The sequence below is a fragment of the Rahnella bruchi genome, from assembly GCF_003614975.1.
Taxonomy (GTDB): domain Bacteria; phylum Pseudomonadota; class Gammaproteobacteria; order Enterobacterales; family Enterobacteriaceae; genus Rahnella; species Rahnella bruchi.
Window position 1 is genome coordinate 1 of the sequence record NZ_QZWI01000007.1, and the last position, 57,671, is coordinate 57,671.

45 protein-coding genes (1 of these 45 running past the window's edge) are annotated in these 57,671 nt (G+C 54.3%); 19 read left to right on the forward strand and 26 right to left on the reverse strand.

Features of this window, described 5'->3' with window-relative positions; translation table 11 throughout:
• Positions 1-373: 373 nt before the first annotated feature.
• The 5 genes from D5398_RS13440 to D5398_RS13460 all read right to left on the reverse strand — a co-directional run bounded on the left by D5398_RS13440 (position 374) and on the right by D5398_RS13460 (position 7,067).
• Positions 374-1,552 carry a hypothetical protein gene (locus tag D5398_RS13440; protein WP_244216762.1) on the reverse strand — a complete coding sequence of 393 codons (1,179 nt, stop codon included), beginning with the start codon at positions 1,550-1,552 and terminating at the stop codon, positions 374-376.
• A gap of 564 nt (positions 1,553-2,116) precedes the next feature.
• The gene (gene efeB / locus D5398_RS13445) at positions 2,117-3,391 is read right to left on the reverse strand and encodes an iron uptake transporter deferrochelatase/peroxidase subunit (protein WP_120508090.1); all 1,275 of its coding nucleotides are present in this window, start codon (positions 3,389-3,391) and stop codon (positions 2,117-2,119) included.
• A gap of 3 nt (positions 3,392-3,394) precedes the next feature.
• The gene (gene efeO / locus D5398_RS13450; protein ID WP_120508091.1) at positions 3,395-4,618 is read right to left on the reverse strand and encodes an iron uptake system protein EfeO; all 1,224 of its coding nucleotides are present in this window, start codon (positions 4,616-4,618) and stop codon (positions 3,395-3,397) included.
• 7 nt (positions 4,619-4,625) lie between these two features.
• A complete protein-coding gene (efeU, locus tag D5398_RS13455) occupies positions 4,626-6,254 on the reverse strand; it encodes an iron uptake transporter permease EfeU (RefSeq protein ID WP_120508092.1) in 1,629 nt (542 codons plus the stop codon).
• A gap of 243 nt (positions 6,255-6,497) precedes the next feature.
• A complete protein-coding gene (locus tag D5398_RS13460; protein WP_120508241.1) occupies positions 6,498-7,067 on the reverse strand; it encodes a DedA family protein in 570 nt (189 codons plus the stop codon).
• 213 nt (positions 7,068-7,280) lie between these two features.
• Here D5398_RS13460 and yahO point away from each other — a divergent pair, with 213 nt between their 5' ends.
• A complete protein-coding gene (gene yahO, locus D5398_RS13465) occupies positions 7,281-7,559 on the forward strand; it encodes a DUF1471 family periplasmic protein YahO (protein ID WP_120508093.1) in 279 nt (92 codons plus the stop codon).
• Between the two features lie 136 nt (positions 7,560-7,695).
• Here the strand turns inward: yahO and D5398_RS13470 are convergent, their stop codons facing one another.
• A complete protein-coding gene (locus D5398_RS13470) occupies positions 7,696-17,325 on the reverse strand; it encodes an autotransporter-associated beta strand repeat-containing protein (RefSeq protein ID WP_120508094.1) in 9,630 nt (3,209 codons plus the stop codon).
• Positions 17,326-17,588: 263 nt separating this feature from the next.
• Between D5398_RS13470 and D5398_RS13475 the strand changes: the two genes are divergently transcribed.
• Complete coding sequence (locus D5398_RS13475; RefSeq protein ID WP_120508095.1) at positions 17,589-19,376, forward strand: cation:proton antiporter; 1,788 nt, start codon at positions 17,589-17,591, stop codon at positions 19,374-19,376.
• 59 nt (positions 19,377-19,435) lie between these two features.
• Here the strand turns inward: D5398_RS13475 and D5398_RS13480 are convergent, their stop codons facing one another.
• Together D5398_RS13480 and D5398_RS13485 are read right to left on the reverse strand one after the other, a co-directional pair.
• Complete coding sequence (locus D5398_RS13480; RefSeq protein WP_120508096.1) at positions 19,436-21,487, reverse strand: FUSC family protein; 2,052 nt, start codon at positions 21,485-21,487, stop codon at positions 19,436-19,438.
• 197 nt (positions 21,488-21,684) lie between these two features.
• Complete coding sequence (locus tag D5398_RS13485; RefSeq protein WP_120508097.1) at positions 21,685-22,119, reverse strand: CopD family protein; 435 nt, start codon at positions 22,117-22,119, stop codon at positions 21,685-21,687.
• Between the two features lie 200 nt (positions 22,120-22,319).
• Between D5398_RS13485 and D5398_RS13490 the strand changes: the two genes are divergently transcribed.
• Both D5398_RS13490 and D5398_RS13495 read left to right on the forward strand, forming a co-directional pair.
• A complete protein-coding gene (locus D5398_RS13490; RefSeq protein ID WP_120508098.1) occupies positions 22,320-22,907 on the forward strand; it encodes a TetR/AcrR family transcriptional regulator in 588 nt (195 codons plus the stop codon).
• Entirely contained in the window at positions 22,904-23,830 is a 927-nt protein-coding gene (locus D5398_RS13495; RefSeq protein WP_120508099.1) for a DMT family transporter, read from the forward strand. The genes D5398_RS13490 and D5398_RS13495 overlap by 4 nt, the downstream gene beginning before the upstream one ends.
• A 55-nt stretch (positions 23,831-23,885) precedes the next feature.
• Here D5398_RS13495 and D5398_RS13500 read toward each other — a convergent pair whose 3' ends face one another.
• From D5398_RS13500 to D5398_RS13515, 4 genes are all read right to left on the reverse strand, one after another.
• On the reverse strand, positions 23,886-24,944 hold the full coding sequence (locus D5398_RS13500) for an NAD(P)-dependent alcohol dehydrogenase (RefSeq protein WP_120508100.1): 1,059 nt from the start codon (positions 24,942-24,944) through the stop codon (positions 23,886-23,888).
• Between the two features lie 106 nt (positions 24,945-25,050).
• Positions 25,051-25,899: an AraC family transcriptional regulator gene (locus D5398_RS13505; RefSeq protein ID WP_120508101.1), complete on the reverse strand. Its 849-nt coding sequence runs from the start codon at positions 25,897-25,899 to the stop codon at positions 25,051-25,053.
• A 141-nt stretch (positions 25,900-26,040) separates the two neighbouring features.
• The gene (locus tag D5398_RS13510; protein ID WP_120508102.1) at positions 26,041-26,808 is read right to left on the reverse strand and encodes a phytanoyl-CoA dioxygenase family protein; all 768 of its coding nucleotides are present in this window, start codon (positions 26,806-26,808) and stop codon (positions 26,041-26,043) included.
• 151 nt (positions 26,809-26,959) lie between these two features.
• Positions 26,960-27,856, reverse strand: a complete 897-nt coding sequence (locus D5398_RS13515) for a LysR family transcriptional regulator (RefSeq protein WP_120508103.1) — start codon at positions 27,854-27,856, stop codon at positions 26,960-26,962.
• A gap of 155 nt (positions 27,857-28,011) precedes the next feature.
• Between D5398_RS13515 and D5398_RS13520 the strand changes: the two genes are divergently transcribed.
• From D5398_RS13520 to D5398_RS13545, 6 genes are all read left to right on the forward strand, one after another.
• On the forward strand, positions 28,012-28,737 hold the full coding sequence (locus tag D5398_RS13520) for a pirin family protein (protein WP_120508104.1): 726 nt from the start codon (positions 28,012-28,014) through the stop codon (positions 28,735-28,737).
• 254 nt (positions 28,738-28,991) lie between these two features.
• A complete protein-coding gene (locus D5398_RS25850) occupies positions 28,992-29,075 on the forward strand; it encodes an ash family protein (protein ID WP_415838463.1) in 84 nt (27 codons plus the stop codon).
• Positions 29,076-29,141: 66 nt separating this feature from the next.
• Positions 29,142-29,447 carry a helix-turn-helix domain-containing protein gene (locus D5398_RS13530; protein ID WP_120508106.1) on the forward strand — a complete coding sequence of 102 codons (306 nt, stop codon included), beginning with the start codon at positions 29,142-29,144 and terminating at the stop codon, positions 29,445-29,447.
• 526 nt (positions 29,448-29,973) lie between these two features.
• Complete coding sequence (locus D5398_RS13535) at positions 29,974-30,972, forward strand: LLM class flavin-dependent oxidoreductase (protein WP_120508107.1); 999 nt, start codon at positions 29,974-29,976, stop codon at positions 30,970-30,972.
• A 9-nt stretch (positions 30,973-30,981) separates the two neighbouring features.
• Positions 30,982-31,542, forward strand: coding sequence for a GNAT family N-acetyltransferase (locus tag D5398_RS13540; protein ID WP_120508108.1), 561 nt, complete (start codon positions 30,982-30,984; stop codon positions 31,540-31,542).
• 35 nt (positions 31,543-31,577) lie between these two features.
• Positions 31,578-32,921, forward strand: coding sequence for an LLM class flavin-dependent oxidoreductase (locus tag D5398_RS13545; RefSeq protein WP_120508109.1), 1,344 nt, complete (start codon positions 31,578-31,580; stop codon positions 32,919-32,921).
• A 510-nt stretch (positions 32,922-33,431) separates the two neighbouring features.
• Here D5398_RS13545 and D5398_RS13550 read toward each other — a convergent pair.
• Positions 33,432-34,733 carry an NtaA/DmoA family FMN-dependent monooxygenase gene (locus D5398_RS13550; protein WP_208645950.1) on the reverse strand — a complete coding sequence of 434 codons (1,302 nt, stop codon included), beginning with the start codon at positions 34,731-34,733 and terminating at the stop codon, positions 33,432-33,434.
• A 292-nt stretch (positions 34,734-35,025) separates the two neighbouring features.
• Here D5398_RS13550 and D5398_RS13555 point away from each other — a divergent pair, with 292 nt between their 5' ends.
• Genes D5398_RS13555 through D5398_RS13570 form a run of 4 tightly spaced genes read left to right on the forward strand, consistent with a single transcriptional unit; the run spans position 35,026 to position 40,144 of the window.
• Positions 35,026-36,648 carry an ABC transporter substrate-binding protein gene (locus tag D5398_RS13555; protein ID WP_120508111.1) on the forward strand — a complete coding sequence of 541 codons (1,623 nt, stop codon included), beginning with the start codon at positions 35,026-35,028 and terminating at the stop codon, positions 36,646-36,648.
• A 21-nt stretch (positions 36,649-36,669) separates the two neighbouring features.
• Positions 36,670-37,665 (forward strand): ABC transporter permease, encoded by a 996-nt coding sequence (locus tag D5398_RS13560; RefSeq protein WP_120508112.1) that lies wholly within the window; start codon positions 36,670-36,672, stop codon positions 37,663-37,665.
• The gene (locus tag D5398_RS13565) at positions 37,662-38,501 is read left to right on the forward strand and encodes an ABC transporter permease (protein WP_120508113.1); all 840 of its coding nucleotides are present in this window, start codon (positions 37,662-37,664) and stop codon (positions 38,499-38,501) included. The genes D5398_RS13560 and D5398_RS13565 overlap by 4 nt, the downstream gene beginning before the upstream one ends.
• Positions 38,498-40,144: a dipeptide ABC transporter ATP-binding protein gene (locus tag D5398_RS13570; RefSeq protein ID WP_120508114.1), complete on the forward strand. Its 1,647-nt coding sequence runs from the start codon at positions 38,498-38,500 to the stop codon at positions 40,142-40,144. Before D5398_RS13565 ends, D5398_RS13570 begins: the two co-directional genes overlap by 4 nt.
• On the opposite strand, the gene D5398_RS13575 is transcribed toward D5398_RS13570, so the two are convergent.
• The 4 genes from D5398_RS13575 to D5398_RS13590 are packed head-to-tail and all read right to left on the reverse strand — an operon-like array spanning position 40,115 to position 43,249.
• Positions 40,115-40,807, reverse strand: coding sequence for an amino acid ABC transporter permease (locus tag D5398_RS13575; RefSeq protein WP_120508115.1), 693 nt, complete (start codon positions 40,805-40,807; stop codon positions 40,115-40,117). The two genes, D5398_RS13570 and D5398_RS13575, sit on opposite strands and share 30 nt — an antisense overlap.
• Positions 40,797-41,570, reverse strand: a complete 774-nt coding sequence (locus D5398_RS13580) for an amino acid ABC transporter permease (RefSeq protein WP_120508116.1) — start codon at positions 41,568-41,570, stop codon at positions 40,797-40,799. Before D5398_RS13580 ends, D5398_RS13575 begins: the two co-directional genes overlap by 11 nt.
• Positions 41,567-42,397 carry an amino acid ABC transporter ATP-binding protein gene (locus tag D5398_RS13585; RefSeq protein WP_120508117.1) on the reverse strand — a complete coding sequence of 277 codons (831 nt, stop codon included), beginning with the start codon at positions 42,395-42,397 and terminating at the stop codon, positions 41,567-41,569. The genes D5398_RS13580 and D5398_RS13585 overlap by 4 nt, the downstream gene beginning before the upstream one ends.
• Before the next feature lie 24 nt (positions 42,398-42,421).
• Positions 42,422-43,249, reverse strand: a complete 828-nt coding sequence (locus D5398_RS13590; RefSeq protein WP_120508118.1) for an ABC transporter substrate-binding protein — start codon at positions 43,247-43,249, stop codon at positions 42,422-42,424.
• Positions 43,250-44,100: 851 nt separating this feature from the next.
• On the opposite strand from D5398_RS13590, the gene asr reads away from it, so the two are divergent.
• The 3 genes from asr to D5398_RS13600 all read left to right on the forward strand — a co-directional run bounded on the left by asr (position 44,101) and on the right by D5398_RS13600 (position 45,791).
• Positions 44,101-44,577: an acid resistance repetitive basic protein Asr gene (gene asr / locus D5398_RS13595; RefSeq protein WP_120506535.1), complete on the forward strand. Its 477-nt coding sequence runs from the start codon at positions 44,101-44,103 to the stop codon at positions 44,575-44,577.
• A 119-nt stretch (positions 44,578-44,696) separates the two neighbouring features.
• Complete coding sequence (gene ydgU, locus D5398_RS25900; RefSeq protein WP_455567028.1) at positions 44,697-44,777, forward strand: small membrane protein YdgU; 81 nt, start codon at positions 44,697-44,699, stop codon at positions 44,775-44,777.
• A 138-nt stretch (positions 44,778-44,915) separates the two neighbouring features.
• Entirely contained in the window at positions 44,916-45,791 is an 876-nt protein-coding gene (locus D5398_RS13600; RefSeq protein WP_120508119.1) for a trypsin-like serine peptidase, read from the forward strand.
• A 76-nt stretch (positions 45,792-45,867) separates the two neighbouring features.
• On the opposite strand, the gene hrpA is transcribed toward D5398_RS13600, so the two are convergent.
• Complete coding sequence (gene hrpA / locus D5398_RS13605; protein ID WP_120508242.1) at positions 45,868-49,743, reverse strand: ATP-dependent RNA helicase HrpA; 3,876 nt, start codon at positions 49,741-49,743, stop codon at positions 45,868-45,870.
• 304 nt (positions 49,744-50,047) lie between these two features.
• Here hrpA and D5398_RS13610 point away from each other — a divergent pair, with 304 nt between their 5' ends.
• A complete protein-coding gene (locus D5398_RS13610) occupies positions 50,048-50,665 on the forward strand; it encodes an FMN-dependent NADH-azoreductase (RefSeq protein WP_112287253.1) in 618 nt (205 codons plus the stop codon).
• Positions 50,666-50,771: 106 nt separating this feature from the next.
• Here D5398_RS13610 and D5398_RS13615 read toward each other — a convergent pair whose 3' ends face one another.
• The 7 genes from D5398_RS13615 to D5398_RS13650 all read right to left on the reverse strand — a co-directional run bounded on the left by D5398_RS13615 (position 50,772) and on the right by D5398_RS13650 (position 56,324).
• The gene (locus D5398_RS13615; protein WP_120508120.1) at positions 50,772-51,188 is read right to left on the reverse strand and encodes a putative T6SS immunity periplasmic lipoprotein; all 417 of its coding nucleotides are present in this window, start codon (positions 51,186-51,188) and stop codon (positions 50,772-50,774) included.
• Between the two features lie 33 nt (positions 51,189-51,221).
• On the reverse strand, positions 51,222-51,638 hold the full coding sequence (locus D5398_RS13620; protein ID WP_120508121.1) for a putative T6SS immunity periplasmic lipoprotein: 417 nt from the start codon (positions 51,636-51,638) through the stop codon (positions 51,222-51,224).
• An 11-nt stretch (positions 51,639-51,649) separates the two neighbouring features.
• Positions 51,650-52,243 carry a type IV secretion protein Rhs gene (locus D5398_RS13625; protein WP_244216763.1) on the reverse strand — a complete coding sequence of 198 codons (594 nt, stop codon included), beginning with the start codon at positions 52,241-52,243 and terminating at the stop codon, positions 51,650-51,652.
• Positions 52,225-52,701, reverse strand: a complete 477-nt coding sequence (locus tag D5398_RS13630) for an Hcp family type VI secretion system effector (protein ID WP_120508122.1) — start codon at positions 52,699-52,701, stop codon at positions 52,225-52,227. Before D5398_RS13630 ends, D5398_RS13625 begins: the two co-directional genes overlap by 19 nt.
• A 223-nt stretch (positions 52,702-52,924) precedes the next feature.
• Positions 52,925-53,230 (reverse strand): YdbL family probable chaperone protein, encoded by a 306-nt coding sequence (locus D5398_RS13635; RefSeq protein ID WP_120508123.1) that lies wholly within the window; start codon positions 53,228-53,230, stop codon positions 52,925-52,927.
• A gap of 176 nt (positions 53,231-53,406) precedes the next feature.
• Complete coding sequence (locus D5398_RS13645; protein ID WP_120508125.1) at positions 53,407-53,601, reverse strand: YnbE family lipoprotein; 195 nt, start codon at positions 53,599-53,601, stop codon at positions 53,407-53,409.
• Positions 53,598-56,324, reverse strand: a complete 2,727-nt coding sequence (locus D5398_RS13650; protein WP_120508126.1) for a YdbH family protein — start codon at positions 56,322-56,324, stop codon at positions 53,598-53,600. The genes D5398_RS13645 and D5398_RS13650 overlap by 4 nt, the downstream gene beginning before the upstream one ends.
• 242 nt (positions 56,325-56,566) lie before the next feature.
• Between D5398_RS13650 and D5398_RS13655 the strand changes: the two genes are divergently transcribed.
• Entirely contained in the window at positions 56,567-57,553 is a 987-nt protein-coding gene (locus tag D5398_RS13655) for a 2-hydroxyacid dehydrogenase (protein WP_120508127.1), read from the forward strand.
• A gap of 72 nt (positions 57,554-57,625) precedes the next feature.
• On the opposite strand, the gene D5398_RS13660 is transcribed toward D5398_RS13655, so the two are convergent.
• On the reverse strand, positions 57,626-57,671 hold the 3' end of the coding sequence (locus D5398_RS13660; RefSeq protein WP_120508128.1) for a metallophosphoesterase. 884 nt of this gene lie beyond the right edge of the window; 46 of the gene's 930 nt are visible here — the last part of the coding sequence; its start codon lies off the right edge, out of view; the stop codon is at positions 57,626-57,628.

Consider the following 57,671-nt stretch of genomic DNA (forward strand, 5'->3'; position numbering starts at 1 on the left):
ACATTGCGGGCGGGATGTTGCTAATTGCTTTTTCTCTGCACAGCCTGATCCCGTAATTCATCATTTATAGCGACAACGTCCGCTCTTGGCACACAGTAGACAAACACCTGACGTTGAAGGTCTGCTGAGAGCGAACAGCGGACATTTGATTAATGTCAGCAATGACATTTTCTAACTCCACCTAATCCTTGTGAAGTCTGTAAAAAAGCAAGTTGAAAAACTCCGCTTGCGGTAAATCGTATTAGGTTAAAGCCTCCGCTGCCGGAGTTTACCGAATGGCGCAGCAGGCAAACCGGCGCGTTCTGGCCCGGTGCTGATCGCCAGCCCCCTGTATCTTGTATGTCTCTACTGAGAGCGCTTGCCTGCCTGCTAATTAACGGATCACACTGACATTTTCCAGTTTCACCGGGGTTTCAGGCTTATCACCGACCTGCATAGCGATTGGAACGAAGATATTAAGCTCCTGGATCCAGGCTAGTTTGTCACTGCTGGACACTTGTCCCTCATTGGTTGCACTGCACTCAACTAACAGATATTTCCCGCCGAACACCGGCGAAAGGGTATTTGCATCGCCCTCGTTTGTCACTTCACATCGTAATGTGGAAGCCGTGACTTTCTTATCGGCGTCAATACTTTCCCACTGCGCCTGATAACGTTGCCCTGTGACTAGCGGGAAGCGCAGATCCGTCTGTAATTTATTGAGCAACGATGCCCCAGAGCTAATGGACATGGTGTATTTAAGCTGTAGCAGATTGGCCAGCGTTAACCGTTGCACCGTCCAGATACCGTAATCTTCCAGCTTGCGTACGTAACCATCGGGTTGCGCATCCAACTGCACGGCGACCTTAGCGAGCGCGCTGACTTCGGTATAACGAACCTGTTTGAAGCGTGGAAGCGCCCAGGGTTTAATCAATGACTGAGCCTGATGCTCAATGGCAGCAGTAAGAGGATATTTTTTCAGCCACTGCGGATTATTATTGCTCAGGTCGGGCATTGATGGCCCCATCACCGTTGACGCCCGCTTATTCGCGGCAGGCACAAAATGCCCTTCGGCAGTAAATTTTTTCCCGGAGGGTAAATCGCAGAACTCCCTGAAACGCTTCATCATCTGAGAGGTGATTTCAAAGCTACTTTGGCGGCGAACAATGTCAGCCGTTATGAGTGAGTCCGTCACGCGCCCCTCGCTGTCAAAGTTCATCGCTGCAACAGCCTTACCCTGATGGGTCTTGCAGTTGTATATGTAGTGTTCAATCTTTAATACCAGCGGCGCGTCGTAAGGCGGCTCCCAGACGATATCTGCCATGTCATACCCCATGTGCACGGATAAGTTATCGCCAGTGTGCTGAATACTATTCACATCGACCAGATTGGTGATGCCAACCTCTGACGTGGCGGATAACTTTTCCCACCTGACCTCTTTTATGGGGAGCTGACAAACCGTACGGACATCCTCCGGTGTCATTTGCTTATCATCCTGTGCCGGTGCATATCGCAGATAGCTGTTGCCGTATGAGCGCGTGGAGGTATAGCCCTGGTCATTCAATAAATCCATGTACAGAAGCTGTGCCTTCCCCTGTTTACAGTCAACAGAACGCCATTGCTGAGCTGTCTTTCCGTTGCTGAAGTTCAGAGACACCATATAATTCACACGATCGTGAATTCTGACAATGGATAAGGGATTCGTACCGCCGCCTGTCAATGTGGGCTTTTCAGCAGCCTGAGAGAAAGCAAGAGGGAAGAGCGACAGAAAAATAAGCGGGCGAACTGCAGGTCGAACGAAGTACATACATGTTCCTTCATATATTGACTGAGAACTAATGGTATCGGCAACAGGGGGGAAATTACTAGTCTGGCTTGATATGACCAAAAATATCATTGGTATGAGAGGTTACTTTCAGCCGATTTAGGCGGATGGCTGCCAATACGCAGTAGAGCGACTCCGAGCCCATTAAATCTCATATCCACATCTACCGTGGAGTTCATGACTTGGTTGAACTAACCATCTGACTATTTATATGTGACCTGCTCCCCGATGATTGACACCGACTGTTGTTAGCTACTTCCGCCCCTGGCACATACCGGACATTTGCCGCTATGACCGAGTGTTTTCGTAAGGCTAGGCCTCAAACATCTCCGCCCCGATATAAGACCCTTCTTTCGGTGCCGGAGGTACGAAGAAGATCCCTGAACCGATGTGAGAGATGTATTCGTTAAGCGCGTCGGATGCGCCGAGTTTAGTCTGCAAGGCTTCGAACTGCGCCGGGTCTTTCTGATAGCTGATAAACAACAGTCCGGCATCAAGTTGCGCCATGTTATTTAGCCCGTCGGTGTAGTTATAAGAACGGCGGAGGATTTTAATCCCGCCGTTGTTCTCATGCGCTGCCAGACTGATATGTGCAGTCGCCGGGATCACCAGATTGCCATCGGCATCTTTTTGGGTGAACTGAGGAGTATCAAACTCTTTGGTACCGGTCAGTGGCGCACCGGAAACCTTATGCCGTCCGAACACATTATTCTGGTCACTAACCCGGTCAGTATCCCAGCTTTCAATGTGAATTTTGATTTTCCGCACCACCTGATAACTGCCCTGCTGCTGCCACGCCGGACCGCCATCTTTGATCCAGACATATTTGTCAAAATCTGCTTTCTCGGTGATGTTGCGGGTGCCGTCTTTAAAGCCGAACAGGTTACGCGGCGTGGACTGCCCTTTACCGGCAGATGCGCGGCCAAAGCCCATCACCGTCCAGCGGGTTGCTGCTGCGCCGGTGCTTTTGGCGATACGCGCTAAATCGCGGATGGCGTGATAAGCCACCTGTGGATCGTCAGCACAGGCCTGCAAAGAGAGATCACCGCCGGTCAGTTCCGGCTGCATATCGTCACTCGGCAATTGCATCAGTTCGCGCATCAGTTGCGGTTTTTGTTTTGCCAGTCCGAAGGTGTCAGTGAAAACGCGCGGTCCCAGTCCGACAGTAACGGTCAGTGACGCCGGACCGAGATCCATCGCTTCGCCGGTATCCATGCCCACGCCGCTGTCGCGCGCCGGTTCCACCTGACCGATAATGCCGCCTTTCATTAACTGCGCAATTGCCGATGACCAGCGTGCCAGCAACACCTGTAAATCCTGGCGGCTGGTGGTGGTCAGGTCAAAGGTCATGTACATGATATGCCGCTGTGGCGGCGTGGTGACGCCCACCTGCCCGCCGTTACCGTAAAACGGATACTGCCGCGACAGATCGATTCGGTCTTCAGGGTCATGCGCCGCCACCGCCTGACCATGCGCATGGGCGACCGTCGGGATCGCCAGTGCGCTGGCACCTGCTACCGCACCCTTGAGTAAATCACGGCGGGAAAACTTACCGGCCTCCCTGGCCGGTTCGCGTTGTTCATTCATTTATCAGGCTCCCTTATTTGCCGCGACTTTCTCACCGATTTTAGACAGAGGTTCCTGCAACGCCTGAATAGAACGGCTCAGCTTCGCAGCATCAGAGGCTTTGAGTTCAGCGGTGTAATATTTGTATCCGCCGGGAACGCTGGTATCACGGTAGGTTTCCAGCAGCGTATGGACAGCAGTGAATTGCGCAGCAACCTGCTTAGTCAGCGCCGGATCGATTTTTTCCAGACCCGGTTGCAGGAAAGCAAACGCCTGTTGCGCGCCTTCGACGTTACCAGCGAAATCCACCAGGTCAAAGTGGCTGAACGCTTCTTCTTCGCCGTTGATTTTGGTGTTCTGCACTTCTTCCAGCAGGTCTGCGGCACCGTTGGCCAGATCTTCCGGTTTGTACGTCAGGGCTTTAGTCAGCGTATCCAGCTGCGCGACGTTTTTCTGCAATTCAGCCGCCAGCTGTTTGGTTTCAGGGGTGATTTTTCCCTGACCGAACAGGTCACGCTCAATGGCGTGGAAGCCGTGCCAGCCCGCTTTCGGATCCAGATTTGAGCCACGCATGTCGATCAGATAATCGAGGTTGCCGGAATTATCGGTCGCCTTGAAGCCCGGCAGCACAAAACCGTCGACATCAGATTCGATACGCTCATAGAACGGACGCGCTTTGGCGTAATCCGCTTTGGCTGTCGCCAGGTCACCGGCATCGATATCCGCTTTCAGGCGGTTGACCGCCACGACCATCGCATCCACTACGCCATTGACGTAAGTAGCGTAATCTTTGGTGCCCTGCGCCAGAATCGTCGCAGTGCTGCCCGCGGGTTGCGCGGCACTTTTACCGGTCACGGTAAAGTCAGCCATCTCATGTTCTGCGCCCGGACAGTAAATCTGATATTTGCCGCCATCCAGCGTCAGGGTGAATTTAACCGCAGGAAGCCCCGGAGCCAGGTTCTCTTTTTCGCCCAGAATACGGTTGTTGCTCAGCAGTTCCAGCTCGGTAATTGCCGTCGCGGTTTTATTGACCACGTTAAACGTTACCGGTCCGGCTTTTGCCGAATTATGTTCCACCACACAGGTGCCCCCCTTGTCGCCGGTCATGGTGATATTCACCTGTGAAACGCCGTTAGTCACCGGTGCCTGCGAAGCACTGGCTGGCGCGTCCAGCGAAAACATCAGCAATGCCGTCAGGCCCGCGGCGGTCATCAGCGATTCTTTTTTCTTAACATTCTTCTTACGCATGAATTTCTTATCCTTTATTTTTAGGCAAATTGGTGTGTGATTGGGAACCGAAAGACAGGTCATATTCCCTGATAACAGATGACCGTTCGTGACGGAATTTCAGTAAAACCCGCAGTGCAGATACAGCAAAAATCAGGGCCAGTGCCGCCAGCAAAGCGGGCAGCATGTAAGCCCAAAAACGATAAGTGTCCTGATAAGTTTGTCTCTGTTGCAGAACGTCAGAAACATGCTGCAGATACGCGCTGCTCACCTGCCAGTTGCAGGCAGAAACATCGGCAGTCGGCGTGCGTACTGTTACCGTGCGCGGCGATTGCAGGCCGCTGCCGGAAAGCGTGATCACTTCCTGGGCCTGTCCGCTGGCGTCGAGTAAAGCGTCCCCGGCAGCAGACGCCTGAACGTTGCAATGCACCGTCCACTGCGCCTGATACGGTCCCGGATGCATCGCCGGGTTCAGGCCGATGGGGATACGGTTACCGTAAAGCGCCACCACCTGATCCAGCGTCACTTCGTCCGGCGCACCATAGGGGGTCACGGATTTTTTGATATTCCATTCGCGTATTGGCAAACCCGCGCGTTCACCGGGGATAGCGGCATCGGGCGCAAGCGCTATCTGGGTTATCTTGCCAGCGGCGGATTGCACACTGAGCTGATAGCCGTTACCGGCGGTGACGAGAAGTTGCAACTGACCGGCAGGTGTTTGCTCCGCGCTGCTCACCAGCGGCGCGCTGCCCGGCAGTTGCAGGGTAAACGAGGGATAAAACAGGAAAAGCGCCAGCGCAGCGAGTGCCATCACACCAGCGAAAGCCAGCGACAGACGCGCTGCTTTTTCCGGTGCAGGACGACGGTGTGCAGGCCAGTACACCATTACCGAAACAATGCCGATATACAGCACCCAGGCTACAGTCTGAATCTGATTCGGATCAGGCGGAATGCCCAGCACGCCGGTGATCAGCGCTGAACGGATAGTGCCCGGCGGAACCAGCCAGGACAAGTCGGCAATACGCTGCTGGCCGATATTCAGCCAGCCCGCTTCGTGGGCGGTTTGCAGAGAAGTAATGATGAGACCGCCCGCCACCAGGATCAGGAACAGGCCGGTAAAGCGGAAGAAGCGCGACAGATTAATGCGGATGCCGCCAAAATAAATACCGCAGCCGATGATCACCGCCACCACAAGGCCGATGACTGCGCCGACCGCAGCCCACATCGCGGACTGCGCCACCGAGAAGGTCGCCAGCAGAAAGACACTGGTTTCAAAGCCTTCTTTCAGCACCGCCAGAAACGCCATGCTGGCCAGCGCCCAGGCACTGGACTGGCTGATAGCCTCAGCGGCGTCGGTTTCCAGCTCCTTTTTCATGTTGTGCGCGTGGGTGTTCATCCACATGATCATGCCGGTCACGAAGAACACGGCGACTGCGCCGATCACCGACTCCATCCCTTCCTGACTGGCCTGCGGCAAGGCGCGCTCTGTCATTTCCAGTGCAATGCCGACAATCACTGAGAGCACCAGCGCCAGCACGACGCCGACCCACATCGCAAAAAGACTTTTGCCATTTTTACGTAAAAAGGCCGCAATAATGCCGACGATCAGCGCGGCTTCCAGGCCCTCACGCAGACCAATAATAAAGGTGGCTAACAAAGGTAACTCCAGCAACAAGAAGCATTATCAAATTATTAATGATAATTGATATCAGTTAGCCGCATAACTGGGAAGGAATGGAGTATGAGGATTTGCAACAGATTGCGTGAGAAATGACATTTTGTGGTAAAAAGTGCGTTTTTTGTAACCAGTTGAAAATATCTGAAATTCCGCCACTTCCTTGTGGCCTGCCCATTTTGAAACGCCGGGGCTCATTGCTACGGGAAAGCACCCTTACGATGATCATTGCTTAGACTTCAGCCAGATAACTCCCAGCACGGCCAGCAGGATAAACACGCCGAGGGACGCATAGGCAAGCCAGTCGTTCACCTGTGAGAGGACATCGCCGGACATCCAGCCCACTCCCAGCAGAACCCCGGTTTTGGGAATGGCCGCCACAATGTTATAGAACAGAAACGGCGCCAGCGGCATGCGCGACATACCGGCAGCAGTCAGTACCAGCGCGCCTGCGGAATGCGTCAGTTTACCCAGCACCAACATGCGCCCGCCCTTGCGGTCAAAACTGCGCACCACTTTTTCCAGCCGCTCCTGCGTCAGCCCGAGGCGCGACAGCCAGCCGGGTGGCGTTCCGTCCGGCCTGATAACCCATCGCCCCAGCGAGTAAAACAGCAAATCCCCGAACACTTCCACGGCCATCACCACGGCAAAAATCCCCGTTAAACTTAAATAGCCGAGACGCGCAAAATAACCGGCAATCACCGTCACTACCGGCCCTTCCAGGATGGCCAGCGGCGTCATGATCAGTAATCCGTGCGCACGGATGAGGGCTTCAAGTGAATCGAGTGAAAACATACTTTCCTCATGCAGCATAAAAAGCTAAAAAACGCACTTTGCGTTAAATATTTTCTTTCAGCCTTGAAATTATTAACTTCCTTGTCTATTACTTAACGTGAGTGATAAAGCGTTGTTTTACCGCAGGGTTTGTCACCAACAGGGTAATTATAAAATCGCTTATGGCAAGCACAGTTTATTCCCGTGATGGGGATTCTGACATTTGAGGCATACATGAAAAAAATTAGCGTAGTAGTGGCAGTAGCTCTGACCGGCCTGATCTCTTTCAGTGCTTTTTCCGCTCAGATGATGAAAAAAACTGAGTTTAAAAAAGTAGAATCTCAGTACACCAAACTTGGCTCAGTGAGCACCTCGAACAAAACGTCCCAGTCTGGCGCAATCGAAGATCTTTCCAAGCAGGCTGATAAGAAAGGCGGCGACGTCTTCGTATTAACCTCAGGCAACACCAATAACAAAATCCATGGCACTGCCGACGTTTATAAGAAAAAATGAGTAAGAAAAAATAAGTCTGCGATGTCGCAGTAACTTTAAGCATTAAACAAAAAGCCCGTTTTTATACGGGCTTTTTGTTGGGCATTTTTCATCCCCTCAACGCAATACAAAATCAGAGGGCATCCTTGCCCTGCCATCAGAAGCGGATTTTTATCCCGACCGTGCCGCTCACGTCATTGGAAATCTGACTTTTCGAGCCGCCGTTCTGGTAGCTTTTACCCACTTCGGTATACGCCTGCACTTCGCTGGTCGCCGCCCACGTCGCACCCAGCGCCACTTCTGTGCTGCTGTAACGCTGATCGGACGTCAGTGAGGTTTCACCGGCGTTGTTGCTGGTATTGACATAGGTGGTGGTGTCGCTGCCGTCTGACAATTCCTGCCACAAGTTAACCCGCACATACGGCTTCACGGTGCCGTGTTCGGTGTCGTATTGCGTGGTCAGACGCACGCCCAGGCGACCAATCACCGCATCATCCGCGCTGACCGAGGCACGGGTTTTGGCATCGCCCGGAATAATCACGCTGTCGAAATCACTGTGCTGCCAGATAAGCTGCGCCTGAGGTTCCAGCGCCCAGCTGCTGTCGCCCAGCTGATACGGTTTACCCACTTCGACCGACGCAATATAGGTATTGCCATCCGGACTCAGCGAGTCATGACTGCCCGGCATAGTGAGATCAATACTGTGATTGCCGTACTGCAACACGTTATCGACGTAGAATCCGTTGTCCGCCGTCCAGGTGGCGTAACCGCCCAGATAGAACGCGGTATCTGAGGTGTAACCCGCCGGACCATAACCGCCGGAATTCGCGCCCTGATAGTTGGTATCGATATCCAGCACCGTGGTGTACACCCCTGCCCGCCAGCTCTGATCCTGATACAAATCGACACCCGCCTGCATGCCGTTCATCCGCGAATCTGACTGGGTAGAGGTCGCATCGTTAAGGCTCTGATGGGTGGACTGAGCAATATACCGCGCCCAGAAACGTCCTTCCTGATCTTCCGGCGTTGCGGCGTTATACGGTTTTTCGTCCCCGACGCGCTGATGCAGCGTGCCGAGCACCGCGAGATCTGCCTGACGTGCCATACTCGCCAGACCGTCGAATACCGGCACTTCAGGACGGTAACTTGCCCGCAGGAACCAGTCTTCCCCCGCGCCCTGAGCGTTGGCAGCAAACAGACGGTACTGGAATGCGCCCGCATCCAGATGGTCGGCACCCAGCGTGAAGGCATCTTTAGTGGTTTGCGCGGTGGTCGTCGCGCCGTTCAACGCTTCAACCACAGTGATACCGTCACCGGTGGTTTGCTCGCCGAGCTGACTGACATCGATATCCAGACGGGTGACACCCGTCGCCGACCCGCCGTTGATCACCAGACGATCCGCTACGCCCGGACTGTGCTGCTGAGCAGCAATTTTCAGTACACCGTTCATACCTACATAATCGCCGTTAACCGTCAGCGTTGAACCGACATCGCCGCCGCGCAGATTAATGGTGCCCTGGTTAATCACCGAGCCCACCGTCTGGCTGTTACCACCGGTATCGAGCAACGCACCGGCGCTGACGATATGGTCGGATTTGGCGCTCAGGGTATTGGTGCCGTTCGCCAGCAAGGTGCCGCTTTGCACCAGCGTAATACCGGAATAACTATTAATGCCGCCCAGCACCGTGGTGCCGGATCCCTGTTGCCAGACCTGACCGGTTCCCGAGATATCGCCCGGCAGAGTCAGCAGATTAGAACGATTAATCTGCAAGATGGCGTTATCAACGATATCGCCGACGATGCTGCCCTGTTCGCCGCCGTTACCTAACTGAAGGTTCCCCCCGCTGATGGTGGTGACGCCGGTATAGGTGTTGTCGCTGTTCAGCGTTAAAGTGCCGCTGCCGGTTTTAGTCAGCGCGCCGTCGCCGCTGAGAACACCGTTCATCGCCACATTATTGCCGTTGGTGTCCACCGTACCGCCGCCATTTTGCAGGCTGACGGCGCGGCTGGTGTCAAAGGCGCTGCCATAAAGCAGCGTGCCGCCGTTAAAGCCCAGCCCGGTACCGGACTGACCGAGGTTGTTGTCCGCGGAAACCTGCAACGTACCGGCTGTGATTTGTGTGCCGCCGCTGTAGGTGTTCGCCCCGTTGAGGACTAACGTACCGGCGTCCGTTTTATCAATGCCGCCGCTGCCCGCGATTTGTGAATTGATGGTCGCCACATACTTAGCGCCTTCCGCCGTGCCGTCGCCGACGCGGATTTGCGTGTCCGCCGTGCTGGTGGTGATCACGCCGTCGTTAATCACATATCCGTCGGTCGCAAACTGCGCGCCGCTGATCATCACCGCGCCAAGGCTGTTATCTACCGTCACATTGCCTTTCTCGCCGCCAAAAATCGCGAAGGAGTTATTGCTGAACGGAGCGTTGAAACGACCGTCCGGATTGGTGACATCGGTTGACCAGTTGTCATTGCCGGAGCTGTTCTGCCAGATGCCGTCGCCACCGTTGATCTGACTGTCGTTTTTGTTGGCGCTGTCCGCGCCGTCCCAGAACCGCAAGATAACGCCGGTGCGATTCACCAGGTTGACCTGATTAGCCACCGACGTCTGCACATACATGTCATCCGCAGCCGCCGGAGCCGTACCGATATCCAGCGTATTATCCGTCAGCGCGCCGGTGTAATTGATGACACGGTAAATACCGACATCAAACGTCCCGCCCGGCGTCTGGGTGATATTCAGTTTGCCGTTCAGATTCAGGTCACCGTTGACGTTAATCAGGTCATTGAGACTGCCGCCAGCGGTGAAGGCCTGGCCGAACTGGAAATCAAGTTGCGAGTTCTGATTCAGCGTCAGCCCGCCCGTGGTCAGCACACCGACGCTGTTGAGATCCGCGCCCGCCGCCAGATGACCGTTATCCGCCACGGTGACGTTGCCGCCCAGCGTGCCGTTACCGCCAAGCGTTGCGCCTGAAACCACGCTGACTGCGCCGGTCGCCGCCTGCTGATTGCCGTTGACCAGCAATACACCCTGCTGAACATCGGTCGCGCCGGTGTAGTTGTTGTCGCCGGTCAGCGTCAGCGTACCGGTGCCGGTTTTGGCAAGACTGCCGTTAACGCCGCTGATAATGCCGCTGATGCTGTCATTGAGATTGAGCGCACCTTCAATCAGCTGCGCTGCGCCCAGCACCACATTCCCCGCACCGGAAAGCGAACCGACTGACGTACTGCCGCTGACGTCCGCGATATTGACCACGCCGCCTGCGTTGTTGGCGATGGTGCTGCCCGCAGCGGTTGACTGACCGGCAAAGGCCACCAGCCCGCTGTTGTTGATGACTGAACTGCCGCCATCCGCCTGACCGCTGAGATCCATCTGCGTACCGGAGGCCAGCGTAAACTGCCCGTTGCCGCCGCTGGCATTATCGTTCAGCCGGACTGCCGCCCCGTTGGTGGCATTGATAATGCTGTCTGCCGCCGACGCGGTGTCATTGAAAGTGAGAATGCCGCTGTCGAGCGCAAAGCTGTGGGTTTCGGCGTTCGCATCGTTATTGAAATTGACGGTGCCTTGCTGGTTAACGGTGATCAGGCTATTTGCCGTGCCGAACACGCCGGTGGTATTGGCATCGACAGCGACGGTGGTTGCGCCGTTAGTGCCGGTAACGGTGGTCGGCCCCTGATACGTATTCGCCTGATTCAGTTCCAGCAAGCTGTTAGCTGTGGCGGCAGAATCCAGCACCGTCAGTTGTCCCAGCCCGCCGATCACGCCGGTTGGCGTGAAGGTGTGACCATACAAATCAAACTGACCACCGCCAAGACGACTGAGGAAAATCAGACGGTCGGTGGTGAAGTTATCGCCAATCTGTAGCGTCGAGTTGTTGTTTATCAGTATTGATGTGCCCGCTATCCCGAGGTTCTGGTCGGAGGAAACATTCAACGTACCGCCGAAGATTTCAGTCCCACCGGCGTAAGCGTTATTACCGGTCAGGATCAGCCTGCCCGGATCAGATTTGAACAGTTTCAGAACCTGACTGCCCGGCCCGGCGGTCACGAGATTGGCGTTGATGGTAGCCGTATCTCCGGCACCGGCACCGCCCGCGCCAACGCGGATGATGAAGTACGCATCCGCCGCCGTTTCGCCCTGATCCCGGTAAGCCGAAACCGGTGTGAGGTTAGTGGAACGGAACATCGTCAGCGGATCGCCATTGAGCACGTAGCCGTCGCTGTCGAACTGTATCCCCGCCGCAGTGACCGGATTGTAGAAGTTACTGACCGTGACCGTGCCTGCTGTGCCCTGAAATACTGCGAAGGATGCCTGGCTCCACGGATTGTTGCCAAAGCCGGTGGACGTAGTCCAGTTGTTGGTATCGCCCACCGCTCGGGATTGCCAGACGCCATTGCCGCCATCGACCTCATTGTTACCCGAGGTGCCGTCACCGTGGTTGCTGCCAAGCAGATCGCCGTCCCAGAATTGCAGCGTGGAGCTGGTTTGCGGTGAACTCAGCACCAGGTTGACCTGACTAGGGATCGATGTCTGCACGCCATACGTACTGTCGCTGCCCGGTGGCAGTGTCGTGACTTCCAGACCATTATTCGTCAGCGTGCCGCCATAGCTATAAAGGCGATACAGCCCCGGCAGGAAGCTGCCGCCGTCGGAAACCGTAACATTCAGTTGTCCGTCCAGCGTCAGGTTTTGGGCAACATTCACGAAGTCATTCAGCGCACCGCCTGCGGTGGTGAACTGCCCCAGCTCGAATTTATTATTGGTGGTCGGTGAAAGATTCAGACTGCCGTTGATGTTCAGCGTACCCGCGCCGCCGTCACCCGGTGAAAGCGTGGTATCTGCCGCAAATGTCACGTCACCGCCAATCGTGCCGGTCCCGCCAAGCGTTGTGCCGCTGGCCACCGTGGTGGCGCCGGTCGCACCGGACTGATTGCCGTTCACCAGCAAGGTGCCGCCGTTCACCTGCGTCACGCCCTGATAGGTATTCGCACCGCTTAACCGCGTGGTGCCGCTGCCGGTCTGGTAGAACGCACCGGTTCCGCTGATCACACCGCCCAGATTAACGGTATCGGACTGATTAATATTCAGCACGCCGTTATCAGTAATATTGGTCAGCTCAGACAATGCGCCCGGCGCACCGCCGTTGCCAAGTTGCAGCGTGCCGCCGCTGTCAATCAGCGTATTACCGGTGTAGGTATTTTCACCAGTCAGAATAGTGGTGCCGCCACCTGTGCGTTCCAGTCCGCCGGTGCCGCTGATAATGCCCGAATAAGTTTGCGTGGCAGAAAGGCCGTTAAACACCAGCAGACTATCTCCGCCGTCGGTGCTGACGTCGTAATTGTTGATGCTGGAAAGCGCGGCATCCGTGACGTTGTCACTGCTGCGCAATGTGCCGCCATCGGTAACCTGAATCAGCGGTGTGCCGGAAAGTTGCAGATTATCCACGACCTGCACATCGGCGCTGGTTCCGGTGACCGTCAGCGTGCTCCAGCCGGTGCCGATATTGGTCACCGGCAGCGCATCGGCCACGAGCGAACCAATCTGCGCTGAACCTGCGCCCGCATGGGTATTGGTGAACGTCAGCGTGCTGTTGCTGCCGCCTTCACTGAGAATGTGGGAAGTGGTGGTGAGATCCACATCGCCGATATTGGCGCGATCGTTACCGTCTGCACCGGTGAAATCCACCGCGCCATTCAGCGTGCCACTGTTCCAGGTAAAGGTATCGGTGCCGGAGCCCAGATTGATCAGCCCGGTGGTCGCCTGCGTGCCGGAAAGCGTGACGTTGTCACTGCCGCTGCCAGTCAGTAAGGCGGTCGCCGTATTGCTGGCAGCGCTGAGCGTCCCCTGATTGGTGACGGTGTTATTTGCTGTACCGCTGGCGTCAATGACGACGGAGTTCGGACTGGCATCCGTAATTGTTCCGGTGTTGATAAGGGTGCGGTTGGCCGCCGTGCCGTTGATGCGGATCAGCGCCAGCGGATTGAGCGCACCGGTGGCATTAATCGTGCCGTTATTGGTGAACGCGCCCGCGTTGGTAGCGAGAACTGATGTGTTGGTGTTACTGCTGGTTTGAATGTTACCGTTATTGGTCACCGCGCTGGCATCTTCTGCGGATATCGCCGCGCCGCTGGTTGCGCCCATAGTGATATCCGCACCGGAGGTTACGCTGCCGTTGGTTTTTGCCAGGATCCCGTTACCGTTCGCGCCCGTCACATCAATGGTGTAACCGGTGCCGATAGTCAGATTACCGGTCGTATTGCTGCCGTCAGTCTGTTCAAACGCAAAGCCCGCGCCGCTGCCTGACACATTAAGCTGGTTGCCGGAACCCTCGGCATCGAAGGTTACGGCGGTACGGATTGCCGGGCCGTCAGCCGCGTTAATGGTGACGCCGGTCAGGTTAATATTCGAGGTGTCAGCCTTATTGTTGATGCCCGCGCCGGTACCGCTGATATCAATTTGCGTATTGCTTGCCGTCAGGGACGAAGATCCGAGATCCATCAGGATGCCGTCTGCCCCGTTGCTGGCGGTAATATGGTTATTCGTTCCGCTTATCGCCAGAGACGCACCGTTACCCACCAGCTGCACTGCCGCCAGACCGCCATTGGCCGTCACGTTCCCGAGCTGCGTGACCTGCGCGCCTGCGCCCTGAACTTTTACCCCGACGTTATTGCTGCCTGCGGCACCGGTCACCGTGATGTCACGCAAATTGGTCAGCGTGCCTTTATCCTGAATGTACACACCGATATTGTTAGTGCCGTTCACGTCGATTGGCGCGTTATTGTTGGCAATACCGCCGTCGTGCAGGTAAATCCCGATATTGTTATTACCCGCCAGGCTGGTGCCGTCGCTTTCGATGTCCACGGTACCCAGCCAGGAAATGTCATACCCTTTAATGCCGCTCTGGCTGGCAGTGGTGCCGATATCCGCTCTTGAAAGCACATTGGTCGCCAGCGCATCCGCACTGTTGCCGATGGTGCCGTCAATCGAATAGTTACGACCATCGACCACCACGGCGGTGGCGTCGTTATGCTCAAGCAAAATGCCGCCGTTATTGATGGTGCCGGTCGCGCCGCCGGTGATTTTCACCCCGACCGCATTCTCCCCGCCGACGTGGATCGTCGCTAGTCCGGTATCCAGCGTGGTCAGCGAGTCATCGCCGCCGCCCGGCTGACCGTCTGCGCCGGTATCAAGTCCGTTGGCAAATACACCGGTAGAACCGGCACCCGTCACCGTTAACTGATACGGGCCAGCGTTGCCCGAGTCACCGTCAAACTGCGCGCCATGGTCGATAGCAAACAGGATAGACCCCGCCTGTCCGTTGTCTTTGATGATGGCACTGCCCAGATTGATTTTGGCATTCTCGCCATAGGCGTAATAACCAATCTGATTGGTGTTAGCGAAATTCAGGAGCGCATTAGTGCCTACGTTGATGGTCGCCTGTCCGCGTGCATGAACACCAATCGCCCCGGCAGACAGCAAGTTTATCGCCGAATTAACCGTAGCAGTCGCCTGATTACCGTTCAGCCCTTCAGCGTAAACGGCATAGTTACGGTAGGTGAACGGGTTACTGTCGCTGCCGCCATTATCGCCTGCCGCTCCGACAGTAATCGTTCCTGCACTGGTGGAATTCACGGTGGCGGTTGCCGTTCTGGCCAGCAGGTTGATCGCCACGTTGTTTTCACCAAACACACGGATAATGCCGGTATTGGTGACGTTGGTAGTGTCGGTGGCGGATAAGCCGTAGTTTTGCGCTGCTGAACCGTTGGACAAAATTTGCCCCAGCACGTTAATGGTGCCGCTGTTGAGTACCGTGCCGGTGCCGCCATTGACCAGCATGCCGACAGCATTTCGCGTCAGCGTACCCAGCGTGATGATACCGTCGTTGGTCACGTTACCGGTGCTGCTGGTGCGGACACCGGCAGACTGCACCGCACCGCCGACCATAGTGGTCGCAGAAGGTGCCGCGGTGGCGGTCACCGGATCGGTGCCGACATAAATATTCCCGCCGGTGGTGTTGGTAAACGTCGCTGCGCCGGAGATATCCGCGCCGTATCCGCTCGCGCGCCCGTCAGCGTTATGGGTGTTACCTGTCACCGCAATGCTGCCGCTGTTGGTGGCGGTGGTGGTGCCTTGCGCCTGCATACCGGTCGCACCATCGGTGGTGCCATCGGTCAGCGCAACGTTGATATAACCGGTGTTAGATAACTGGCTGTCACCCAGTCCCTGCATGGCGATGCTGCCCTGATTGCTGACATTCTGGTTGGTGCCCTCTTTTTCGAGGAACAGTCCGGCATTCAGGGTGCCGTTGTTGGTCGCGGTGGCGTCGGTCGCCATCATCCCCACGCCCGCCGGGCTGGAGCCGCTGCTGCGCCAGATATTGATGTTGCCGTCGTTGGTCAGTATCGCGCCGTTGTCGCCACGCATTACCGCCGTTGCCCCGTCCACGGCCAGACTGCCGGTGCTGGTGACGGTGCCCGTCGCGTTCGCGCCTGTGGCGTATATTACGTTAAGTTCGCCGGTTGCCAGCGTGGCGTTATTGGTGTGAGCGAGCATGTCATCCCACACGTGATAGGTCAGATCCACGCGGTTCTGCTGCTCGGCACTGAGCAAACTTTGAATGATGGCGTTATAGGTATTTTGCGCGATCACCGGTGAATCAATCACCGCCCCGCCATTTTGTGGCGGCAACGTCACCCCGCCGGTCAGCCAAAGCTGAACCTGACTATTTTCGCGGCTGGTTCCCAGCAGGAAGTCGTTCACGGTGGCAATATCTGCCGCCGAGTTAATGGTAAAGGTCCTTGAACCGGCCTGTACGACCCTTCCGGCCACCAGTACATAGTTCGGCAACGTAATCGAATCGTTGTATTGCGAACTGACCGCAGTTTCATTTTGCAGATCACTGGATATCACCGCTGCCGGTGCGAAATGCACGTAGTTATCCGACTGCCAGTTCACAGCGCTGGCTGCACCGGCACTGCCATCGGCTTTGGCCAGCGTGGAGTTTTTCGCCAGCAGTTCGAGGGTGTTCGCCGCAGCAGCTATCGGCGTGGTGCCGCTGGTGTCTGCGCCGATATTAATATTCGCGGTGCCGCCGGTGGAGGCCACGCTGGCGATACCGAAATTATTGTAAATATGGAAAGAGTTCGGATCGTAAACGTTCAGTGGCAAATCACCGACCAGTGAGGTGCCGGGGGCAGAAAAGGTCGAGGAATCATAAACTTTGATGACGGCATAACTGCCATCCAGCCCCGGTACGACTACGTTCAGTTCCTGATTTTGTTCCGGAACCGCCTGACTGGTGGAATAGCTGAAAGTATCGATATTGGCTGAGGTAATCGGCGTGACGACGTTATTGGAGTCAGTCGCCTGGATCACGGTGATGCGCCCCGGATCCGCGTCTGTGCCTGTGCTGTCGATCAGCCCGTTGCGTACCAGTAACTGCGTGGCGCTGCCGTCAGTGCCCGCGGCAATCGTTGGGATTGGCCCCAGAATATTGAGCGTCGTTCCGGCGGCGTAGTGTGTCGCGGTGGCGGTATCGCCATCAATAGTGAAAGCAAAACCCGTTTCCCGCAAAATGTCATAATTAGTCAGCGGCGGAAAATTATAAGTCGGATAAACATCAGCCCAGTTCACATCATCCGCCAGAGCGGGCGCTGCCGTCAGGGCCAGTGCCAGAGTCGCCGCTAATTTTGTGCGTCCGGATCCTTTGCGATGCCCTTTGGTTGTTTCAGGCGCGGCAACCCACGCAGACCTGATTTCACTCCACACCAGACGATAGATCTTATTCATGAGTCAGTTCCATCAAGAGAATTTTATAAGGCGACCGTTGTGGTCAGGCGCAACGCAAACAAGTTGAACAAGAGAAAACAAAAGGGAGCGAGGTAATATTTCCTTACCTCAAACTTAATTTTAAATATTCTGAAATTTCACTTACGAATTCCTAACATAAAGGTAAGCTACACTTACAAAAACGCAACTTTTTACTGATGAAATAGTGACTTCGCGTTCATTGCGCCTGAATGCCATATTTAAAATGAATAAAGGGAAAAATTATGCTGCTATCCGCCCCGCTGATGCTGGTCATCATAGGACTGGGATCCTTGCTGGCGCAGTGGCTGGCCTGGTTGTTAAAAATCCCGGCCATATTGCCTTTACTGTTGCTGGGGGTCGTACTCGGGCCAGTGACACACATCATTCAGCCTGACGCCCTGTTTGGGGATCTGCTGTTTCCACTGGTATCCATTTCGGTCGCCATCATTTTGTTTGAAGGCGCTCTGACGCTGCGCGTGGATGAAGTGCGCGGGCTCGGCGGTGTGGTGCGAAATCTGGTGACCATCGGGATGCTGGTGACGTTCGCTGTCATCAGCCTCGCCTGCTGGTGGCTGCTGGGGTTTGAACCGGAACTGGCAGCGCTGGTCGGTGCAGTAACGGTCGTGACCGGCCCGACAGTGATTGCGCCGTTGATGCGCGTAGTGCGTCCGAATGCGGCAATTAACCAGGTGCTGCGGTGGGAAGGGATTGTGATCGACCCGGTGGGTGCGATTTTTACCCTGCTGGTGTTTGAATTTATTACCCTGCGTGAACATGCCGAATCGCTGACGCATCTAATCTGGACGCTCGGGGAAACCGCCGCCGCAGGGCTGGTTCTCGGCTCAGTATTTGGTTACGTGCTGGGTGTCGCGCTGCGCCGTGTGTGGATCCCCGCGTATCTGCAAAACCTCGGCGTTCTGGCGGTGATGCTGACCGCTTTCGGGCTTTCCAACGCGCTGGCGGATGAATCCGGCATGCTGACCGTCACAGTGATGGGCATCTGGCTGGCGAACATGCGTGATGTCGATACCACTGACATTCTGGCCTTTAAGGAAGAACTTTCGGCCATCCTGATTTCAGCGTTATTCATTATTCTGGCGGCACGACTGGATATTCATGCGCTGATTGAAATGGGCTGGCCGCTGATTGGCCTGCTGTTAGTGGTGCAGTTTATCGCCCGACCGCTGTGTATTGCGGTCTCGACGTGGCGATCTTCCCTGCACTGGCGCGACCGCCTGCTGCTGTGCTGGATTTCTCCCCGTGGCATCGTGGCTGCGGCAGTCAGTTCACTGTTCGCCCTGACGTTACAACGCATGAATTATCCTCAGGCCGACAAACTGGTCACGGTGGTCTTTGCCATTATCATCGGCACCGTGGTACTGCAAAGCCTGACCAGCCGGGGAATTGCGCGCATGCTTCGGGTACAGCAGAAAACGCCACGCGGCGTACTGATTATCGGTGCAAACAGCGTAGCGCGGGTGCTGGCAAAAGTGCTGATGAAGCAGGACATTCCGGTGCGCCTCACCGACAGCAGCTGGGAATATTACCGGCAGGCGCGGATGGACGGTATTCCGGCCTATTACGGCAATGCGTGGTCAGAACATGCGGAGAATTTTCTCGATCTGAGCGGCGTATCGCAGGTGCTGGCGCTTTCGCCAAACCGCCATCAGAACGCGCTGGCGGTCTATCATTTCGGCCATATTTTCGGGCGGGAAAACGTGTTTGCCGTACGCTCCGGCCCTGCGCTCAAAGGCGCCCGCTCACAGGAAAACAGCCGTTTTCAGCGTCACGAAGTGCTGTTCAGCAGCGATGCGACCTATTCGAAACTCAGCTCTTTACTGGCCAAAGGCGCGGTGATTAAAGCCACCCACCTCAGTGAAAGTTTTGGCTGGATAGATTATCTGGAGAAAAACAGCGGCGTGCTGCCTCTGTTTGCCGTGAGTGAAAACGACACGCTGGTGGTGCTTAAGGACGGCAATACTCCGCCGGTTCCCTGCACACTGATTGCGCTGGTGCAGAACGAGGCATAAAAAATCCGCGCCGCTGATTCACCTTAATGGACAGCGCCGCGGGCTTTTTTCGTTACCGGTTACGCCAGCTCCGGCCAGCGCGCGGTCGGATACAACGCCATACGGATGTTGAACAGGTGGAACAGCGGCGTGAACAGTTTGATATCCTCACGGCATAACGCTTCAAGCCTCACCAGCGCCTGATTCAGCTCATGGAGCAAGGAATCCGGCGGCCCGATGTAGATATTTTTCAGCCGCTTTTTGATGTAATTATTAATCTCATACATCAGCACTTCGGTCTCAACGTTATGATTTTTCAGTACGTCCTGATGACGGGCGTAAAAATCATAGCAATTCACACCCAGCCAGATTTCGGTGATCAGATTCCCGCCCAGCGCCACCTTCGGTGATGGATCCGCTTTGTTACGCGGCAAAATAATGTTCACTTTATCGAGCATGCTGGCGACATATTGCTGACGTCCGCGCAGCGATGAAGCATTGATTTTGATTTCGCTGGTGAACTGCAAAAGCTCTTTAATGCCTTTACGCAGTGCACGTTTGGCAGTCCACGAAGGCCGTTTGTTACGGATAAGCGCGGTGGTCAGCAGCGCAATCATAATCCCGACAATTGTCGAAATCGCCGCATTCACAATCACCAGCACATCGGGTTTAAAATCGTGACCCATACCGATAAAACCGGGGATCTGCGTGGCGATTATCAGGCCGATAAAATTGGTCGAAGGATTAGCAATCACCAGCCCCAGCGCCAGAAGACCCGGCGCCAGACAGATAATCAATGCCTCAAAGGTGTTCGCCATCGGGATGAAGATAACGGCATAAATCACGCTGATCACGATGGCGATCAGCACCCCTTTCAGAAACACTTTCATCGAGGCAATCGGGCTGTCGAGCGAGGCAAAGAATGAGCAGATAACCGCCGCCATCATCGGCGCAGAAGCACCGTCGCGCCAGCCGGTGCCTATCCAGAACAAACAACCGATCATGGTCGCGGTGAAAGCGCAAAACGCTGAAAGCAGGATCATCCCTTCATCAATATGCTTTCTGAGCCCCAGTTTAATTTTGCTGCGCTTTTTCTCTTTGCTGAACTGCGTGACCCGCTCGGTTACGCCGTAATAGGATTCAGTGATGTGAACAAAGTTTTGCAAACGCTCAAGCAGACCGGTGAACAGCAGCCCTTCCTCCGGCGTCATTTCACCCCTTTCATAAAGATTTTTGATGCGGGCCTGCGAGGCACGGATTTCTGCCTGAATGCCTTTTGCATTGCCGCTGAGTTCAGCGCTGTTCAGCCACAACAGGAACTGACTGAAGGTCTCAGAGACAAAATCAGGAAACGCAATTTGCTGTTCGGCCAGCAGATTAAGGCGCTTTTCAATGGCCGTCAGCGTGGGGATCAGATACGAGAGGTGCTGATACTGCGCCATCACTAAACGGATCAGCCTGCGCGCGGAATCCCCTTCAAACACGCAGTGGGTGATCAACGTTTCCACATTCAGCGGGTAATTCGCCATCTGCACCAGAATATGTTCGCGTTCCGGCAACGGATCTTTGGCGGTCACGGTCAACAATTCATTGCACAGCTTTTTGGCGCTTTCGTACCAGTTATTGACGCTGTTCTCCAGCAAATTACGCATGCGCACCGGAAACACCAGCATGTGGATCAGCGTGCTGCACACAATCGCGACGGTAATTTCTTCGACGCGCGAAATCACCGTATAAGTGATCGACATCGGAGTATCGACATCAGCAAATCCCATGATCGCCGCGCTGTAACCCGCCAGCATAAAAACATAGCCTTTCGGCGTGCGGTCATGCAGTGAAAGATACAGACAAAACGCCACCCACAGCGACACGCTGAGGCTGAAAAGCACCGGATCGGAGACGGTAAACGGATAAACCAGAAAGATAAAAACGCCGCCCAGCACGGTGCCAAGAAAACGGTACGTGGCTTTGGAAAGCGTGGACGCCGAATAGAGCTGTGAAATGACGTACACCGACACCATGGACCAGGCCGGTTTATCGAGATTGAGTTCGAGGGCTATATATAAGGCTAAAAATGCCGCAATACAGGTTTTGACTGAGAACAAAAGCGCATTTTTTGTTAACCATTTCATCGTTAAATCAACAGCTCAGCGTTTTTCAAAACACCATTTTATACGCTGCAAATTCTTGCACCAGATTCAAGATTGTAACAAAACATACCTGACTATTAATCACTATGTAAAATCAGTACCTTCCTACATAAAAATCCACGCTTTCACGTGGATTCGCTGGTCTGATGTCTGGCTGCACTCTGAATAAAATCAGTGGATTAAAAAGGGCGGATGATAGCCATAATGCCGATGATGATTACGCCAATGACAATCACGCTTCCGGCTTTGCGCACCAGAGCAAAATCTTTGGCGGGCTGACCGCTGGCCAGACGACGTAAGTTGCCAGAAAGCAGGCCATGCAGCGCGGACAGCACCAGCACCACGACCATTTTGATCAGCAGCCAAGCGTGCGGGAACTGGCCGTAACTGACAATCATCCAGATCCCCGCCAACCACAGCAGGATCATCGCCGGACTCGTGATACAGCGGTTCCATTTCTGCACGCTGACGGCCAGCGCCCGCAGCCTCTCATCTGTGCCTGTCCCTGAACCCGCACTGCGAAACACCACGCTGACCAAAGCCAGTGCCAGCAACCCGCCAGTCCACAACACGCCTGCAATAAGGTGTAAGGCGTTCAGCCATTCATGCATCATATTTTTCTCCATAGGTTAACGACAATGCTGCCCACCGGATGAGTCCAACCTGCTGTCTCTCCACGGCTTTTGCCGGATTATGTCCCTTTCCCACAATAAAGGCACGGGCAAAATCGTCACTTTTTCTTATCGCCCTCTGGCTTTACAAGAAGTAGGTAGACTGGTATACCTACTGCAAATTCATTGCGACGAGAACACCCATGTCCACATCAGACTCTTCACCACAAAGCGCCCGCGACCGCCTTCTGGGCGCGGCAAGGGTGCTGTTTTATAACGACGGCATCGCCGCCACCGGCATTGACGCCATTATCAAAAGAGCCGGTGTCGCGAAAAAAAGCCTCTATAACAACTTCGAATCTAAGGCTGAACTGGTGGCGACGTACATTGAAATCCGGCATGACGAATGGCTGCAACTGTACGCCAGCAGACTTGAAAACGCGGTCACGCCGAAGGAGAAAGTGTTGGCCGTTTTTCAGGCTTATGACGACCACGCGGAGTTTTCCTACGAGCGCGGATTTCGTGGCTGCGGCCTGCTCAACGCCGCCGCTGAACTGCCTGCCGGTGCACCAGGACGGGTGGCGGTTCGCGGGCATAAAGAACAGGTGGAGGCGATCGTGAGCGCGCATCTTGCTGAGCTGTTCCCCGCTGATCTGGCTAAAGCGCAACTGATGGCGCGTCATTTCTCGTTTCTGCTGGAAGGCGCAATTTCGCGTGCCGGACTGGAAGGCAACGGCGAGTGCGTCCGTCAGGCAATGGAAATGGCCGCTGAAATGATGGAGGCGTCATGATGGTCGCCCGCAGGGAGCGCATGACAGGGATCCTCGCCGTCCTGTTCGCTTCCGTGTTATGGGGTTCGACCGGCACCGCGGCGACCTTTGCGCCCGACGTCAGTCCGCTGGCCATCGGCGCGGTGGCAATGGGTCTGGGTGGATTGTTGCAGGCGCTGATTTCCGCCAGAGGCATTATTGCCAGCCGTCACAGATTTCGCCAAAACTGGCGCATGTTACTGACCGGCGCGCTGGCAGTGGGTATCTATCCGCTGGCGTTTTACGCTTCCATGCACCTGGCTGGTGTCACGGTGGGCACGGTGATTTCTATCGGTTCCGCCCCGCTGTTATCGGCACTGATTGAGTATTCGCTCGACGGGCAACGTCTGTCGCGCCGCTGGATGACCGGCGCTGCCATCGGCGTTGCGGGGATGATTTTGCTGTGCATGGCCGAAAGTGCGGGTCATGCGGCAACCGGTCAGAGTTCCGGCGTGATTGCAGGCATGGGACTCGGGCTGATTGCCGGTCTGACTTACGCCCTCTATTCCTGGGCGGCGCGTCATTTGATGCAGCGTGGGATCGGCTCACGCGCCGCGATGGGCGCCACTTTCGGGCTCGGCGGCGTGTTCCTGATGCCGGTATTGTTCGCCACCGGCGCGCCACTGCTGGCGTCGTGGAATAATGCCGCGGTCGGCGCATATATGGCGCTGATCCCGATGTTCGTCGGCTACGTTTGTTTCGGCTATGCGCTGGCGCGGATCCCGGCCAGTATGGCGACCACCATCACCTTGCTGGAACCTGCCGTCGCGGCGGTATTCGCGGTGCTGATCGTCGGGGAGCGGCTGCCTGCACTGGGCTGGACGGGCATCGGGCTGGTGGTGCTGTGCCTGATTTTTATCACCGTACCGCTGAAAAAACGCGCCCACCTGCCAGTTTCTGCATAAAAAAATGGCTCCTGAATAAGGAGCCATTTTTGTTTCTGCGTGGTTAATCAGACAGTCACACTGCCGCAGGCGCTTCCAGAGACGCCATATCAATCACGAAACGATAACGCACGTCCGCTCTTTCCATACGCTCAAACGCTTCGTTAATTTCTTCCATAAGGATCATTTCACAATCCGGCAGAATGTTTTTCTCGGCACAGAAATCGAGCATTTCCTGAGTTTCGCGGATCCCGCCGATAGGTGAACCGGCCACGCGACGACGGCCCAGCAGCAACGGAACGGTGTTGAATTCGTCCATCGGCCCGACCTGCCCGACCAGCACCAGCGTGCCGTCCACGTCCAGCAACGGCAGGTACGGCGTGATGTCATGTTTTACCGGCACGGTATCGATGATTAAATCGAAATGATCGTGTGACTGTGCCATGGCATCGCTGTCCGCGCTGACCAGCAAACGGTTCGCGCCCAGCGCCAGGGCATCGGCTTCTTTGGCATTCGAACGGCTGACCACGGTGACATCCGCACCCAGACCGACCGCCAGTTTTACCGCCATATGGCCCAGACCGCCCAGACCAATCACGCCCACACGGCTGCCCGGTTTGACGTTCCAGGTTTTCAGCGGCGACCAGGTGGTGATCCCGGCGCACAGCAACGGCGCAGCTTTGGACAGGTCTAACCCTTCCGGCATACGCAGACAGAACTCTTCGCGCACCACTAAATGCTTGGAATATCCGCCCTGTGTCGGTTCTTTGGTGAAACGGTCATACCCGGCGTAAGTTCCGGTATTCCCTTCACGACACAGCTGTTCTTCACCTTTTTTACACTGGTCGCATTCCTGACAGCTGTCCACCATGCAACCGACCGCGACATGATCGCCAATCTTGTAACGGCTGACCTGACTACCAATTTGGGTCACGCGTCCGACAATCTCATGGCCGGGAACAATCGGATAATAGCTCCAGCCCCAGTCATTTCTCGCAGTATGCAAATCTGAATGGCAGACACCGCAGTACAGAATTTCCATTGCCACATCGTTATCACGCAGGCCGCGACGCTCAAAGGCGTACGGGGCAAGCGGTTTTTTAGGATCGTAGGCCGCAAATCCAACAGTTTTCATCAGTCAGCTCCTGAGTCGTTAATGACCCATCTACTATAGATTTAAAGCCCGCAGCAACAAGCCACAGTTCTCTTTATTTCTTGCCTGATCCTGCCAACCTGCATGCTTAGGATTTACGTTCCGGCAACTGACTCAGCCACTGGCTGCGGTATTGTGAGGGTGAACGGGCGGTACTTTTCCTGAAAACGCGGCAAAAATAGTTACTGTCGACAAAACCGCAGCTGTTCGCTACTTCTTTAATTTTCAGCTCGTAGCCTTTTAGCAGCAATTTCGCTCTTTCCAGCCGGACATGATTGAGATATTCGCTGAAACCGATATCGCCGGATTTGCGAAACAGGTGGGAAAGATAATTGGGCGTAATGTGAAAACGCTTCGCGACGTTTTCCCGCGTCAGCGGCAGCGAGGCATTTTCTTCGATGTACTTTTTGATCACTTCAAACAGCGCGCCGCTGCGGGTGAGAATTTGCGCGCGGTTAGCCAGCTGTTCCTGGCAATGACTCAGCAGTCCCGCCACCACGCAGCGGGCGGTTTGCTGATCGTCCGGATTGGAGACAATTTCATTCATGGCCTGCAACAGAAACGACCCGACGCGCGGTCCGAGGCGCGGGACGCTTTGCTTATCTGTGCCGGTAAATTTTTCCCCGTCCCAGAACTGCAAACTGAACCCGAGCTTTTCTTTACTGAACAGAATGCTGAGTAAAATGGCGGGCCGCTGCCAGAGCGTCAGGTTCCATTTTCCGCCGGGAATATAAAGGGCGTCGCCTTCGCGTAACAGACCTTTGTCGGCCAGCACGCTGCGGTCACGCACTTCGCCTTCAATCACAAATTCAATACGCGGGAAGCTGACCAACGACGCCAGTTCGGGCGGCGGCTGAGAATTATCGGGGAACCGGATGGCGAACGCATCGCTGCCGGAAACCGACCGGAAGAGTGTTTCTATCACGTCTGGCAGCATGGCACTCTCTCATTGATTTCTTTTCAGAATAACATACCCGTAACAATTTCGGGCTGAAGCAGAAATCAGAGAGTGTGAGCGGGCTCAATGCCCGGAAACATAAAAGCCCGCACAGCGTCGGGCTTTCAGGATTAATGCGATTCAGAGCACATCGAGCAGCCATTTCTGTGCCTGCGTCAGGCGGCTGGCGGTTTCAGGCTTCAGCCATTTGCGCTGATCCTGCTGCTGCGCATCCTCACGATCAATATAAAGGCTGTGCAACACGCGACGGCGTGTGCCTGTCTGGTTATTGGTGCCACCATGCCAGGCGTGCGCGTTGTAAATCATCACGCTGCCTGCCGGTGCCTCAAACACCACTTCATCCGGATGCGGCAGCCCCACATCGGCCAGCACATCTTCCGGCAATTCTGGTCGATGGTGAGTGCCCGGAATAATGCGCGGTGCGCCGTTGGCTGCGCTCAAATCGTCAATCGCCACGATAGCATTCACCAGATGCACCTTAGGGAAATCCGGGCGCGGTTTTTTCCAGTCCGCATGCAGTGGCTGATGTCCGCCGTGGTGCAGCGCTTCGCGACCGTTCAGGCTGGATACCTTGAACGCGCTCTGAAAAATATGATGGCAGACAGACAGGATCAGCGGATGCGACCACACCTTTTCCCACACCGTGCCTTTGTTAATCATGTTGGCGATGCGGGTCGCTGTGGCTTCCTGATGGTGTTCAACCGCCAGATTATCGCCCTCTTTTTCCACCAGAGAATCGAAGGCGGTGCGCATATCTTCCAGCCAGTCTTTATCGATAACATTATGAATAACAATGTAACCGCGGGTCTCCAGTTCGTCGGCTTGCGCCTGTGTCAGCGGTTGTGTGGCGCCCAGTGCGTCCAGGTACTGTTCAGATGAATGGTTCATTTCTCGCCCCTTCAGTTAACGTTTGCGTAACATAAAAGTACGGCAGTTTTTATAGGAAAAAACGATGCAAAACCTACGAAATACTGGATATTTGTGTGATGGCGAAAAAAGTGTGAGACAGCGTTAATTTCCGGGACGGGAATACAGCGGCTCATGTCGCAGAGACACGCTGCGCTTTCAGACGTTCCTGTAAAAAATCCAGAAACACGCGGGTGACTTCGCTGCGCTGACGATGCTGCGGATAAATCGCATGCAGGCTCAGCGCGCCGGGGTGAAAATCATCCAGCACCCGCACCAGCGCGCCGTACTGCAACGCCGGACCGACGATAAATTCCGGCAGCAACACCAACCCGAGTCCGGCCACGGCGGCATCGCGCAGCACTTCGCCGTTATTGCTCACAATCGGGCCACGCACTTCGAATAACCGGCGCTTGCCGTTGTGATCCAGCTCCCAGCCGGTCTGGCCTTCGCGGCCATAACGCAGACACTGATGCTGCAACAGGTCTTCCGGCGTTTGCGGCGTGCCCATGCGCTCCAGATACTGCGGGCTACAGCAGATCACCCGCTTCAGTTCACCGAGACGGCGCGCCACCAGCGAAGAATCCGCCAGATTGCCGATACGCAGTGCGATATCGAATCCTTCCCCGATCAGATCAACATACCGGTCCACCAGCTCCACCTGAAACTGAATCGCCGGATGTTGCCCGAGAAATTCGGCAATCAGCGGCGAAAGATGGCTGATACCAAATGACATCGGAATACTCAGGCGATACGAGCCCTGCAATACCTGGCGCTTTTGCGACACCGCCCGCTCTGCTTCTTCGATATCGTCGAGGATACGCTGCGCATGCCCGGCAAACAGCTGCCCGGATTCGGTGACCGAAAGTTTGCGGGTATTGCGGTTGAGCAGACGGGCGTTGAGTCCTGCTTCCAGTGCAGCCATGCGGCGGCTGACGTATTGCTTCGACAACAACAACTGTTCGGCAGCGGCAGTGAAACTTCCGGCTTTTATCACCGCGACAAAAATACGAAGATCTTCAATCTGCATCACTTTCTCCCCTCTTCTGAATGCCACACCATTGTCAACTAAACCGTGACAGTGATAGTCAAACCACCTCATTGTTGAGTAAATTAGTTTACGTGTATTCTCTGTTCATCGGAAGCGCAAACGCACTTCCTCCCTGACACACTGAGGAGTACACCATGATCGAACAACGTCTCTCTGAACAACGCGGCTTAGGTGACCACGGCTGGTTGCATTCCCGTCACACATTCTCTTTCGCCAGTTACTGGGATCCAAAACAGGTCGGTTTCTCAGACCTGCTGGTCATCAACGATGATCAGGTCGCAGCAGGCCGCGGCTTTGGCGCACACCCACACAGCAACATGGAAATCATTTCTTATGTGCTGGAAGGCGCACTGGCGCATAAAGACTCAATGGGTACCGGCTCAGTGATTGTCCCCGGTGATGTGCAGCTGATGAGCGCAGGCTCCGGCGTGACGCACAGTGAGTTCAACAATTCCGGCGACGAAGGCGTGCATTTCCTGCAAATCTGGATTGTACCTGCGGAAAACGGCACCAAACCGGGATACCAGCAGGTATCCGTGGCCGAAGCCGATAAGCGCGGGAAATTCCGTCTGGTGGTTTCACCGCAAGGCACCGACGGCTCACTGACCGTTCGTCAGGACATGAAGATTTATGCCGGTTTCTTCGATGGTGCGGAGCAGGCGACAGTAGAACTTAACCCGGAGCGTTATGCCTACATCCACGTGGCCCGCGGCAGCATCAAAGTGAACGGTATTGAGTTCAGAACCGGCGACGGTGCGCGGGTTCGTCAGGAAGATAAACTGACTTTCACCGACGGGGATCAGGCAGAAGTATTGCTGTTTGATTTGCGTCCGGTCGAAGTGAATCATCCGACCCGCTGATTGCCACAGTTCCAGCCTCCCCTGATGGGGAGGCTTTTTTGTTTTTAGCTGAACGCATAAAATCTCTATGTAAATCAATATTAACCCAGCTCTTATGCGATTGGTTTACGCTACTCATTTACGCTATAGTTGAATTGCTGCGGCAAAATCCGCAGCCGGGATTTGCACCCCGGATATCACAACGTCGATATATATGCTTTACGTTATATATCGAGGCCTTTGCACACCTGTTGCTTATTACTCATTCGTGTAATATGCACGCATCAATGGTGGCTCAGAGGGGGCAGTCTTCGGACTGGCCGGCATCCGTTGTGACCGGTAGTGCAAACTCCGTCTGAGCTATCACCATAGAGATTTGCACCTCCCGTGGTAGCCATTTATCGCTTTGCAACGGAAACTGCGAAATGACCACAAACTATCCAACCAATATATCTTTTCCTTTTCAGGACTGGCACCCTGCCGACATTATTGCGGCACTGCGCAAAAAAGGTACCACTCTGGCCGCGGTATCCCGTGCGGCAGGTCTGGGTTCTTCCACTTTGTCTAATGCTTTGTCCCGCCCGTGGCCAAAAGGCGAATTGCTGATCGCTCAGGCAATTGGTGTTCCTCCCTCCACGATTTGGCCCAGTCGTTACTTTAATGCTGTCACAATGGAATTTGTTGAAAGGCCATTGAGACCTGCCTATAAGAAAACGTCGTCTCCTGAATAGCAGTTTATCCGGGGGCGCAGAAAATGCGCCCTTCTTTGAGGGACAGGTGGGTGACGTTTCGCGCCTTTAATTCAAAATCAAAATCAAGGTCGTGGGCTCGCAGCCCGCACGATCTTAAATTCAACGGCAGACTGTTTTTCATCTTTTAAAAAGGTTGATTGGCGTGCTCAAAAATGGCACCGAATGAATGGTTCGAGACCTATGGCTCGAAACCTGAAATTCGGGGATCGCGCAGCGATGACATTTTGCGCCACTCACTGATGCAACAGAATATGTCCGTCGGGCCTGCGACAGCGCGCAGTTAAAAGAGCCTGGGATTCTCAAGGGGGGCTGCGATAGGCGCCCCTTGAGGCCGGTGTGGGTGGCAACCCACGACCTTGATTTTGACCTTAACCCGCATGTGGCCACCAATCCCACCTCCTATTCCATCTCCCGCAACTCCATAGCAACTATTGTTGTTTTACATCGTTTGTCCCTGACTTTAATAATCACTGTTAACGATGTGTTGCGAACATAAGGGAAAACGATGGGATACCGTTTGAGTTTGCTTGAAAAAAGTCCGCTGGATGAGCATGAAGATGCCGCAGCGGCGTTGCGGCGGACGCTGGAACTGGCCAGAAAAGCAGAAGAGTGGGGATATCACCGGTTCTGGCTGGCGGAACATCATAATACTGAAAAACTCGCGATCTCTTCTCCGGAAATCGTGATCGCCTGGATCCTTGCGCATACACATCGCCTGCGGGTCGGTTCCGGCGGCGTCATGTTGCAACATTACAGCCCGTATAAAGTGGCTGAAAACTTCAATCAGCTGGCGTCACTGGCCCCCGGTCGCGTGGATATCGGCATCGGCAAAGCGCCGGGGGGATTACCGCTTTCGACGCATGCGCTGCAATACGCGGTGGATCCCGCACGTAAGGGCGATTTTGCCGAACAATTGCGTCAGCTCGACGACTGGCTGTCCGTGCCCGTCAGAGGGAAGGACGCCGATGCACTTTCTGCAACGCCTCAGCCACCTCAGTCGGCTTCACGATTCTTGTTAGGCGCCAGCGAACAAAGCGCCCGTCTGGCCGCCAGTCTCGGCTGGAATTTCGTCTTTGCCGCGCATCTGAATGCCGACGAGCGTGATATTTCCAGCGCCCTTTCCGCTTATTCGCACGACAGTCATGGCAAACAGGCCCTTCTCGCTGTGCCGGTCATTGTGGCCGATACCACCGGGCAGGCCGCACGGCTGGTGGATAAAACGCAGCGCTACCGCGTTATCGCCAGCGACGGACAAAGCGTTAACGTCGGCAGCCATGAACAAGTTGAGGCTTATCTGCGCCAGTCAAAAGCCAAATCTCATCGTATTGAAGAACGTCAGTCTGAAGTGATCTACGGCACCGGTGAGGATGTTCATCAGCAGCTGGATGCGTTGCAGGCACGCTACGGTGTGGAAGAATTTATCATTGATACGCCGGTATCTCAACCCAGCGCCCGCCTGCGTTCCCTCGAACTGTTAGCAACAACCAGCGTTGCGCTAGCTTAAGGACGCAATATGAGCCATGTGATCCGCCTCGCTCAGGAATCAGAAGCCGCAGCGCTGCACAGCCTTTTGCAAAAGGCTTACGAACCGCTGCTGGAACATAACATTCATTTCACTATTACCCGCGCCAGCGTTGAAGATGTGCGTGATGTTATTCGCAATGAAACCACTTACGTGCTGGAAAATGACGGCGTGCTCACCGCGACGCTGACCACCCGTTTTCTGTGGACACCGGCGAAAAATCATCTTGCACCGTGGCCGTTTGTACACTGGTTTGCGGTGGCGGAACACGCCAAAGGTCAAGGTTTTGGTCATGAAATTATCAGCTACGTCGAAGAAACGTTTCTGCGCGACACGCTGAAATCACCGGCGGTGTATCTGGCGACGGCGGTGAAACACCCGTGGCTGACCGCTTTGTATCAGCGACGGGGTTATGAGCCGTTTCATCTGGCGACCAATCCGCTGGGTGTGGAACTGGTATATCTGCGCAAAATCCTCAATCAGCAGGCTTTCGACGCGCAGGAGCAGGCTCCGCTGGTTCGCTCTATCGCTGAATTACGCACGCTGGCTTAACGGCGGCTGAATAATATAATCTTAAGGATGAAATAATGAGTCAGAAAAAACAATTACGTCTGGGTGCTATTATTCAGGGCGCATCCGGAAATATGTCCGCATGGCGTCATCCGGATGCCGTGTCGGATGCCAGTATTAACATTCAGTTCTGCCAGCAATTAGCACAGAGAGCCGAGCAGGCTAAGTTTGATTTTTTATTTGTCGCCGACGGACTTTATATTACTGAAAAATCTATCCCGCATTTTCTCAACCGTTTTGAGCCGATCACATTGCTTTCCGCTTTATCGCTGGTCACTCAAAAAATCGGGCTGGTAGCGACATTATCGACCTCTTACAGCGAGCCGTTTACCGTCGCACGCCAGTTCGCCAGCCTCGATCATCTTAGCGGTGGACGTGCGGGGTGGAACGTGGTGACCTCACCGCTGGAAGGCTCGGCGAAAAACTTTTCCCGCGATAAGCATCCGGAACATGATGAGCGTTACCGTATCGCCAGCGAATACGTCAGCGTGGTGAAAGGTCTGTGGGATTCATGGGAAAAAGACGCGTTTGTGCGCAACAAAACCACCGGCCAGTTTTTTGCGCCACAGAAGCTGCATACGCTCAACCATCACGGCAAATACTTTTCGGTGCAGGGTCCGCTGAATGTCGGCCGCTCGCCGCAGGGCCGCCCGATAGTCTTTCAGGCCGGGGCTTCAGAACAGGGCAAAGCCTTCGCCGCCGAAGCCGCTGACGCCATTTACACCCGTCAGGAAACCCCGGAACTGGCGCGAGCGTTCCGACTCGACGTTCAGCGCCAGCTGGTGGAAAACGGGCGCGACGCCGAAGACATCCGCGTCTTCCAGGGCATCAGCGTGATCATCGGCGACTCGCCTGCCGATGCCGAGCGTAAATACCAGGAAACCGCGCAGCTGGTGACGCTGGAAAGCGCACTCGATTATCTTGGCCGCTATTTCGAACACCATGATTTTGCGCAATACGACCCAGATGCCCTGTTCCCGGACATCGGTGATTTAGGGCAAAACAGTTTTCGCAGCACCACAGATGAAATCAAACGTAACGCCCGCGAACATGGCCTGACACTGCGCCAGGCCGCACTGGAAGCCGCCACCCCTCGCCCGACGTTCTTCGGCACCGCAGAAAACGTCGCCGACGGTCTCGAACACTGGTTCACCTCGGGCGCGACCGACGGCTTTATCGTCCGCGGAGGAACCCCGACGGCGTTCGACGATTTCATCGACAGGGTGATCCCGATTTTGCAGGCGCGGGGATTATACCGGACGGAATATGAGGCAGGGACACTGCGGGGGAATCTGGGGCTACGGGAGCCGGAGAATCAATTCACAGCTAAGGGTGTGCATTCCGATGCACTGACGGCCTAAAATCAACCTATTAATGTCAACACCGTGGGCTCGCCGCCCACCATGGTTTGGATCAAGTTCAACACCTTGGGTTGCCACCCAAACTGGCTTGGCCAAGATTAAAACCTTGGGTTGCCACCCAAACTGGCCTTAAGAGGCGCCTGTCGCCGCGCCTCTTAAGAATCTCCGGCTCTTTTACTGCGCGCTAACGCTCGCTGGCTATGTTTCAGGTATCACTGCGACAGGCTGGAAATCTTGCCGCTGCGCGGTGCCTTCTCTCGGTCTTCGAGCCACTGGTCTCGAAGCCGCTCCGTTCAGCAAGATTTCTGAACCGCCCGCACGATCTTAAATTCAAAAAAGGAATGGATTTATCTTTAGATAAGCATATTGACATTTTGCGCCACTCACAATTGCGCCGGAACATGTCCGTCGTGCCTGCGACAGCGCGGAGTCCATAGGCCCGCGCGTTACCGGGTCTCTGGTCGGTGTGGGCCGACGCCCACGACCTTGAATTTACCCAGAGTATTACCGTTAGCCCCCCGGCAGTTTGGATGCCAATCCAAGATTGGATCTGAAATCCCCCCCTCCATACTCGGTATCAATCAGCCCGCGTTTGCGCAGCTCCGGCAGCAAACCGTTAATCAGCAAATCTTCCTGATCTGCCTGCCCCAACCCGTGCAAGGAAATCACATCCAGCACACCGGCGCGGTAGCGTTCTTCGATGGCGTTGGCGAGTTGTTCCGGCGTACCGGCGACAAACCAGTGGCCGGTTTCCTGGGCCTGCACGATCAGTTCGCGAAGCGTCAGTCCCTGTAAGGCAAAACGCTTGAATATTTCCGCACGACCGCGACGGCGGTTTATTTGTTCGATGTCAGGCAACAGCCGCAGCGGGATGGGCTGATCCAGCGCGGCGTCGCGCAAATCAATGTCGCCGCCCAGCATATCCGCCACTTTCAGACGCCCCTGCTGATAGTCAATTCGCTCGTGTTTTTCAAACAACCGGCGTGCCACGTCGGAAGGACTTTCACCGATGATCGAATGGAACGAATTCATGATAAGCGGCCGGTTTTCATGGCGTCCAAAGGCATCGGCGTGATGATGAACGCGCTCAACAAAAGCTTTCGCATCCTCCAGCGTGGGCTGCGAGGTATAGATCACTTCCGCGTATTTCGCACCAAGTTTCAGTCCCTCTTCCGACTGTCCGGCCTGAAACTGTACCGGCCGGTGTTGTGGCGGCGGCGGAACGTTCAGCGGGCCCTGAACGCGGAAAAAATCCCCGCGATGATTGATCGGATGCAGTTTGCGGGGATCGATATTCACCCCGCCGTTTTGGTTACGCACCACGGCTTCTGCCTGATTGGCATCGAATAAAGCGTTTATCACTTCGATAAATTCTGTGGCTCTGGCGTAGCGCACCTCTGGCGCGGGGAGCTGAATGTCACCGAAATTCTCTTCGCCAACCGAAGACGTTACCGCGTTCCAGCCCGCTCGTCCGCCGCTGACATGATCGAGCGTGCCGATCAACCGCGCCAGGTTATACGGGTGCTGATAGGTGGTGGACACCGTGGCAATCAGCCCGATTTGTGACGTGACCTGACTCAGCGCGGCAAGCGTAATCAACGGATCCTGACTGCCGGTCGAACCGGACAGCCCTTCCGGGTCAGCCTGCAACAAATCGGCAGTAAACAAACCGGTAATTTTTTCTCTTTCTGCAATATTAGCCAGCGAGATGGCGCGGGACATACCGGTCTGGCGGCGGGTGTCGTTCGACGCGTGGATCACACTCCCTGCCCCGACCAGGGTTTTTAAGCGTCTGCGGGATATATTCGTCAATCTCATCTCCTTTATCTGCACATAACTGTCTGCGTTAAAAATAGAGACCCGCGCTAATTACACCACGAACAAAAAAGCATTTTATTACCCTCTATTGAGATAAGCCGGTATTTGCCGCCTTCTTTAAACCGCAGAAATTCACTAAGTCATTTATTGATGCTGGTAAGCAAATATTGTGATTTTACAACTTAGCAACCTGACATTAATAATCCCTTCAGCCGCGCGGAATAAAGCGGTGTTATTGACTGAGTTCATTCGAATAATTCATGGCTTATTACCTGACGGGAAATGTATGAAATCCTCTTTTAACGTCCGTTCTCTTTCTGCACTCGCGCTGTTAGTGCTCTCTTGCGGCCAGTCGCTGTATGCCGCTGAACAACCGCAGCAAGGCGGAAATCTGACGTGGGGCGTAGAAACCGAACCCAATACGCTCAATCCGCAGTTAAACGGTCAGTCTAAAGCCGAGCTTATTCTGCGCGTCGCCTATGAATCACTGTTAGCACGCAAGCCGGACGGCTCGTACATACCGTGGCTGGCGACCGGTTATCAGGTGTCGGACGACGGCAAAACCTACACGTTTACCCTGCGCGATGACGTCAAATTCTCCAACGGCGAGAAATTCAATGCCGCTGCTGTCGCCGAAAACTTTCGTCATGCACAGGATCCAACGTATTGCGCAGGGTCGAGTATTTGCGCGCTGGCCGGACGAATTGCCAGCGTCGAAACGCCGGACGGGCACACCGTCAGCATTACACTGAAAGACGTATACAGCCCGTTCCTGTCATTTGCTTCCGGCCTGAAGCTGATTTCGCCTTCCTCCTGGACGTCACCGCAGCTGAAATCCGGCGGCACCGACCTCGCGGGAACCGGTCCGTTTATTCTCAAACGCTATGAGAAAGGCCAGCAGATTGAGTATGTGCGTAACCCGGATTACCGCTGGGCGTCGGCGAATGCGAAACATCAGGGGCCGGCGTATCTCGAAGGGATCACGTACCGTTTCCTGCCTGAATCCTCGGTGCGTACTGGCGCACTGCTTTCCGGTCAGGTCGATGTGATTGAAGGCGTTTCCGGCAACGATGCCGGTGAGTTTAAAGACAATCCTGATTTCACTTACCAGAACGCGCTCAATACCGGTACGCCGTATTCGCTGTTCCTCAACGTGAAATATGGCCCGACGCAGGACGTTAAAGTTCGTCAGGCGATTTTACAGGGTCTGGATATTTCACCGATTTTGCAGTCGATTTATCGCGGCGAACGTACACGCGTATGGGGCATTACGTCGCCGGTCGATCCGTTGTATGACGCCAGCCTGAGCGGTAAATACGGCAATAACACGACGCTTGCTAATCAGCTGCTCGACGAAGCTGGCTGGAAAACCAAAGGTGCAGACGGTATCCGCACTAAAGACGGCAAGCCGCTGAGCATCGAAATTATTCAGGCGCAGGCTACCGTGCGCGACCAGCGCGACGTGCTGTTGCAGGCGGTACAGGCGCAGGCACGTCAACGGCTCGGCGTGGATCTGAAAATCCGATATGTCGATTCCGGTACCTATACCGAAGTGCGCAAAACTGGCCAGTTCGGTTCGATTGCCAATTCGAATACCGATACCGACGGCATCGATATTGAAAACCATTATCTGCCGGTGAATGGTGGCGGTTCGATCAACTACAGCCGTACCGATGCGCCGGAAATTATTCCGCTGCTCAAAGGGGCGTCGCTGACGCTGGATAACGCACAGCGCAAAACGTTCTATGGTCAGTTGCAGAATTTCGTGGTGTTGCAGCAGGCGCTGGCGATCCCGCTTTACGAGCCGGAGGACCAGATTGCAGCGGCGTCATACGTGCACGGTGTCGGCTTCAGGCCATTCAAACAAATGCCGGAAAATGCCTATGACGTCTGGCTGAGCAAGCATTAATCAGAAGTAAGGAGTCAGAACATGTCGGCTGAAACTGCATTTATTTCTCCCCGTCGGCCTAAGGCCAAAGCTTCCTGGCGCGGGCGGATCACCCGGCGGATCCTCACCGGCATGCTGGTGCTGTGGGCAGCGGTCACGCTGTCATTTATCAGCGTTTACCTTGCGCCGGGCGATATCGTCAGTTTGCTGATGGGCGAACAGGTACATACCCCGGCGATTGAAGCGGCGATCCGCGCCGAATGGGGGCTGGATCAGCCGCTGTATCTGCAATATCTGCATTATCTGTGGCGCGTGCTGCACGGCGATTTTGGCCGTTCGTACATGCTCAATACCGACGTCAGTTCGCTGGTGTTATCGCAACTGTGGCCGACGCTGAAACTCACCGGACTGGCGCTGGTGGTCAGCCTGGTGTTTGCCGTGCTGATGGCGGTAACGACCGCGCACCGCCGCTGGGGGCAACGGATTGCCGGCTCTGTCGAGCTGATTCTGGCGTCTACGCCCTCTTTCTGGCTCGGCATCGTGCTGCTGTTTATCTTCAGCTTTACCCTGCGCTGGTTTCCGGTGGCCGGTGACCGCAGCTTTTCATCGCTGGTGCTACCGGCGTTTTCACTGGGTCTTGCTCAGGGCGCGGTGGTATCACAGGTGCTGCGACGCGGGCTGGAAGATGCGCTCGATGAGCCATTTGTTCTGACGCTGCGCGCCTGGGGCTTAGGCAATACCGTTATCCGTTTACGCCATGCTTTGCGCCACGCCGCGCTGCCTGCGGTCACCCTCACCGGCTGGTTGATTGGTGGCCTGCTCAGTGGTGCGGTGATCACCGAACAGGTCTTTGGCCGTCCGGGGCTGGGCAAAATTACCGTCGATGCGGTGCTGGGGAAAGATTTGCCCGTCGTGTTGGCCGTCGCGATTTTCTCTGCGCTGGTGTACGTGGTGCTCAGCACGCTGGTGGATATTTTGTATCTCTTTATCGATCCGCGGCTGCGCGACGCACCCGCCGCCGGGGAGGAAAACTCATGAGTCAGACTCTGCTTTCCGGGCGCGTCACACGCCGTTTTTCTGCCGGTGTTCTGCTGGCTTCTGGATTTTTACTTCTGGTGCTGCTGGCGGTGATCTTCCCTGCTCTGCTCACCCATTATGATCCGCTGAATGCCGATCCGGTTAACGCGCAGCTCGCGCCTTCCGCCACTCACTGGCTGGGTACCGATCAGCTGGGCCGTGACGTGCTGTCGCGCATTATTTATGGCAGCCGATATTCCCTGCTGATCAGTCTGGCGGCAATGGTGGTGGCGGTCAGTATCGGCAGCTTGCTCGGCCTGCTGGCGGGTTTGTTCAAAGGGCCGCTGGATGAGCTGATCAGCCGCGCGGTGGACGTGGTTTCTGCCTTTCCGGATTTGCTGCTGGCGCTGATGTTGATTGCCTTTACCGGCCCCGGCACCACCAATCTTATTTTCGCGCTCGGTGTGGCGTCGGTGCCGCGTTTCACCCGTGTGGTGCGGGCGCAGACTTTCGTGGTGATGTCTTCCGGTTATGTCGAACAGGCGCGCACGCTGGGGCTGAAGCGTCACGTGCTGGTCTGGCGTCATGTGCTTCCGCACGCCATTGCGCACGTTCCCGCACTGGCGACGCTCGGGCTGGGCACCGCGATTATCGGTACTGCCGGGCTGAGTTTTCTCGGCATGGGGCCGCAGCCGCCAACCGCCGAATGGGGGCTGATGCTGGCTGAAGGCCGTAATTATCTGCGAAATGCCTGGTGGATTGGCGTCTGGCCGGGTGTGGCGATCACCCTGACCGTGATTTCTGTTAACACGGTCGGGCGGTACTGGCAGGCCACTTTTGAAGGAAAACGTCCATGAGCAGCGAATTGTTTATTGATATCCAAAATCTGTCGATTTTCTTTCCGTCGGCAGACGGTGAAAAGGCCGCTGTCAGCGGGCTGAATCTGCAATTGCGTCGCGGGGAATCCGTGGCGTTTGTCGGAGAATCTGGCTCAGGAAAAACCGTCACTGCGCGCAGCCTGCTTGGCTTGCAGGATGCCAAAGCGCGGATTACTGCCGACCGTTTTGTTATTGGCGGCGAGGACATGCTCGGTGCCAGTCAGAGACGCTGGCGTAAAATTCGCGGCAGCCAGATTGGCTACGTGTTGCAGGACGCGCTGGTGTCACTTGATCCGCTGCGGCAGGTCGGACGTCAGCTTCGCGATGCGCTGACCGCCAGCAGTAAAACCGATCCGCAGCAACTCAGTGAACAGGTGATTTCCTCGCTGAAATCGGTCGGATTTCCCGATGCACAACATCGTCTGAACGCCTATCCACATCAGCTTTCCGGCGGTTTGCGCCAGCGCGTATTGATTGCCACCGCGCTGGCGGGAAATCCCGGCTTGCTGATTGCCGATGAGCCGACCACTGCGCTGGATATGACAGTGCAAAAGCAGATCCTGGATCTGCTGCAACAGCGGCGCGACAACGGCGAAAGTCTGCTGCTGATCAGCCACGATTTGTCGGTGGTCGGTCAGCTGGCCGACCGTATTCTGGTGATGCATCAGGGCAAAGTGGTCGAAGAAGGTCGTGGTGATAAACTGCTGACCGCGCCGGAACATCCTTATACGCAGCAGTTGCTGGCAGCGGTACCCAGCCCCGCGATGCGCGGCCTGAAGCTTTCCGGCCAGCGTGGCGAACGGCTGCCTGCACGCAATATTTCCATCACCCGTCCGGTGCTGGAAGCCCACAATCTCAGTAAAGAATACGCCGGTAAAACCGTGGTGAATCACGTCAGCCTGCAACTGTTTGCCGGTGAAACGCTGGGGATTGTCGGCGAATCCGGCTCAGGGAAAACCACGCTGGCACGGATGATCCTCGGGCTGACCGAACCGGTATCCGGCACTATCGACATTCAGGGACAACGCTGGAGTCAGGTTCCCGAATCGCAGCGCAGGCTGCAACGTCGCGGCATCCAGCTGATTGCGCAGGATCCGCTGAGTTCGTTTGATCCGCGCTATAACGTGGAAAAGATTATTGGCGAAAGCCTCGACAGCGTGGGTGTTTTTGGCGAAGAACGGCGCAACCGCGTCCGTCAATTGCTGGATGAAGTGCAGCTGGGCGACAGTTTTCTGCACCGTTATCCGCGCGAACTGTCCGGCGGTCAGCGTCAGCGTGTGGCGATTGCCCGCGCTTTTGCACCGAATCCGGCGTTGCTGGTGGCCGATGAACCGGTGAGCGCGCTGGATGTGTCTGTTCAGGCGCAGGTGCTGGATTTGCTGGCAAAAATGCAGGCTGAACACCGCACCGCGCTGTTGTTTATCTCACACGATTTAGGCGTGGTGCATCATCTGGCCGACCGGGTGATGGTGATGAAAGACGGCAGCGTGGTGGAACACGGACAGGTCGATGATGTGTTCCACCGCCCCGCCCATCCGTGGACGAAAAAGCTGATTGAAGCACTGCCGTCATTGAGCTTACGTCCGCAAAGCTTATGTTCGCAGACTGCGGCGGCGCTGTAAGGCTTTACCGGCAAGCGCCGCCAGCGATGCGCACAGCAGGTAATACATCAGCCCGACCAGCAGGAAGATTTCCGCCGGGTAAATTTGCACCCGGTTATTCACCTGTCCGGCCACCGTGGTCAATTCGGGCACGTTGACGATAAACGCCAGCGAGGTGTCTTTGACCAGGGAAATCAGCAACCCGAGATACGACGGCAGCAGGTTCGGCCAGGCCTGCGGCAGCAGCACGAACAACAGCACTTTGCTGTCACTCATCCCCGACGCAATCCCCGCTTCAGTTTGCCCGCGCGGCAAGGCTTCCAGACCCGCCAGCGTCGAATGCATCACCGCAGCCGAAGTAAACCATGCCAGCGCCAGGATCACCGTCATCGGGCCGGGAATCGAACCACCAAACACCACCGGCAGCAGGAAATACAGCCAGAAAATGACGAATATCAGCGGGATCCCACGGATAAATGACGCCCAGATAAACAGGATTTTCCTCGTCCAGCCGCCGAAACGCCACGCCAGCGCCGCCATCGTGACACCCAGCAACAACGCCAAAACCCCTGCTGAAGCCGCCATGATCAGGGTGAGTAATACCCCACCCGGCTCGCCGTCGGCCAACCGTCCCCACAGCAAATACGTGAAGTTGTCGTGCAAAACGGACCAGTCAAATTCCATCGCGGGTTTCCTCCGTCAGTGCCACCTGTGGCCGGTGCTGCGGGCGCTTCGGACCCAACGCCGTCATCACCCCGCCGAGGATCAGTCCGAGCGCCAGATACAACAGCGTGCCGACCGCAAAGCCTTCAAACGCATGCGCGTTATAGCTTTCAATCTGGCTGACCTGATACGTCAGTTCCGAAAAACCGATACCCGTCGCCAGCGAGGAAAGCTTCATCAGGTTAAGATACTGACCGGTGATCGGCTGCCATGCGTTGGTCAGCGACTGCGGTAAAAGGATGGTTAGCAGCAACGTTTTACGGCTGAAACCCTGCGAAATCGCTGCTTCCGTCTGGCCTTTGGGCACGGAATTCAGCCCTGCCTGCACTTCTTCCACCAGAAAGGCCGCCGTGAACAGCGCCAACCCCCACGCGGCACATAAGAATTCCGGTGTCAGCCAGGCAATGTTGCCCGGAAACGTCGCCCACGGATGGTTGTCGCCAATGTAAAAACGCCAGCTTTGCGGCAATGCGCCGTACGCGGCGAAATACCAAAACAGCAGTTGCACCAGCAGCGGCGTGTTGCGAAAAACCGAGACAAACGCCGCCACCGCGCCACGGGCAATGCGCGAAGAACTCAGGCGCAGTGCAATCAGCAGCACAGTCAGGAGCGTGGCGAGCAGGCTGCCAACAATGCTGACGTACAGCGTGGTGAGAAAGCCGGAGATAATCCATTGCAGAGGCTGGCCGGTCAGCACGCCAGCCCAGTCGGGATGCCAGATCATAGCCCTGCTCCTGCCTGCGGATGCAGCGGAAACAGGACTTTTTGCAGAAACCGCTGCGCGCGCGGATGCTGCGGCCGCAGGAAGAAATCTTCCGGCTGCGCCTGTTCAAGAATTTCGCCGCCGTCCATGAAAATCACCCGGTCGGCGATCTCACGGGCAAAACTCATTTCGTGCGTCACCACAATCATGGTAATGCCGCTTTTCGCCAGTTCCTGCATCACCAGCAAGACTTCGCCGATCATTTCCGGATCGAGCGCCGAGGTCGGTTCATCAAACAAAATAATCTTCGGGTCAGTGACCAGCGCCCGTGCAATCGCCACACGCTGCTGCTGACCGCCTGAAAGCTGCTCGGGATAATGCTGCGCCTTATCGCCCAGCCCGACGCGCGTCAGCAACGCCCGCGCTTTTTCGCGCGCCACACTTTTCTTCCAGCCGTGGACTTTAATCAGTGCCAGGCTGACGTTTTCCTCAGCGGTGAGATGGGCATAAAGGTTGAACTGCTGGAAGACGAAACCGATGTGCGTGCGCAACTGGCGTAATGCGGCACCTTTGAGGTTTTGCGTCGGCTGACTGTCGATAAGAATTTCGCCACTGCTGGCGGATTCGAGCTGATTAATGAGGCGGATCAGTGTGGATTTCCCCGATCCGGAAGGCCCGCAAACGGCCACGACTTCGCCGCTGTCCACGCGTAAATCGACTTTGCGGATCACCTCATGCGGGCCGAAAGATTTACTGACCTGACGGAATTCGACAGCGGCATTTTTACCGGCCGGTGAATGTGAAAAAACCGCAGATGTCGCTGCGGTTGAGAAAGTGTCTTGCTGCATGTGCATTACCTTGCATAAAACAGATTATTTGGCTTCGATTTTGAACAGACGCGGTTGTGGAGATTTTGTCTGCGGGCCGAACCAGACGTTATAAATGCTGACCGCCTGACCGTTTTTCTCCAGATTCAGCAGCTCATCGTTCACCACTTTCAGCAGGCTGGTTTCGCCTTTTTTGACGCCCACGCCAATCTCTTCTTTGCTCAGTAATTCAGGCAATACTTTGTATTTCGCTTTGTCCGGCGCGCCGTCCAGCAAACCGGCCAGAATTGTGCTGTCCTGCGTAATCGCCTGAACATTGCCGTTACGCAGTGCAGCAAGCGCCAGAGGAATATCGTCATAAGACAGCACGCGCGATTGCGGGAAGCGGTTATGCAATTCCTGCTCGCCAGTGGTGCCTTTCACCGCGCCGATACGCGCCGTGGCGTAAGCATCCAGTTTATCCGGCGAATTCGCGGGTATCAGGAACTGCTGACCGGTGACGAAATACGGCACGGAGAAGTCGATCACTTTCGCGCGTTCCGGCGTGATGGTGATATCAGCCACAATCAGATCCGCTTTGCCGGACTGCAATAACGGAATACGGTTGGCCGGATTGGTCGGCACCAGCTGCAATTTTACGCCCAGCGTTTTGGCCAGCGCCTTCGCGAAATCGACGTCATAACCGACGATGTCATGCGTTTTGGCATCCACAGAACCAAACGGCGGATTGGAATCGAAAGTCGCGACTTTCACCACACCGGCTTTTTTGATGTCCGCCAGCTGATCTGCATGGGCGGCGAAAGTAGAGATCGTGCTGAGCGCCAGAAACAGACCCGCAGCAATTTTGGTTTTATTAACGTTAATGACAGCCATCGTTTTTCCTTATGAATAGTCTTCAGAGGGCTCGCGCCCTAATTTTTCAAATAGAGTATTCCGAACAAATACAGACCTGTTTTTCTTTTGTAAGTCAGAGAATTGCACAGGGGGTGACAGCGGTGCCACTAACAAAAAAGGATATAGATGGGTGATTTAGGCATAAGCAAACGGGATGGTGCCGGGCAACCATGAGCCGTAAGGTCAAAGTCAACACCTTGGGTTGCCACCCAAACTGGCCTTAAGAGGCGCCTGTCGCCGCGCCTCTTAAGAATCTCCGGCTCTTTTACTGCGCGGTGCCTTCTCTCGGTCTTCGAGCCACAGGTCTCGAAGCCGCTCCGTTCAGCAAGATTCCTGAAACGCCCGCACGATCTTAAATTCAAAAACCGAATGGATTTATCTTTTAGATAAGCATATTGGCGTGCTCAAAAATGTCACCGAGTGAACGGTTCGAGACCTGAGGCTCGAAGCCTGAAATGAGGGAATCGCGTAGCGATGACATTTTGCGCCACACACAATGGCATCGGAACATGTCCGTCGTTCCTGCGATAGCGCGCAGTGAAAGAGCGAGGAGTCCAGAGGCCCGCGCGTTACCGGGTCTCTGGTCGGTGTGGGCCGACGCCCACGGTTTTGAAGTTGCAGTTGCAGTTGAAGTTGAAGTTGAAGTCAAAGGCCGATCACACGCGGCCCCAACCTGTAATCCCCTGATTTTCTTAAAATCCCCCTCTTTGTACATACCGTTACACGCCGATACCAATCACTCACGGACAGCGCTGTTCGTCGCGCCTATTATTCTTTCACCGGCCCCGCAGTGGGGTGGACACTTAAACTAAGATTCTGAGGAATTACACATGAAAAAAGTATTAGCTCTGGTTGTAGCCGCTGCAATGGGCCTGTCTTCAGTTGCTTTCGCTGCTGAAACCACTGCAACTCCGGCACCTGCTGCAACAGCAACTACCGCTGCTCCGGCTCATGCAACTAAGCATAAAGCACATAAAAAACCTGTGCAGAAAGCTCAGGCTGCCAAGAAACACAAAAAAGCAGCTAAGAAAGCTGCACCGGTAGCTCAGAAAGCTCAGGCTGCTAAAAAACACGTGAAACACGCTAAAAAAGCTGCACCAGTAGCGCAGAAAGCTCAGGCTGCTAAAAAACACGTGAAACACGCTAAGAAAGCTGCACCAGTAGCGCAGAAAGCCCAGGCTGCTAAAAAACACGTGAAACACGCTAAGAAAGCTGCACCGGTAGCCCAGAAAGCTCAGGCTGCTAAAAAACACGTGAAACACGCTAAAAAAGCTGCACCAGCTGCAAAAGCAACTCCAGCAGCATAAGTAGTCAGTAAGACGTCTTTGTGAGCGTATCTACTCACCATTATCAAGACTGATGATTTAACACCCGGTTCGCCGGGTGTTTTTTTCTCCGGTTCTTTATCTTGAGGTACTGATGGAAGATGCTGCGCCGCTACCTGTTCGAAATCACCCTGTGCTCTCTGATCCTCTGCGGTCTGATCACCCTGTTCTTCTACTTCTGAAGTATCCCGGATGACGCCCGTCATCTCCTCAAAAGATTGAGTTATCAGACAAATCTATCCAACACGAAAGATAACCGTCTATAATCGTTCCATAATAACTGGTTATCGGGTTCTCCCTGTTTTCAAGGTCAGAATGTTATGCGCATCGCGTTACCGCTTTTTTTGTGCTTTTTCTGTTTTACTGCCAGTCCTCTTGTTCATGCAGATTCTCCGGATGACGCAGACAGCGACGCACCTTCAATCAGCTTAAAAGAAAAAACTGCCCTGTTCTTCGGACACGATCAGCGAACTCAGGTCGCCGCAGCGGCGCGCTGGCCATGGCAAGCCATCGGACAGATTGAAACCGAAAGCGGTAATTTATGTACCGCCACCCTGATTTCCAAACATCTGGTCCTTACTGCCGGTCACTGTGTTCTTGCGCCTCCGGGCAAAATCGACAAAGTGATTGCCCTGCGTTTTATTTCCCACAATCAAAAATGGCGTTATCAGATAACGGCCCTGCAAACGCTGGTGGATCCAAAACTCGGTAAGAAGCTTAAAGCCGATGGCGATGGCTGGATTGTTCCGCCGAAAGCGGCTCCGTTCGATTTCGCGCTGGTCCGCCTGACGGATGAAAAACTGGCGCTGCCGATCAAACCCCTGCCACTGTGGGAAGGTTCACGCGACGATCTGACTGCGGTGCTCAAGCAGGAAGGCCGGAAAGTGACGCAGGCGGGTTATCCGGAAGATCATCTCGACGATTTATACGTGCATCAGGATTGCCTGGTGACGGGCTGGGCGCAACCGGGCGTATTATCGCACCGTTGCGACACGCTGCCAGGCGACAGCGGTTCGCCGTTATTGCTTAAAAATGCTGACGGCTGGTCTCTGGTTGCCATTCAAAGTTCCGCGCCTGCCGCACAGGACAGGTATCTGGCCGACAACCGTGCGCTGGCAGTTCCGGCAATTCGAGACGCGCTGAACACCCTGTCGTCCGGTGTGATCAGCGGCAGTTCTCCGGCACCCGCACAGTAAGTATTCAATTCACCGTTTCAGAGCATAAAAAAAACCGCCTTAATGTATAAGGCGGTTTTTTAATGTGGACAACCGGTTAAACCAGCTGTTCCATGGTCTGCAAAATGCGTTTATCCGAGATAGGATATGGCGTGCCGAGTTGCTGTGCGAAGTAGCTGACGCGCAGTTCTTCAATCATCCACCGCACTTCTTTGACTTCCTCACTTTGCTGACGAACCGGCGGCAGTTTGTTAAACCACTGCTGCCATTGTCTCTGGATGTTTTCGACTTTCAGCATCTGCGCACGGTCGCGGTGCGGATCCATCGCCAGTTTATCCATCCGGCGTTCAATCGCCTGCAAATACCGCAGGGTATCCGGCAGACGTTTCCAGCCGTTTTGCGTCACGAAACCGCGATAAATCAGTCCGGACATTTGCGCTTTAATATCCGAAAGCGCCAGCGCCATGGTGATATCTATCCGCCCTTTCAGCCGCTTGTTGATGCTGAAAACGGTAGTCAGTATTTGCTCCACCTGAATCGCAATCTGTACCACCGTATCATTGAGGTTGGCACGCACATGCTCATGCAGTTTCGCAAAATCTTCCTCACGCCACACCAGCCCGCCGGATTCGGCGATCAGTTTATCGATACCGCAGGAAATGCAGTCGTCGATCAAGTCCAGTACTTTGCCGTACGGGTTAAAATACAACCCCAGTTTGGCTTTATTCGGCAACTTCTCGTGCAGATATTTAACCGGCGAAGGAATATTTAGCAACAGCAAACGCCGCATCCCGCCGAGCATCGCCTGTTGCTGTTCCAGCTCACTGTCAAACAGGCGGATCGCCACGCTGTCTTTCTCATCGACAATCGCAGGATATGCTTTCACTTCATAGCCGCCGCGCTTTTGCTCATAGCGTTCCGGTAAAGTCCCGAAGCTCCAGACATGCAGATCGCGCTGCTCGATACCGTCATCTGCAACCGCAGAAAGCGTTTGCTGAACCTGCTCTTTCAGACCGGATTTCAGGGCCAGCAGGTCTTTGCCTTCACGCAGCGTTTTATTTTTGTCGTCAACGATGCGGAAGGTCATTTTAAGATGATCGGGCACCTGGTCCAGCTGCCAGTCTTCACGTGACACCGTCACGCCGCTCATCTTACGTAGCTCTTTTTCCATCGCATCGAGCAATGGCATTTCGAACGGTTTGATGCGCCCGAGTAAAGCATCGGCGTAATTCGGTGCCGGGACAAAATTGCGGCGAACCGGTTTTGGCAGCGATTTAATCAGTGCCATAATCAGGTCGCGACGAATGCCAGGGATCTGCCAGTCAAAACCTTCTTCAGTCACCTGATTAAGCAGCGGCAGCGGAATATGCACGGTCACGCCGTCGGCGTCCGTACCCGGTTCAAACTGGTAAGTGACGCGCAGTTTGAGATTGCCCTGATGCCAGAAATTCGGGTAATCGTGGGCGCTGATATTGCCCGCGCCCTCTTTTATCAGCATGCTTTTTTCAAAGTTCAGGCTGTCCTGCGGCTGTTTTTTCCACCAGGTGTCAAAATGACGCGCAGAAACGACTTCCTGCCCGATGCGTTGCTCGTAGAACAGGAACAACGTTTCGTCGTCGACCAGAATATCGCGGCGACGGGATTTGTGTTCCAGTTCCTCGACTTCGGTGCGCAGGCGTAAATTAGCGCGGAAGAACGCGTGGCGCGTCTGCCAGTCGCCTTCGACCAGTGCATGACGGATAAACAGCTCGCGCGACACCACGGGATCAATCGTGCCGTAGTTCACCCGACGGGCAGCCACGATCGGCAGGCCGTACAGCGTGACTTTTTCCGTCGCCATTACGGCGCCCTGTGCTTTTTCCCAGTGCGGTTCGCTGTAACTGCTTTTCGCCAGATGCTGTGCCAGCGGCTCAATCCATTCCGGTTCGATACGTGCGGCAATGCGTCCCCACAGGCGGCTGGTTTCCACCAGTTCGGCGACCATCACCCATTTAGGCGATTTTTTGAATAATCCGGAGCCCGGAAATACGGCAAAGCGCGCATTGCGTGCACCGGTATACTCCTGTTTATCCACATCCTTCTGGCCGATATGCGAAAGCAAACCGGTCAGCAGCGAGCAGTGAACTTCACGATATTCAGCCGGTTCGCTGTTCACCGGCAGACCGAGTTCTTTCACCACCTGACGCAGCTGGGTATAGATGTCCTGCCATTCACGCACGCGCAGATAATTAAGGTAATCGCTGCGACATAACTTGCGAAACTGCGCCGACGACAGCTCTTTCTGCTGCACTTTCAGGTGGTCCCACAGGTTCACGAACGCCAGGAAATCGGAATCTTTGTCGGCAAAACGGCGATGTTTTTCATCTGACGCCTGCTGTTTGTCCATCGGACGTTCGCGCGGATCCTGAATCGACAGCGCCGAAGTGATGATCATCACTTCCCGCATACAGCCATTTTTCTGCGCTTCCAGCACCATACGCGCCAGACGCGGATCCACCGGCAACTGCGCCAGCTGGCGGCCCAGCGGCGTCAGCGTATAACGGCCATCGACAGCATTATTAATGGCATTCAGTTCTTCGAGAAGGCGCACACCGTCCTGAATATTGCGTTTATCCGGCGCTTCCACAAACGGGAATGCGCCGATATCGCCCAGCCCCAGCGACGTCATTTGCAAAATAACGGAAGCCAGATTAGTACGCAGAATTTCAGGATCGGTAAATTCCGGACGTGACAGGAAATCCTGTTCCGAATAAAGACGGATACAGATACCTTCGGATACACGACCGCAGCGCCCTTTACGCTGGTTGGCCGACGCCTGGGATACCGGTTCAATCGGCAAACGCTGTACTTTAGTGCGGAAACTGTAGCGGCTGATGCGCGCGGTACCGGGGTCAATCACATATTTAATGCCCGGCACGGTCAGCGAGGTTTCGGCAACGTTGGTCGCCAGCACGATACGACGGCCAGAATGCGACTGGAACACGCGGTTCTGCTCGCTGTTCGACAGACGTGCGTACAGCGGCAAAATCTCAGTATGCGGCAGTTCCAGACGGTTCAGCGCATCGGCGGTATCACGAATTTCACGCTCACCGCTCATGAAAATCAGGATGTCGCCCATGCTTTCGCGGCCAAGCTCATCAACCGCATCAAAAATTGCCTGCAACTGATCGCGATCGACATCGTCGGCGTCATCGACAATCGGGCGATAACGTACGTCAACCGGATACGTCCGGCCTGAGACTTCAATGATCGGTGCATTATTGAAATGGCGCGAGAAGCGCTGAGGATCGATAGTCGCCGAGGTAATAATGACTTTCAGATCCGGACGCTTTGGCAGCAGCTGACGCAAATAACCGAGGATAAAGTCGATATTAAGGCTGCGTTCATGCGCTTCATCGATGATCAGCGTGTCGTATTGCATCAGCATGCGATCCTGCTGGATCTCCGCCAGCAGAATACCGTCGGTCATCAGTTTAACGAGAGTGTTTTCACTGACCTGATCGTTAAAGCGAACTTTATACCCGACCGTATTACCGAGCGTGGTATCCAGCTCATCGGCAATACGGTTAGCGACGGTACGCGCCGCCAGACGACGCGGCTGGGTATGGCCAATGACGCCTTTGATACCGCGACCGAGTTCCATACAGATTTTCGGGATCTGCGTGGTTTTACCGGAGCCGGTTTCACCCGCCACAATCACCACCTGATGGTCACGGATGGCGTTAAAGATGTCTTCTTTCTTCTGGCTGACCGGCAGGTTTTGCGGATAGCTGATTTTTGGCCGTGACGCTTCACGGGCGCTGACTTTTTTCAGGCTCTCGGTGATGGCAGTCTGGATTTCAGCACTTAACGCGTCGAGTGCTTCGGGTTTATCAATCTTTCTGGCACCCTGCAAACGGCGTTGCAGGCGTTGCCGGTCACGTAGCATCAGCCCGTCTAATTGCGCCGATAATGCCGCGAGCGGTGATTTCACGTTCACAATTCCTTGTTGCATGTCAGCCGGAGGGCAGTACTTCTGCGCCTGCTGAATCTGAATGGGTGATGAGGAAGGTTCATGCCTTGCCTGCTTGCGTCTATGTTAACACAAGGTATTGAAGATGCTGAAAACGGGTAATTCAGTGACTTGATTTCAAGTTGTTCAAAAAAATCGATGAAAGGTCTCTAAATATTGCGCTATCACTGCATAAGCTTTCTGAATAAAGTAAGTTCCATTCGGGGAGCGTTCTGGTTATAAAAAAACCGACACCCTATGTACCACACAGTTAAGGAACTCACTAATGAGCAAAGTACTCGTTCTGAAATCAAGCATTCTGGCTAACTTCTCTCAGTCTAACCAACTGGCTGATTACCTGGTTGCACAGTATCAGTCCGCAAACAGCGGTTCTACCGTGACAGTTCGTGACCTGGCCGCAAACCCAATCCCAGTATTAGATGGCGAACTGGTTGGCGCACTGCGTCCATCCGATGCTCCGCTGACTCCACGTCAGGAAGAAGCACTGGCGCTGTCTAACACCCTGATCGACGAACTGCAGGCGCACGACGTGATCGTCATCGCTGCACCAATGTACAACTTCAACATCCCGACTCAGCTGAAAACCTATTTCGACCTGGTTGCCCGTGCAGGCGTGACGTTCAAATACACCGAGAAAGGCCCTGAAGGCCTGGTGAAAGGCAAACGCGTTATTGTTCTGACCAGCCGTGGTGGTATCCATAAAGACACCCCAAGCGATCTGGTTGCCCCTTATCTGTCTCTGTTCCTGGGCTTCCTGGGGATGAGCGACGTAGAATTCGTTTACGCTGAAGGTATCGCATACGGTCCTGAAGTGGCGACTAAAGCACAGACTGATGCGAAAGCAGCCATCGACGCCGCTATCAAAGAACTGGCTGCCGCATAATTGCAGTTATCACAATCTGAGCAACCATTCACTTAAGAATCTGTTCGCTCCGCTCAGATGACGTTGTGATAAAACGATTGCGCGCCGAGAGGCGCGCTTTTTTTATTTATTGAAAACTTATGTTCTTAGATTTATCGCTACTTTCCCAGACGATAAACGATGCCGAATAATAATCCGGACTATAATCACTTGCGGCTCTGTCAGTATCCTCAGTGAAGCCCAGAGTAATATGATAAGCATAACCTGTTTCAAACTTATAACCGAACAATGGCATGCAGGTGTCTTTTTTTATTACTTTATAATCTTCTACATTATTAAATTGCTGCGTAAAACCTGGCGGTTCTCCCCATTGTTCAATATGAAGTGATTTAAGCTTTTGTTTTTCCGTTCGCCCCGGCGTGAGCAGGCAAAGTGCATCTCCGGTAAAAAAGGCGTGTGTTTCAGAGGGAATGGTTGACGTAGAACTTGAAATGCATCCTGACAGTGAGAAAGATAGCACTACAAGGGTGATTTTTTTAAGCATTATCAATTCCTTTGATGAATTCATCACGCAAATTTAAAGATATGAAATCCGTTTATCTTTCTTACTAGTTTCCCAGATAACAAAAGATGTGGTGTAATTATTAGTATAAAAATTACTTTCATCCCGCTCCGGATCTTTAGTTAAATATATAGAGACATTATAAGCACTTCCGACTTCAAATTTATATCCAAACGTAGGTATGCAAGTGTCTTTTTTTATTGTGATATATTCATCTTCGCTTTTAAAAAACGTTGAAGAACCCGGTGACTCCCCCACTTTTTCAACGGACATACCGATTAATTTTTGTTTTTCTGTTCGTCCTGGAGTCGTCAGACAAAAATCCCCGCCAACAAAAGATGCCTCCGCATCAGCTGAAGGAGTAAAATGGTCCCCTAAAAAACATCCGGAAAGTGATAGTGCCAAATAAACAACAACAGTTTTTTTTATCATTATTGAGTCCTTCAGTAACTTGGGAAATCGGTTAAGATTAATTTATAATATGATAATACGCTATCTAATTCATCACCCTTATAATTTCGATGCGGATTGTAATACCATTTAGACTCTCCAAAATTCACCAGAAAAAAATAATCGGCAACTATGGACGCTTGTTGCTCCATTGAGTATTCATTCAGTCTTGTTTTTCCTTCAAAATTATAATGATAATCAACGGCCCAACTCATACTCCCTCTCAGCTTTACCCACATGCCATTTTGGTACTGCCAGACATGTGTCATTTCATGGATGAATAGGTGCCTGAGAGGAGGGCTTGCAGTTGAAAAATCATCTTGATAATTCTCCCCTCGAAAATAGAGCTCACCATCTGGTGTCATTGCTACATATTCATTTTGCAACCCAAATGGCAGATAACTGCCTAAATGGATCCACACTCTGCTGTAGTCGATATAACTGCCAAAGACTTTACGGGCGAGTGCTATCTCGCCTATCGTTAATCTTCTTACCTGCCCCCCCGGGTCAGTTTTTCCATTTTCAGCCTTTCCACAACATCCATAAATACACTCCCTGTTTTTCCGAATTAAATCGTGTCGCTCCATATGCTGTAGCCGGACGTTCCCGCAGTGTGGTGCTTCCATGTGACGGTTTCATAGACGACTGAAATCATTTCTTCGGGCTCTTTATCCGGAGCATCCAGTAAATGCGGCGCTCGGATGCTGTGTCGTTCAATCGTTGCCCCTCTGACCTCTACCGTAAAATGTTTTTCCTGAGCACCGACGGAAGACGTTCTGAAAAAATCAAAAAACAAATCCATTTTTTCATTACTGGCGATGGCCATTCCTATTAATGGCGTCGACTTATCAATCAGCTTAATAAAGCTCACCGGTCTGTGTTTTACATTCTGACTTCGCACAATTTCGTGATCAAAATGAAGCACAATAATTTCATCCCGGTGAGCGCTCTGAAATTTGTTTCCTACGGAGTCATAGGTTGAACATCCTGCGGAAATTAAACCCTGTTTCTGCCCGATTATCTTAACGTAGATTAGATTTGCCATTCTCAAATTCCTTTTGATTTATTGATTAATTAACCGAGTTGTGAAATAGCATTCATCACACTAATGTATATTAACTCTGTTAATAATTCTTATATCAGGAAATTAAGAAGTGCGCTGTTAACTGTTTTGAAAAAGCGATATGAGTATCAGAATAAGAAAATTCAGAAGGGATAAATCATGGGGCGGAATTAATTCCCTGCCCCATTAACTAGTATTCGTACTTTTATTTCTGCAACCACTGCCCGTTAATGCCACGCACGTACTCGCCTTTTCCGGCTCTGGCGACCAGTTTCTGGCCGGCGAGTTTTGCGACGTCGTCTGTGCTGACATTATTTTCCTGTGCCACCTGCTGATACTGCTGCTTTCTCGCATCGTTTATGCGGTTAGCCAGCGCAATAGATTCGGCATCCTGTTTTAACGATGCCAGATAGCCAGAGAGCGTTTCACCCACGCGCCCCTGCTGTTTCGCTTCATTGAGCGTTAAGGCAAACGCCTGACTGCAAAACAGTAATCCCCCGGCCAGTAACATTAGACTGCTTCTTTTGATGCTGCTTCTTTTGATGCTGCTTCTTTTGATGCTGCTTCTTTTGATGCTGCTTCTTTTGATGCTGCTTCTTTTGATGCTGCTTCTTTTGATGCTGCTTCTTTTGATGCTGCTTCTTTTGATGCTGATAGTTTTGGTAAACATTCCAGACATACAGACTCCTAGAACAAATCGCTCTGATTTTTCAGCAGATCTTCGACGTCTTTATCCACTTTGATATGAATTTCATGTTCAATTTTTACATTCATATTGATGGTGATCGGCTCTTTCGGCGCAGCCAGTTCAATGCGTGGCACGCAGCCGCTGAGCATCACTGTGCAGAGTGCTACGCACAGTCCTGCAACTTGCAGTTTCATTGTTCCTTCCTCACTGTTGGATCTTTTTTCTGCCCATTAACAGGCGGGCTTTTCGACAGCGCCTTCGCTGGCAAAGACATCTGCTGTTGCAGCCATTCCTGAAGATTGTCGCCAAAACGCAAACTGCGCCAAAGCTGATACATGTTTTCCTCATGGGAATAATTGAGCACGATTTCGCGTTTTTCTTTGTCACCGCCGCGGGTCGTATCGGTGTAATTCACTCCGTCAACTCTGGCCTTCATGGTCAGCACACCGAGGTTATCCAGGCTGACTTTTGCATCAGAACGGCTGATTTCCAGATAACGCAGCAGGCCAATCACCATATTATTGGCAAAGTTTCCGCTGGCCATGGCGTCAGCAAATTGCGGGTCGAGACGCAGCGTCAGGCCGCCGTCGTTTTTGATCCAGCCGTCATGAATAATCCACTGCGGATTATCCACGTACAGCGGCAACTCGCCATAAATCACGCCAGACATCGCCAGTTGTTTCGGTTTGAGCGCCGTGAAAAGTTCGCTGAGATTGATTTTTTCGAGTTTAAGCACCGCGGCATCATGCTGCGGCATTCTCAGTGCCGAAAGGCTCAGACGCCCGCGTAAAACATCTACCCCCAGATTACTCAGTGTCAGCGGCATTTTTTCACTCCACGGATAATGCCCCTGCAAATCCGCCGTCACGTTCTTCATTTTGACCAGATTATTGACTTCGCCAATACGCAGCGTCACCGGTTTTTTCACGCCCAGCTGCCAGACCTGATCCTGCAGGCGGTAAGGAAGACTGAAATCTAGCCCGCTCAGGTCACCGTCTTTCATCCACAGGCCGCCATTTTTCACGACCCAGTGCCCACCCGCCACAAATCCCTGCTCGCGCGCCGCCGAGAATGCCGACTGTGCATAAAATGTGCCTTCGCGCAGTTTGATGTTCAAATCTGGCGTCAGCAACGTCTGGAACGCGGTCAGTCGCTGTTTTGGCCACCAGCCTTCACCGCGTAACCGTTCGCCGTCCCAGCGGCCATTGAGGCGGATCGGGCCAATCGGTTTGGCATCGAGCATTCCGCGCATCGTAAAACGATTCGGGCTGTCACCGTCGAGCTGTAAGACCAGCGTAGCCGGTGGCAGGTATCCGCCATTTGTCAGCGCAATTTTCTTCGCTACCAGCTTAACGTCACCCTTAAATTCGGTCGGTAAATCAGGATACTGAGGTTTAAAATGTGAAGACGGCGGACGTTTCCACATCAGCGGATGTTCCAGTGTCAGGCGCGGCGCTTCGACATCCACCAGGCCGTAATGCAGCCGGTCAAAACCTGTGGAGAGAGAATTAATGCTGATGAGATTGTCATGCCACTGGCCTTTCCCAGACATATCCCAGCGGCCATTAAGCGGCGGCAAATGACCATTGCCCCAGTAGTTGAAATTCCACTGTCCGATATCCGGCCAGAACGCCAGCGCTTTGCCGCTGAGGTGTAAATCAAACGCGCCCCAGAAGCTGTGGCGCGCTTTAAGAATGGCCTGAAGTGGCCCGCTGACGCCTTCGGCAGACACTTTTACACCTGCCAGCGGCCAGCGTGCATCGCTGATGGTCAGTTCCGGCGTCGGTTTCCCCCACGCGCGCAGCAGTGAACCGCTGTGCAGAGAAAGCGTAGGATTCAGAACCGAACCGCTGAGCTGGCCGGGAAGCGAAGCACTGAGAGAGGTGGTCTGGAGATTGGCCTGCCCGGTGAGACGGAAATCGAGTTGACTGTCCAGCAGCCCGACGCGCCCCGGCCCCAATGTCAGCACCACGTTCGCCTTACCATTGTGACCCTGCGTCAGCACGTTAAGACGCGCCGTGATATTGGTTTGGTCGAACGTCGGTGTCCAGTCGCTGAGCGTCAGATTCACGCCACCGGTCAGCGATTGCGTGCCATACGGCCAGCGCCACTGCCCCTGTGTGATCTGTAAAACGTTGTTGCTCAGTTTCCATGGCAGCATCAGCAGCGGCTGCTGAGCGTTTTTTTCCGCTAACGTGAGTACGCCTTCGGTTGCCTGCCAGCTGAGCTGAATATCCAACGGATCAGGCACCTGCGCGGTTTGCATTTCGGCATGCAGTTCGCCGGATTCAGGAAGAGTATCGAACGTTGCGGGCAACAACAGTTTGCCGCTCAGCGTGACCGGCTGGTCGCTGCCCGGAGGCGTCAGACTGAAAGAGTGGATCGCCAACTGGCGCGTGCCATCAAGCACCGCGTCGAGCTTAAGAGATTCGCCATTGAATGAAAGATGCTGCGCGCCGCCTGCATTACTTATCTGTAATTTACCGGCATAGCGCTGCCAGGGTGTGATGGAAAGATGATCGATGCTGACATCCCCCGGCGGCAACATCTGCTGAATATCGGCCAGCGAACGCGTCTGCTGACTGTCGCTTTTGGGCATTTTAGCCAGACAGGCAGTGTCGACACTCAGAGCATCCAGCTTCAGCGCCCAGCGTGCGTCATGGCGACTCAGGCGGGCATTGCGCGCGGTCGCCAGCTGGCAGTCTCCGGCGGCATAGGTCACGCCCGGTACTTGCAACACACCATCAGCCCAGCGCGGCGCGCCTTTGAGCGTCAGTTGCGTCCCCGCGGGGAGCCAGTGACCCGCCACAACCGGCAGCCAGCGCGGCACTGTTTTCCATAGTAGCCACATCAGTAATGCGACAATCACCACTATACTCAGGAGTATCTGCGCGCTTTTCTTCAGTCCGTTCCTCATGACTTGCCTTGTCTTATGCTTCACTAAATGTGCTAACCGCCCGCAAGATATCATAATTAGCGTAACAACTGATGGCAGGAATGCCATCTGCCGCGTAACAAATAGCACAGGATAAATTGTCTGCGCTGCCGCGCTCTGCTAGTTTGGTGGCATATTGCGAATTGTTTCTGAAAGGGCTAAGTCCTTATAAAACAGCCGGAAACGGTTTCGCCAGAGATTCAAACTCACTGCGGAGAAACACCATGAAAGTGGCTGTCTACAGTACTAAAAATTACGACCGGAAATATCTGGAACTGGTCAATCAGCATTACGGTTATGAACTGGAGTTTTTCGATTTTCTGCTGACCCCGCAAACGGCGAAAACAGCGATAGGTTCTGATGCAGTTTGTCTTTTCGTTAATGACGATGGCTGCCGTGAAGTCCTGCAGGAACTGGCGTCGCTCGGCATCAAAACCCTGGCCCTGCGCTGCGCGGGTTTTAATAATGTTGATTTGGAAGCAGCAAAAGAGCTGGGTATTTCAGTCGTACGCGTGCCTGCCTACTCACCCGAAGCGGTCGCTGAACATGCCGTGGGTATGATGATGTGTCTGAACCGGCACATTCATCGTGCGTATCAACGCACCCGTGAGGCTAACTTCTCTCTTGAAGGGCTGATCGGCTTTAATATGTACCAGCGTACCGCCGGAATCATCGGCACCGGTAAAATCGGTGTGGCGGCGATGCGGATCCTGAAAGGTTTCGGTATGCGCATTCTGGCATACGATCCGTACCCGAGCCCGCTGGCGCTGGAACTCGGCGCAGAATATGTCGATCTGGATACCTTATACGCTGAATCTGACGTGATCTCGCTGCACTGCCCGCTGACGCCGGATAACCACCATATGCTCAATGCCGGTGCGTTCGCCAAAATGAAAGACGGTGTGATGATCGTCAACACCAGTCGTGGCGCTTTGCTGGATGCCACCGCCGCCATTGATGCGTTGAAAAAGCAAAAAATCGGCGCACTGGGCATGGATGTTTACGAAAACGAACGCGACCTGTTCTTCGAGGATAACTCCAACGAAGTGATCCTCGACGACGTGTTCCGCCGTCTGTCTTCATGCCACAACGTGCTGTTCACCGGCCATCAGGCATTCCTGACCAGCGACGCGCTGACCAGTATTTCTGAAACCACGCTGATGAATATTGATCAGCTGGCGAAAGGCACAGCCTGCCCTAATCTGCTCTGATCCGGTCATAAATGCCCGAATTTCAAGGCTCACTCCGGTGAGCCTTTTTATTTGCGGCGGTCTGTAATCCGGTCAGCGGCTCAGCACCCGGCTGATCTCCGTCCCGTAGCCCGTAACA

What these genes read in the sequence shown, in the direction of transcription:
- D5398_RS13520 (WP_120508104.1), top strand. Translation starts at nt 28,012, where the DNA reads ATGATCGAACAACGTCTCTCTGAACAACGCGGCTTAGGTGACCACGGC.
- D5398_RS13615 (WP_120508120.1), bottom strand. Translation starts at nt 51,188, where the DNA reads ATGCTTAAAAAAATCACCCTTGTAGTGCTATCTTTCTCACTGTCAGGA.
- D5398_RS13470 (WP_120508094.1), bottom strand. Translation starts at nt 17,325, where the DNA reads ATGAATAAGATCTATCGTCTGGTGTGGAGTGAAATCAGGTCTGCGTGG.
- D5398_RS13440 (WP_244216762.1), bottom strand. Translation starts at nt 1,552, where the DNA reads ATGGATTTATTGAATGACCAGGGCTATACCTCCACGCGCTCATACGGC.
- D5398_RS13490 (WP_120508098.1), top strand. Translation starts at nt 22,320, where the DNA reads ATGTCCACATCAGACTCTTCACCACAAAGCGCCCGCGACCGCCTTCTG.
- D5398_RS25850 (WP_415838463.1), top strand. Translation starts at nt 28,992, where the DNA reads ATGCACGCATCAATGGTGGCTCAGAGGGGGCAGTCTTCGGACTGGCCG.
- D5398_RS13500 (WP_120508100.1), bottom strand. Translation starts at nt 24,944, where the DNA reads ATGAAAACTGTTGGATTTGCGGCCTACGATCCTAAAAAACCGCTTGCC.
- D5398_RS13495 (WP_120508099.1), top strand. Translation starts at nt 22,904, where the DNA reads ATGATGGTCGCCCGCAGGGAGCGCATGACAGGGATCCTCGCCGTCCTG.
- D5398_RS13515 (WP_120508103.1), bottom strand. Translation starts at nt 27,856, where the DNA reads ATGCAGATTGAAGATCTTCGTATTTTTGTCGCGGTGATAAAAGCCGGA.
- D5398_RS13460 (WP_120508241.1), bottom strand. Translation starts at nt 7,067, where the DNA reads ATGTTTTCACTCGATTCACTTGAAGCCCTCATCCGTGCGCACGGATTA.
- efeO (WP_120508091.1), bottom strand. Translation starts at nt 4,618, where the DNA reads ATGCGTAAGAAGAATGTTAAGAAAAAAGAATCGCTGATGACCGCCGCG.
- D5398_RS13555 (WP_120508111.1), top strand. Translation starts at nt 35,026, where the DNA reads ATGAAATCCTCTTTTAACGTCCGTTCTCTTTCTGCACTCGCGCTGTTA.
- D5398_RS13575 (WP_120508115.1), bottom strand. Translation starts at nt 40,807, where the DNA reads ATGGAATTTGACTGGTCCGTTTTGCACGACAACTTCACGTATTTGCTG.
- D5398_RS13625 (WP_244216763.1), bottom strand. Translation starts at nt 52,243, where the DNA reads ATGGAGCGACACGATTTAATTCGGAAAAACAGGGAGTGTATTTATGGA.
- D5398_RS13560 (WP_120508112.1), top strand. Translation starts at nt 36,670, where the DNA reads ATGTCGGCTGAAACTGCATTTATTTCTCCCCGTCGGCCTAAGGCCAAA.
- D5398_RS13585 (WP_120508117.1), bottom strand. Translation starts at nt 42,397, where the DNA reads ATGCAGCAAGACACTTTCTCAACCGCAGCGACATCTGCGGTTTTTTCA.
- D5398_RS13475 (WP_120508095.1), top strand. Translation starts at nt 17,589, where the DNA reads ATGCTGCTATCCGCCCCGCTGATGCTGGTCATCATAGGACTGGGATCC.
- D5398_RS13600 (WP_120508119.1), top strand. Translation starts at nt 44,916, where the DNA reads ATGCGCATCGCGTTACCGCTTTTTTTGTGCTTTTTCTGTTTTACTGCC.
- D5398_RS13505 (WP_120508101.1), bottom strand. Translation starts at nt 25,899, where the DNA reads ATGCTGCCAGACGTGATAGAAACACTCTTCCGGTCGGTTTCCGGCAGC.
- D5398_RS13635 (WP_120508123.1), bottom strand. Translation starts at nt 53,230, where the DNA reads ATGTTACTGGCCGGGGGATTACTGTTTTGCAGTCAGGCGTTTGCCTTA.
- D5398_RS13630 (WP_120508122.1), bottom strand. Translation starts at nt 52,701, where the DNA reads ATGGCAAATCTAATCTACGTTAAGATAATCGGGCAGAAACAGGGTTTA.
- D5398_RS13510 (WP_120508102.1), bottom strand. Translation starts at nt 26,808, where the DNA reads ATGAACCATTCATCTGAACAGTACCTGGACGCACTGGGCGCCACACAA.
- D5398_RS13645 (WP_120508125.1), bottom strand. Translation starts at nt 53,601, where the DNA reads ATGAAACTGCAAGTTGCAGGACTGTGCGTAGCACTCTGCACAGTGATG.
- D5398_RS13565 (WP_120508113.1), top strand. Translation starts at nt 37,662, where the DNA reads ATGAGTCAGACTCTGCTTTCCGGGCGCGTCACACGCCGTTTTTCTGCC.
- D5398_RS13610 (WP_112287253.1), top strand. Translation starts at nt 50,048, where the DNA reads ATGAGCAAAGTACTCGTTCTGAAATCAAGCATTCTGGCTAACTTCTCT.
- D5398_RS13655 (WP_120508127.1), top strand. Translation starts at nt 56,567, where the DNA reads ATGAAAGTGGCTGTCTACAGTACTAAAAATTACGACCGGAAATATCTG.
- D5398_RS13570 (WP_120508114.1), top strand. Translation starts at nt 38,498, where the DNA reads ATGAGCAGCGAATTGTTTATTGATATCCAAAATCTGTCGATTTTCTTT.
- D5398_RS13485 (WP_120508097.1), bottom strand. Translation starts at nt 22,119, where the DNA reads ATGATGCATGAATGGCTGAACGCCTTACACCTTATTGCAGGCGTGTTG.
- D5398_RS13480 (WP_120508096.1), bottom strand. Translation starts at nt 21,487, where the DNA reads ATGAAATGGTTAACAAAAAATGCGCTTTTGTTCTCAGTCAAAACCTGT.
- D5398_RS13580 (WP_120508116.1), bottom strand. Translation starts at nt 41,570, where the DNA reads ATGATCTGGCATCCCGACTGGGCTGGCGTGCTGACCGGCCAGCCTCTG.
- D5398_RS13620 (WP_120508121.1), bottom strand. Translation starts at nt 51,638, where the DNA reads ATGATAAAAAAAACTGTTGTTGTTTATTTGGCACTATCACTTTCCGGA.
- ydgU (WP_455567028.1), top strand. Translation starts at nt 44,697, where the DNA reads ATGCTGCGCCGCTACCTGTTCGAAATCACCCTGTGCTCTCTGATCCTC.
- D5398_RS13650 (WP_120508126.1), bottom strand. Translation starts at nt 56,324, where the DNA reads ATGAGGAACGGACTGAAGAAAAGCGCGCAGATACTCCTGAGTATAGTG.
- D5398_RS13535 (WP_120508107.1), top strand. Translation starts at nt 29,974, where the DNA reads ATGGGATACCGTTTGAGTTTGCTTGAAAAAAGTCCGCTGGATGAGCAT.
- asr (WP_120506535.1), top strand. Translation starts at nt 44,101, where the DNA reads ATGAAAAAAGTATTAGCTCTGGTTGTAGCCGCTGCAATGGGCCTGTCT.
- D5398_RS13545 (WP_120508109.1), top strand. Translation starts at nt 31,578, where the DNA reads ATGAGTCAGAAAAAACAATTACGTCTGGGTGCTATTATTCAGGGCGCA.
- efeB (WP_120508090.1), bottom strand. Translation starts at nt 3,391, where the DNA reads ATGAATGAACAACGCGAACCGGCCAGGGAGGCCGGTAAGTTTTCCCGC.
- D5398_RS13590 (WP_120508118.1), bottom strand. Translation starts at nt 43,249, where the DNA reads ATGGCTGTCATTAACGTTAATAAAACCAAAATTGCTGCGGGTCTGTTT.
- yahO (WP_120508093.1), top strand. Translation starts at nt 7,281, where the DNA reads ATGAAAAAAATTAGCGTAGTAGTGGCAGTAGCTCTGACCGGCCTGATC.
- D5398_RS13530 (WP_120508106.1), top strand. Translation starts at nt 29,142, where the DNA reads ATGACCACAAACTATCCAACCAATATATCTTTTCCTTTTCAGGACTGG.
- D5398_RS13540 (WP_120508108.1), top strand. Translation starts at nt 30,982, where the DNA reads ATGAGCCATGTGATCCGCCTCGCTCAGGAATCAGAAGCCGCAGCGCTG.